The organism is Bradyrhizobium sp. Cp5.3, from assembly GCF_000426265.1.
GTDB lineage: Bacteria > Pseudomonadota > Alphaproteobacteria > Rhizobiales > Xanthobacteraceae > Bradyrhizobium > Bradyrhizobium neotropicale.
The window spans coordinates 1-57,671 of the sequence record NZ_AUFA01000040.1; the positions used below are offsets into that span (position 1 = coordinate 1).

48 protein-coding genes and 1 pseudogene are annotated in these 57,671 nt (G+C 63.6%); 23 read left to right on the forward strand and 26 right to left on the reverse strand.

The window, feature by feature from the left end:
- Positions 1–208: transposase (locus K289_RS46010; RefSeq protein ID WP_035686744.1), on the forward strand; the 208-nt coding region annotated here is incomplete at its 5' end.
- A gap of 107 nt (positions 209–315) precedes the next feature.
- Here the strand turns inward: K289_RS46010 and K289_RS52510 are convergent.
- Positions 316–567 carry a hypothetical protein gene (locus K289_RS52510; protein WP_245284064.1) on the reverse strand — a complete coding sequence of 84 codons (252 nt, stop codon included), beginning with the start codon at positions 565–567 and terminating at the stop codon, positions 316–318.
- A gap of 36 nt (positions 568–603) precedes the next feature.
- Here K289_RS52510 and K289_RS46015 point away from each other — a divergent pair, with 36 nt between their 5' ends.
- From K289_RS46015 to K289_RS0133445, 5 genes are all read left to right on the forward strand, one after another.
- Positions 604–1,776, forward strand: coding sequence for a nitrogen regulation protein NR(II) (locus K289_RS46015; protein WP_245284065.1), 1,173 nt, complete (start codon positions 604–606; stop codon positions 1,774–1,776).
- Complete coding sequence (locus tag K289_RS0133430) at positions 1,773–2,441, forward strand: response regulator transcription factor (protein ID WP_027555443.1); 669 nt, start codon at positions 1,773–1,775, stop codon at positions 2,439–2,441. Before K289_RS46015 ends, K289_RS0133430 begins: the two co-directional genes overlap by 4 nt.
- Positions 2,442–2,539: 98 nt before the next feature.
- Positions 2,540–2,920: a response regulator transcription factor gene (locus K289_RS0133435; RefSeq protein ID WP_027555444.1), complete on the forward strand. Its 381-nt coding sequence runs from the start codon at positions 2,540–2,542 to the stop codon at positions 2,918–2,920.
- A 118-nt stretch (positions 2,921–3,038) separates the two neighbouring features.
- Positions 3,039–4,934 (forward strand): FUSC family protein, encoded by a 1,896-nt coding sequence (locus tag K289_RS0133440; protein WP_027555445.1) that lies wholly within the window; start codon positions 3,039–3,041, stop codon positions 4,932–4,934.
- Positions 4,931–5,134, forward strand: a complete 204-nt coding sequence (locus tag K289_RS0133445; RefSeq protein WP_027555446.1) for a DUF1656 domain-containing protein — start codon at positions 4,931–4,933, stop codon at positions 5,132–5,134. The genes K289_RS0133440 and K289_RS0133445 overlap by 4 nt, the downstream gene beginning before the upstream one ends.
- On the opposite strand, the gene K289_RS53165 is transcribed toward K289_RS0133445, so the two are convergent.
- Positions 5,088–5,237 (reverse strand): dienelactone hydrolase family protein, encoded by a 150-nt coding sequence (locus K289_RS53165; RefSeq protein WP_371260887.1) that lies wholly within the window; start codon positions 5,235–5,237, stop codon positions 5,088–5,090. The genes K289_RS0133445 and K289_RS53165 overlap by 47 nt on opposite strands.
- Before the next feature lie 6 nt (positions 5,238–5,243).
- Between K289_RS53165 and K289_RS0133450 the strand changes: the two genes are divergently transcribed.
- Entirely contained in the window at positions 5,244–6,440 is a 1,197-nt protein-coding gene (locus tag K289_RS0133450; protein ID WP_371260889.1) for a biotin/lipoyl-binding protein, read from the forward strand.
- Between the two features lie 293 nt (positions 6,441–6,733).
- Positions 6,734–7,780 (forward strand): AraC family transcriptional regulator, encoded by a 1,047-nt coding sequence (locus K289_RS46020; protein ID WP_035686748.1) that lies wholly within the window; start codon positions 6,734–6,736, stop codon positions 7,778–7,780.
- 206 nt (positions 7,781–7,986) lie between these two features.
- Here K289_RS46020 and K289_RS0133460 read toward each other — a convergent pair whose 3' ends face one another.
- Positions 7,987–8,937: an AEC family transporter gene (locus K289_RS0133460; protein ID WP_027555448.1), complete on the reverse strand. Its 951-nt coding sequence runs from the start codon at positions 8,935–8,937 to the stop codon at positions 7,987–7,989.
- A 164-nt stretch (positions 8,938–9,101) separates the two neighbouring features.
- Positions 9,102–9,887, reverse strand: a complete 786-nt coding sequence (locus tag K289_RS0133465) for an alpha/beta hydrolase (protein WP_027555449.1) — start codon at positions 9,885–9,887, stop codon at positions 9,102–9,104.
- 270 nt (positions 9,888–10,157) lie between these two features.
- Here K289_RS0133465 and K289_RS0133470 point away from each other — a divergent pair, with 270 nt between their 5' ends.
- The 6 genes and pseudogenes from K289_RS0133470 to K289_RS0133495 all read left to right on the forward strand — a co-directional run bounded on the left by K289_RS0133470 (position 10,158) and on the right by K289_RS0133495 (position 18,219).
- Entirely contained in the window at positions 10,158–10,499 is a 342-nt protein-coding gene (locus K289_RS0133470) for a hypothetical protein (protein ID WP_027555450.1), read from the forward strand.
- 115 nt (positions 10,500–10,614) lie between these two features.
- Positions 10,615–11,163 carry a hypothetical protein gene (locus K289_RS50920; protein WP_027555451.1) on the forward strand — a complete coding sequence of 183 codons (549 nt, stop codon included), beginning with the start codon at positions 10,615–10,617 and terminating at the stop codon, positions 11,161–11,163.
- Positions 11,164–11,183: 20 nt separating this feature from the next.
- Complete coding sequence (locus K289_RS0133480; RefSeq protein ID WP_027555452.1) at positions 11,184–12,356, forward strand: efflux RND transporter periplasmic adaptor subunit; 1,173 nt, start codon at positions 11,184–11,186, stop codon at positions 12,354–12,356.
- Entirely contained in the window at positions 12,353–15,490 is a 3,138-nt protein-coding gene (locus K289_RS0133485) for an efflux RND transporter permease subunit (RefSeq protein ID WP_027555453.1), read from the forward strand. The genes K289_RS0133480 and K289_RS0133485 overlap by 4 nt, the downstream gene beginning before the upstream one ends.
- A pseudogene (locus K289_RS46025) lies at positions 15,477–15,869 on the forward strand (thioesterase family protein); the annotation flags it as partial. The gene K289_RS0133485 and the pseudogene K289_RS46025, both read left to right, overlap by 14 nt.
- 733 nt (positions 15,870–16,602) lie before the next feature.
- A complete protein-coding gene (locus K289_RS0133495) occupies positions 16,603–18,219 on the forward strand; it encodes a PAS domain-containing sensor histidine kinase (protein WP_245284070.1) in 1,617 nt (538 codons plus the stop codon).
- Positions 18,220–18,244: 25 nt separating this feature from the next.
- On the opposite strand, the gene K289_RS0133500 is transcribed toward K289_RS0133495, so the two are convergent.
- A complete protein-coding gene (locus K289_RS0133500; protein WP_027555455.1) occupies positions 18,245–20,548 on the reverse strand; it encodes an FdhF/YdeP family oxidoreductase in 2,304 nt (767 codons plus the stop codon).
- 258 nt (positions 20,549–20,806) lie between these two features.
- Here K289_RS0133500 and K289_RS0133505 point away from each other — a divergent pair, with 258 nt between their 5' ends.
- Positions 20,807–22,054 (forward strand): oxalate decarboxylase family bicupin, encoded by a 1,248-nt coding sequence (locus K289_RS0133505; RefSeq protein ID WP_027555456.1) that lies wholly within the window; start codon positions 20,807–20,809, stop codon positions 22,052–22,054.
- Positions 22,055–22,092: 38 nt separating this feature from the next.
- On the opposite strand, the gene cydB is transcribed toward K289_RS0133505, so the two are convergent.
- The 12 genes from cydB to K289_RS0133565 all read right to left on the reverse strand — a co-directional run bounded on the left by cydB (position 22,093) and on the right by K289_RS0133565 (position 33,347).
- A complete protein-coding gene (cydB, locus tag K289_RS0133510; protein ID WP_027555457.1) occupies positions 22,093–23,079 on the reverse strand; it encodes a cytochrome d ubiquinol oxidase subunit II in 987 nt (328 codons plus the stop codon).
- 2 nt (positions 23,080–23,081) lie between these two features.
- Positions 23,082–24,491 (reverse strand): cytochrome ubiquinol oxidase subunit I, encoded by a 1,410-nt coding sequence (locus tag K289_RS0133515; protein WP_027555458.1) that lies wholly within the window; start codon positions 24,489–24,491, stop codon positions 23,082–23,084.
- Positions 24,492–24,510: 19 nt separating this feature from the next.
- Entirely contained in the window at positions 24,511–26,043 is a 1,533-nt protein-coding gene (mqo, locus tag K289_RS0133520) for a malate dehydrogenase (quinone) (RefSeq protein WP_027555459.1), read from the reverse strand.
- A 35-nt stretch (positions 26,044–26,078) separates the two neighbouring features.
- Positions 26,079–26,483 carry a cupin domain-containing protein gene (locus K289_RS0133525; RefSeq protein WP_027555460.1) on the reverse strand — a complete coding sequence of 135 codons (405 nt, stop codon included), beginning with the start codon at positions 26,481–26,483 and terminating at the stop codon, positions 26,079–26,081.
- A 57-nt stretch (positions 26,484–26,540) separates the two neighbouring features.
- Entirely contained in the window at positions 26,541–27,977 is a 1,437-nt protein-coding gene (gene fumC, locus K289_RS0133530; RefSeq protein ID WP_027555461.1) for a class II fumarate hydratase, read from the reverse strand.
- 203 nt (positions 27,978–28,180) lie between these two features.
- Positions 28,181–28,849, reverse strand: coding sequence for a YoaK family protein (locus K289_RS0133535; RefSeq protein ID WP_027555462.1), 669 nt, complete (start codon positions 28,847–28,849; stop codon positions 28,181–28,183).
- A 17-nt stretch (positions 28,850–28,866) separates the two neighbouring features.
- Entirely contained in the window at positions 28,867–29,697 is an 831-nt protein-coding gene (gene fdhD / locus K289_RS0133540) for a formate dehydrogenase accessory sulfurtransferase FdhD (RefSeq protein WP_371260888.1), read from the reverse strand.
- 9 nt (positions 29,698–29,706) lie between these two features.
- Positions 29,707–30,306, reverse strand: a complete 600-nt coding sequence (locus tag K289_RS0133545) for an HdeD family acid-resistance protein (RefSeq protein ID WP_027555464.1) — start codon at positions 30,304–30,306, stop codon at positions 29,707–29,709.
- 135 nt (positions 30,307–30,441) lie between these two features.
- Positions 30,442–31,056, reverse strand: a complete 615-nt coding sequence (locus tag K289_RS47985) for a histidine kinase dimerization/phosphoacceptor domain -containing protein (protein ID WP_051311063.1) — start codon at positions 31,054–31,056, stop codon at positions 30,442–30,444.
- A 75-nt stretch (positions 31,057–31,131) separates the two neighbouring features.
- A complete protein-coding gene (locus tag K289_RS0133555; protein ID WP_027555466.1) occupies positions 31,132–31,632 on the reverse strand; it encodes a Dps family protein in 501 nt (166 codons plus the stop codon).
- A 105-nt stretch (positions 31,633–31,737) separates the two neighbouring features.
- Positions 31,738–32,295, reverse strand: coding sequence for a cytochrome b (locus tag K289_RS0133560; RefSeq protein ID WP_027555467.1), 558 nt, complete (start codon positions 32,293–32,295; stop codon positions 31,738–31,740).
- A complete protein-coding gene (locus K289_RS0133565; protein WP_027555468.1) occupies positions 32,292–33,347 on the reverse strand; it encodes a catalase family peroxidase in 1,056 nt (351 codons plus the stop codon). The genes K289_RS0133560 and K289_RS0133565 overlap by 4 nt, the downstream gene beginning before the upstream one ends.
- A gap of 360 nt (positions 33,348–33,707) precedes the next feature.
- Between K289_RS0133565 and K289_RS0133570 the strand changes: the two genes are divergently transcribed.
- Together K289_RS0133570 and K289_RS0133575 are read left to right on the forward strand one after the other, a co-directional pair.
- Complete coding sequence (locus K289_RS0133570; protein ID WP_027555469.1) at positions 33,708–34,601, forward strand: SDR family oxidoreductase; 894 nt, start codon at positions 33,708–33,710, stop codon at positions 34,599–34,601.
- Positions 34,602–34,901: 300 nt separating this feature from the next.
- Complete coding sequence (locus K289_RS0133575; protein ID WP_051311065.1) at positions 34,902–37,784, forward strand: winged helix-turn-helix domain-containing protein; 2,883 nt, start codon at positions 34,902–34,904, stop codon at positions 37,782–37,784.
- A 9-nt stretch (positions 37,785–37,793) separates the two neighbouring features.
- Here K289_RS0133575 and K289_RS0133580 read toward each other — a convergent pair whose 3' ends face one another.
- The 3 genes from K289_RS0133580 to K289_RS0133590 all read right to left on the reverse strand — a co-directional run bounded on the left by K289_RS0133580 (position 37,794) and on the right by K289_RS0133590 (position 42,778).
- Entirely contained in the window at positions 37,794–38,789 is a 996-nt protein-coding gene (locus K289_RS0133580; protein ID WP_027555471.1) for a tripartite tricarboxylate transporter substrate binding protein, read from the reverse strand.
- A gap of 683 nt (positions 38,790–39,472) precedes the next feature.
- Complete coding sequence (locus K289_RS0133585) at positions 39,473–42,328, reverse strand: winged helix-turn-helix domain-containing protein (RefSeq protein ID WP_027555472.1); 2,856 nt, start codon at positions 42,326–42,328, stop codon at positions 39,473–39,475.
- 252 nt (positions 42,329–42,580) lie between these two features.
- Positions 42,581–42,778: a hypothetical protein gene (locus K289_RS0133590; RefSeq protein ID WP_245284066.1), complete on the reverse strand. Its 198-nt coding sequence runs from the start codon at positions 42,776–42,778 to the stop codon at positions 42,581–42,583.
- Positions 42,779–43,202: 424 nt separating this feature from the next.
- Between K289_RS0133590 and K289_RS0133595 the strand changes: the two genes are divergently transcribed.
- From K289_RS0133595 to K289_RS0133605, 3 genes are all read left to right on the forward strand, one after another.
- Positions 43,203–43,445 carry a hypothetical protein gene (locus K289_RS0133595; RefSeq protein ID WP_027555474.1) on the forward strand — a complete coding sequence of 81 codons (243 nt, stop codon included), beginning with the start codon at positions 43,203–43,205 and terminating at the stop codon, positions 43,443–43,445.
- Positions 43,446–43,649: 204 nt separating this feature from the next.
- A complete protein-coding gene (locus K289_RS0133600) occupies positions 43,650–44,894 on the forward strand; it encodes an ABC transporter substrate-binding protein (protein ID WP_027555475.1) in 1,245 nt (414 codons plus the stop codon).
- Positions 44,895–45,029: 135 nt separating this feature from the next.
- A complete protein-coding gene (locus tag K289_RS0133605) occupies positions 45,030–45,263 on the forward strand; it encodes a hypothetical protein (protein ID WP_027555476.1) in 234 nt (77 codons plus the stop codon).
- A gap of 114 nt (positions 45,264–45,377) precedes the next feature.
- On the opposite strand, the gene K289_RS0133610 is transcribed toward K289_RS0133605, so the two are convergent.
- Genes K289_RS0133610 through K289_RS0133635 form a run of 6 tightly spaced genes read right to left on the reverse strand, consistent with a single transcriptional unit; the run spans position 45,378 to position 51,561 of the window.
- On the reverse strand, positions 45,378–46,145 hold the full coding sequence (locus K289_RS0133610; protein ID WP_027555477.1) for an SDR family NAD(P)-dependent oxidoreductase: 768 nt from the start codon (positions 46,143–46,145) through the stop codon (positions 45,378–45,380).
- Positions 46,142–47,251, reverse strand: coding sequence for an ABC transporter ATP-binding protein (locus K289_RS0133615; RefSeq protein WP_027555478.1), 1,110 nt, complete (start codon positions 47,249–47,251; stop codon positions 46,142–46,144). Before K289_RS0133615 ends, K289_RS0133610 begins: the two co-directional genes overlap by 4 nt.
- A gap of 10 nt (positions 47,252–47,261) precedes the next feature.
- Entirely contained in the window at positions 47,262–48,119 is an 858-nt protein-coding gene (locus K289_RS0133620; protein ID WP_027555479.1) for a carbohydrate ABC transporter permease, read from the reverse strand.
- Positions 48,112–49,041 (reverse strand): carbohydrate ABC transporter permease, encoded by a 930-nt coding sequence (locus K289_RS0133625; RefSeq protein ID WP_027555480.1) that lies wholly within the window; start codon positions 49,039–49,041, stop codon positions 48,112–48,114. Before K289_RS0133625 ends, K289_RS0133620 begins: the two co-directional genes overlap by 8 nt.
- Positions 49,038–50,324 carry an ABC transporter substrate-binding protein gene (locus K289_RS0133630; RefSeq protein WP_027555481.1) on the reverse strand — a complete coding sequence of 429 codons (1,287 nt, stop codon included), beginning with the start codon at positions 50,322–50,324 and terminating at the stop codon, positions 49,038–49,040. The genes K289_RS0133625 and K289_RS0133630 overlap by 4 nt, the downstream gene beginning before the upstream one ends.
- A gap of 58 nt (positions 50,325–50,382) precedes the next feature.
- Positions 50,383–51,561 (reverse strand): ROK family protein, encoded by a 1,179-nt coding sequence (locus tag K289_RS0133635; RefSeq protein WP_027555482.1) that lies wholly within the window; start codon positions 51,559–51,561, stop codon positions 50,383–50,385.
- Positions 51,562–52,180: 619 nt separating this feature from the next.
- Between K289_RS0133635 and K289_RS0133640 the strand changes: the two genes are divergently transcribed.
- The 3 genes from K289_RS0133640 (at position 52,181) to K289_RS0133650 (ending at position 57,561) form a co-directional block, all read left to right on the forward strand.
- Positions 52,181–53,854, forward strand: a complete 1,674-nt coding sequence (locus K289_RS0133640) for a TolC family outer membrane protein (RefSeq protein WP_245284068.1) — start codon at positions 52,181–52,183, stop codon at positions 53,852–53,854.
- A gap of 310 nt (positions 53,855–54,164) precedes the next feature.
- A complete protein-coding gene (locus K289_RS0133645; protein WP_156918332.1) occupies positions 54,165–56,303 on the forward strand; it encodes a type I secretion system permease/ATPase in 2,139 nt (712 codons plus the stop codon).
- Between the two features lie 4 nt (positions 56,304–56,307).
- A complete protein-coding gene (locus tag K289_RS0133650; RefSeq protein WP_027555485.1) occupies positions 56,308–57,561 on the forward strand; it encodes an HlyD family type I secretion periplasmic adaptor subunit in 1,254 nt (417 codons plus the stop codon).
- Positions 57,562–57,671 lie beyond the last annotated feature (110 nt).

Genomic DNA, 57,671 nt, shown 5'->3' on the forward strand with positions numbered 1-57,671 from the left:
CAATCCCGACGCCATGCGGACGCGACGCGAGACGGTCGAGCATCCCTTTGGCACGATCAAGGCCCGTATGGGTGCAACCCACTTCTTGATGAAGCGCCTACGGAACGTCGCCGCCGAGATGGCTTTGCACGTCCTGGCCTATAACCTCACTCGGGTGATGAACATCGTCGGCAAACCGAGCCTGATTGCAGCAATCCGCGCCACCTGAACGCGCGGAAGTGCGTCCAAAAGCGCCACCGCGCGTCGCTATAACCACCTCAGCCGGCTATTGGACGATCCGACGCGAAAACATCGGCGGCCTGCAACGATTGTCGACTACGGCCGCTTCCGAGCTATCCATTTCCACACAACCAAGACCTGCTGCAGACCGTGTATCCCGACAGGCGCGATCTCATCGAATCCGTTCTGCTCGAGGCCGGCCGATGGGAAGGCCGGGTCGAACAGCGGACGAAAGCCGGCACCGCGCTCAGCGTCGATGCCCGTTGGGCCCTGCAGCGCGATCATCTCGGCAGGCCGGTCGGCGTGCTCGAAACGCACACCGATGTCACGGACCGCGAGGCGGCGCATGCCGCGCTGGTGCAGAGCGAGCGACGGTATCGGCGGATGTTCGATGCCAGCCGGATCGGGGTCCTCGAAGAGGACTGGAGCGGCCTCCGAGCCGCGCTGAATTCGCTGGAGCCGGGGGAAGCCGGCCTACGCGACTATCTTGTGCAAAATCCCGATTTCGTCCGATACGCCCGCGGGCTGGCCAGGATCACCGACGCAAATCCCGCCCTGCAGAGGATGGCCGGGGCAAGCAGCTCCTCCGCCTTCATCGAGAACGTGGACAGGCTTCTGGGCGCGGACGACCGCAGTTTCCTCGGCGGAATGCTGGCATTCGCGGAAGGCGAGCCGTTCTACGAGGGGGAGACCGATCTCGTCAGGCTCGACGGCGGCAAGGTTCCCGTGCTGTTTACCATCACCTTCCCGCCCGAGCCCGGCGGGGATCGCAACGTGCTTGCCTTTGTCATGGATATCACCGAACGCAAGCAGTCGCAGGACGCACTGCTCGCGGCGCAGGCAGAGCTTGCCCACGCCGCACGCGTCGCCACCCTTGGCGAACTCAGCGCATCCATCGCCCATGAGGTGAATCAGCCGCTGGCGGCGATCGTCACCAGCGGCGAGGCCGGCTTGCGCTGGCTGCGGCGCGACGTGCCCGATCTGAACGAGGTTGCGGCGACCATCGGTCACGTCGTTGCCGAAGGGCGCAGGGCCGGCGAGATCGTGACCCGCATCCGGACCTTCCTGAAGAAGAGGTCGCCCCAGCAGGACATCCTGCAAATCAGCGAGATCATCGATGAAGCAGCGTTGCTGGTCGGGCGGGAGCTCGCAAAGGACGACGTCGTCCTGACCATCGAGGTGGAACCTGGGCTGCCGCCGGTTCGCGGCGACCGGATCCAGCTTCAGCAGGTTCTCGTGAATCTGCTGGTCAATGCCGGCCAGGCCATGTCGGGCCAAAGCGGCCCCCGCATCGTTACGCTCGGCGCCGGTTCCGTCGCAGGCGAAAGGCTCGCCATCACGGTGCAGGACACCGGCCCCGGCATCGCACCTGGCGACCTGCCCCGCCTGTTCGACGCGTTCTTTTCGACGAAAAATGGCGGAATGGGCATGGGACTTGCGATCTGTCGAACGACGGTTGAAGCTCACGGAGGGCAGTTGTCGGCAGAGAGCGTGCCCGGTTCGGGGGCGACATTTCGCCTGACGCTGCCCTACAGCCAAGAACACACCACGCCATGACACGACCGATCGACGAAGCACATCCGCCATCCGCAAAGTCCATCGTCATCATCGTCGACGATGACGCAGGGATTCGTACCTCGCTCGACAGCCTGTTCCGATCCGTCGGCCTCGAAACGCGCCTGTTCGGCTCGCCGGCTGAGTTGCTCGGCGGCCAGCTACCCGACAGGCCCGGTTGCATCGTGCTGGACGTCCGGCTGCCCGGGGTGAGCGGGCTCGATCTCCAGGGCCAATTGGCCCAGCAGGGCATCGGATATCCCATCATCTTCATGACCGGCCATGGAGACATTCCGATGTCGGTGCGCGCCATGAAGGCTGGTGCCGTCGATTTTCTCTCCAAGCCATTCCGCGATCAGGACATGCTCGATGCCGTGACGGCAGCGCTCGCACGCGATGCCCAGCGTCGCGCCGAAGCCACGGCGAAAGAGGATATTCGCGCCCAATACGAGACACTGACGGCGCGCGAGCGCGAGGTGATGGGCCACGTGACCGCCGGCCTGATGAACAAGCAGGTCGCAGGCCTGATCGGCCTCAGCGAGATCACGGTCAAGATCCATCGTGGCAACGTGATGCGCAAGATGGGGGTCCGGTCGCTGGCCGATCTCGTCCGCAAGGCCGAGGCGCTTGGGGTATCCCAGACCCGCAGGTCTACGGACCAAACCTGAGTATAGTTCCGGTGGGACCGTCCGCGGTCCATAAGGCGCTGACGGCCGCGTTGCGGGGAGATAGCCTCCTTGGAGCACGCCGGCCAGGAAGTGCGGGAATGGCCAAGACCCCGGTAATTGCGATCGTGGACGACGACGCAGGAGTTCGCACCTCGCTTGCGAGCCTGGTGCGTTCGCTCGGCTATGAGGCGCACACCTACGAGTCCGGCGTCGACTTCCTCGAGCAGCCGCCAGGCGATGATCCGGCATGCATGATCGCCGACATCCAGATGCCGGCCATCACCGGAGATGAATTGCAGGCGCGGCTGATTGCCTCCGGCCGCCATTTCCCCATCATTCTGATGACGGCGTTTCCCTCCGACGCCGTCCGCCAGCGTGTGATGGCGGCGGGCGCACATTGCTATCTCGGCAAGCCCTCCAGCGGCGACGAAATCATCCGCTGCCTCGAAGAGGCGCTGGCAGGTCAGCCGCCGCGCTAGTCCTACCTTCCCTTCCGCACAGAATGCGCGTGGCTTCTGTATTCGGAGCGTGCATTCTGGCAAGCAGGTTCCTGGACCGGAAATACCGGCAAGCCCGGCAAATCTCATACTCGCGCGCATGCGAGCGAATGCCACCAGTGCTCCCGGTCAAGCGCGCCCCCTTGTCTTCGCCGGTTTCTCCGCGAGCTCCTGGGCCTTCGCGCTGCGGGTATGGCTCGCGACCCTTCTCGCGCTCTATGTGAGCTTCTGGCTCGAGCTCGAATCCCCGTCGTCGGCGGCCCTCACCGTGGCGATCCTGGCGCTGCCCACGCGCGCTCAAGGCATGGAAAAGGCCGGCTACCGGCTTCTTGGCACCGCCATCGGCGTCGCGGCATCGATCGTGATCGCCGGCGTCTTCTCCCAGACCGGCGGTCTCCTGCTCGCGGTTTTCAGCATCTGGATCGGCCTCTGTGTCTATACGGCCGGGATGCTGGACGGCAATCGCGCCTACGCGGCAGCCCTCGGCTGCACCACCGTAGCCTTGATTGCCATTCAGCAGATCGATAGTCCCCTGCAGGTGTTTCCCACCGGCGTCGCGCGTGGCGCCGCCATTGCCATCGGGGTCCTCGCGGTCGCACTCGTCAACGAGGTCCTTGCCGCGCCCGCCTACCATCCGGTGCTGGCAAGCCGACTAGAGGCTCTGCATCGCCGGGTCATGGACGTTGCGCAAGGCGCCGCTCGCGGCGAAGCGTCCTCAAGCTCCGTCGCGGCGGGCCTGTTGCGCGATATTGCGGCCCTGCGTCCAGAAATCGCGAGCCTCACCACGGAATCGAGCGACGGCCCAGCGAGAACCGCCGCAGCGCGTTCCGCCATGGTGGACCTCGTGACCGTATTGTCCCTCGCCCGCTCGCTCGCGGCATTGCCCGTCGCTATCTTGCCGACCGAAGTCGCGGGCGATCGGGACGGCGGCGCCTCCGGTCTGATCGCGGTTTGCCGAGCCTGGCTCAGGGGCGAGATTCTTCGCAAGAGCGCGGACGTGCGCAGCAGCCTCGACGCCCTGCGCGCCGGCACACGACCGCCGCAGACGTGGCGTGCGCCGCTGTATCGCTCGCGCCGCATCGCAGCCGAGGGCGGCGCGCGGACGGCGATCCATTTCGCGCTGATCGCGATGTTGTTTGTGATGGCGGGCTGGCCAACCACCGAGCTCTGCCTTTCCCTCGTTGCAGTCATCATCGCGCTAGGTTCGACGGCCCCCGATCCACGCAGCTTCACGATGACGGCGTTGCTTGCCATGCCGATTGCGTGCCTGCTCGCCGGCATCCTGAAGTACCTCGTCTTCAACGGCGTCTCCGAGTTTCAGTTGCTGGCGATCGGTCTTGCGCCTGTCGTCATCGGCCTTGCGCTCCTGATCTCGCTGCCGAGCCGCATGCTGTCATCGGTTGGCCGCCTCACCCTGGTGTTCACGCTCGCCATCTTCGCCCCGACCAACCCGCAGAGCTACGATCCCGAGGTGTTTCTGGTGACAAGCCTCTTCGTTTGCCTGGCTTCAGCGCTGGTCTTTGCGGCACAGCTTCTTCTCCCGTCCTTGTCGGGCGAGCGACGGACCCGGCTGTTGCTGGGCGAGGCCCGCGCCGAGCTGAACCACGTCGATAGCAGGCAAGTCCGGCATCTTCCGCTCGAGGAAGCCGCGTTTCGCGATGCCGCGCGCATCGAACAGATCGTGACGGCAAACGACGGTTCGACATCCAACGATCAGGTCATGGCCGAAGCGATGCGCTGCTTCGACCAGGCTGCGATCCTGCGGCGGTGCCGTGTCGAACTGGACCGTCTGGCGGCGGGTGCGCTCGCCGAACCGGCGCGCGCCGCGCAAGCCGCCCTCGCCTTGCGCAACGATCGGGCGATCTTGGCTACGGCGGACGCGCTGCGCCAGGCGGCAAGCCGACGCGGCCTGTCCGCCAATTCGACCCTCGCGGCACTGGTTTCGGCAAGCGTGGCGTTCGCATCAATGCAGCCCAGCCGAGGAAAGTGGCCATGACGAACACATATCATGAGCTGGTCATCGGGGGTGTGCTGATTGCGCCGATCGTGTCGTACGCGGCAACGGCGTTGCTCGCGTTCCTGTTACTTCGTCCTCTGCTGCGGTTCGTTGGCTTTGCGAGGATCTTCAGCAACCCGTCGCTGGCCGAGCTCAGCCTGTACGTGACGATGTTTTGCCTGCTCGCACTATCTTCTTAGGGAGAGTACCGTGGAAACTGGCCTGCGCCGCGACGCGGCCACGCTGCTTGACGGCAAAGCGGCCACCGAAACACAGGCCGGCAGCACCGACGCCGTCGACCATGCCGGCCTGCCGGAGCCTCTGGCACGCGACACCAGCGATCGCGCCGCGGAAGACGGCAACCGTGCGGCTCAGGCGACACCCTCGACGCTGCGGCGCGAGGCTCTCGGACGCCTCATCGTCGGCGCCGGCAAGCATCTTGCGACGCTCGGAATTGCGCTGGTCGCCATCCTGATATCGGCCGCGACATGGCAACACTACGTCACCGCTCCGTGGACACGGAATGGCAGTGTGCGCGTTCAGGTCGCCAACGTCGCGCCGCAGATCCCGGGCAAGATCGTGGAGCTGCGGGTGGCCGACAACCAGTTCGTCCACAAGGGCGACGTCCTCTACGTGATCGATCCCTTCGACTTCGAGGTGGCCGTCCGCGTCGGGAAGGCCCTCGTCGACCAGCGGGCGGCCGATTTGGAAGTGAAGCAGGCCGAATTCGATCGCCGCCAGCATCTGTCCGATCTGGCCACGACGCCCGAGGAGCAGCAGATCTTTGCCGGCAATGCGATGCAGGCAAAGGCCGCCTATGAAGCCGCGACACACCAGCTCGCGCAGGCGGAGCTGAACCTGAAGCGGACCAGCGTGGTCAGTCCGGTCGATGGCTACGTCACCAACCTTCTGCTGCGCGTCGGAGACTATGCCGTCACCGGCGTCAGCAACGTCTCCGTCATCGATTCCGACAGCTTCTGGATCGACGGCTACTTCGAGGAGACCAAGATGGCTCGCATCTGCATAGGCGATCGCGCCGAGGCGCAACTGGTCGGCTATCCCAGGCCGATCCTCGGGCACGTGAAGACCGTGACGCGCGGCGTCAGCGTATCGAACGCCGCGGCGGGCACGCAGGGCCTGCCCAACGTCGATCCCATCTACACATGGGTGCGGCTTGCCCAGCGCGTGCCGGTTCGCGTTGCCATCGACACGGTGCCGGCCGACGTGCCGCTGGTCTCGGGCATGACGGCGACGGTGACGATTCGGCAGCCTGCCGGTGGTGATCCCCAGACCTGGTTCGGCCAACTCCGTGCGAACCTGATGGCCCCCATATCCGACTGGTTCGGAGAAGGCCGCCCGCCACGTCCGAACTGCCTCCAGGGCGCATCCCAGCCCGCCCCCGAAGTAGAGGCGCTTCCTTACACGCGGGAGCCCGCGGTTCCCTCGGCGGAGAAGATCGCCCCGGGCCTCACGCCCGGCGTCGACGCGTCACCGCGCCTTCCCTGAATCCGGCCAAGATGAGAGGCGCTGCGCCGCGCCTTTGATCCGCTTTGCACCAAGCCGCACAGTGCCAGCCGGCAAACTCGCATCTCGCAATGCAACCCCTTGATGCCCTTGGTCCAATTGACGTTTTTGCGACACGGGGTCGCACCCATCGCATTTGCAAAATCTAACAGCGCTTAAGGATCCATAACGAGCTTTGCGACGGGATCAGACTTATCGTTTAGGCATCGACTTGTTGCATTCGGCAGTTCGGCGGCCGTCACGGCGGCAGCCGGACTTAAGAAACGGGACCAACGATGCTTACCGACATGCAAACGGCCGGCGCCTGGCTGGGCTATGATGCCAGCCAATGCGAACCGGAGATTCCGCCGGAAACGCGTGCGTTTCCTCATGAACGGAAATGGCGTCGGCCCGAGCAACACACCGGCACTGCCGCCGAGGACATCACGATCTCGCGCTGGACCTATGCGCAAGCTGCCGTCCGGCACGAAGAGGCGACGACCCCGCCGGACCGCTATTTCTTCTGCATTGCCTTGAAGACGACGCGCCTCAAACTGACCAGGGGCAGCCAGACCATCTTCGACGGCATCATGCCGGCAGGCACGCTGTATGTCGGCGCCCCCTCGAAACAGCTCAGCGCGCAGTTCCATGCACCGTGCGACTTCCTGCACTTCCACGTGTCCGCCAACTGCTTTCCATCGCCGCAACCGGATACGGAATTTCTCACGGCCGAGAGCCTGAACGACCTCGTCCTGTTGCGCGATCCGTTTGCCGAGCAACTTGCAAAGGCCCTGACCGAGCACGGCGCCTCCGCCGATGAGGAATTTGCCCGCTGCATCGGTCAGACGCTGGCGATGCATGTTGCCCGGCGCGAGTTGCCGCGTACGAAAGTCAACGCGCTGCCGAAATGGCGCCTCCGGCGCGTCGAGGAACATGTCAGGACGCATTTCGACCGCTGCATCAGCCTGTCCGATCTTGCCAGGGTCGCGGGGCTGTCGCGCATGCACTTTGCGGCGCAGTTTCGCGCTGCGACGGGATACCGGCCGCGCGAGTACCTCCTGCATCAGCGCATCGAGCATGCGAAATCGTTGCTGTCGAACAGCGAGACGCCGTTGGCCGAGGTCGCGTTGGCCGTCGGCTTCTGCACGCAGGCGCATTTTTCGACCGTCTTCAAACGCATCACGAGCGACACGCCGGCGCGCTGGCGGTGCGCCAAGCGGAACGAACTGTCGTTGGCCGCGGGTCACGACAGCGATCGGGCGCCACCGCGCACCACGTTTTCTCGTGTCCTTCCGGCGGAGCGGCGTGATTCATGCGAAATGAGAAACGTCCTGGGTTCATGAAAGATTCTGTCTGCCCCATCGGCGATGCTGCAGACGTGAACGACTGAGACCCAGTCATGGCTCCGGCCTCCCCTCCCGGGCATGCGAGCCTCTCGGGGCCGTCCTCCCCCAAGGGACGGCCCCTTTTTTGCGATCAACCGCATCCTGTCGAACGGCAGCCGCTCGCGCCGCTCGAGCAGAGCGATCGCAAGCTTTGGCGATGCTGCCTAACTGGGAAAGAGCACGGCGATCGCAATCGCCATTGTCACGATGCTGAATGCGGTGCTGGCGATCACCATGGAGCCCGCGGTCGCGGAATCCAGCCGGTAATTGACGGCAAACAGGATTCCGAAGAAGCCCGACGGCAGAGCGGCAAGCAGAATTGCCGTCTTCGCAGTGTCCGGACCAATCCGAAGGCCGTAGACGATCGCAACGGCCAGCAGCGGCCGGATGATGTCTGACGCCGCCGTTGCGGCGACGACCTTCCAATCGAGCCGGAACGACTGGGCCGACAGGACGAGGCCGGTCACGAACAGCGCCACGCCGGCGGTCGCGTTGCCGATCAGCTCGAGGCAGGCATGCGCAAGCGCATCGAGATTCAGATCGGACAATGAAAGCAGGATCCCGAGTGCGGGCGCCAGCACGACCGGCTTGGTGAGCGCGCGCCGGATGGCTACCAGAACCAGCCGCGCCGACATTTCGCCGCCGTGAGCCTTGCTGGCGTTCATCTCCACCACGATCAGCGTGAGCGGGCTGACGAGGATCGAGCCCGTTGCCAGTACGACAGCAACCGGAACGATGCCGGCCGCTCCCATCACCGACGTCAGGATGGGCAGACCGACGCCGGCAAGATTTGGGAAGCCGATCGTCAAGGCCTGGAGCGATGCATCGGATTTGGTGACTCCGGCGAATGTGCGCGCGCACCAATACCAGGCGACGTAAAGCACCAGCATCGTCAGCCCAGACACCAGGAACAGCGGGCCCTGCTCGATCGTCTGGCTGCGCGAGGCCGCCGCGGTCGCGGCGAACAGCGAGGCCGGCAGCGCAAAATCCATCACGAGCGCATTGAGACCCTCGACGTGATGATTGTCGATGACGCGAATCCGGCCTGCTGCAAATCCGAGCAGCAGGACGAAGAAGACCGGCGCGAGCGCCATCACGATTGGATTGGACGTCATCGGCCTGACCTTTCACAGGAATCGACGAGGACAGTCATGGCGAGCGGGTCGACCGATCGCGTCACGCGGAATTCTCCGGATCATGCAGTGAGGCTGGCGGGAGTGCTGTCTCTCCCGCCAGTCTCCCTTCTGCCGGTCGTGCGTCAGGACCGGCAAAAGGTGTTTCAACGTGTGGCCGGCGGCACGATGTTGCGCGCGGCGCGCGCGATGACGGCTGCCACTTCCTTGGGATGGGACTCGTAGACCGAGTGGCTGGCACCCGGGATGACGGTCGTCTGGCTCTTGGCGCGCTCGTAATACCAGCGCTCGAGATCCGGGTTGATGATCTGGTCGTTGCCGGCGACAATGCCCCAGCTCGGCTTGGTCTTCCACGCGGCCGCGGTCAGCGGCGTGCTGAATACCTGCGTGGCGGCCAGGACCTGGGAACGCGATTCGAACTCGGCCTGCTCGCGCGGCAGATCGGGCGCGAACAGTTTGGGGAATTGCACGGGATCGAGATAGGTGAACTTGTCGGGGGTGACCTTGATCGCGCCTTCGGTCTTGCCCAAGACGCTCGGCGTCTTCTTGCCAAGAGCCGATTCGTCCTCGCCGACATCGGGCGCGTGGGCGGCGACGTAGACGAGACCGACAACATTGGGATGGACGCCGGCTTCGGTGATGATCGATCCGCCGTAGCTATGGCCGACGAGGAGCGTCGGACCGTCCTGGAGATCGAGCAACCGCTTCGCCGCGGTGACGTCATCGGCAAACGACGTCTCCGGCTCCTGCAGCATGCTGACGTGGAAGCCCTCCTTGGTCAGGATTTCGTAGACCGGCTTCCAGCCGGATGCATCGACCCAGGCACCGTGCACCAGGACGATATTCTTCAGAGGTTCGGCGCTCGCTGGGACAACAGTCGAGAATAGTGCAAGTGCGGCCGTGAAGGCCAGGCAGGTCTTGAGATGTTTCATGTCAGATGACTCCGGGTTGGAATGACGCGGACACTAGTTTCGAAGGTTGCGTGCGTATTTCCGCAAACAACTGTCCTTGTCACTTCGCACGCCGGCAATATCCGGGCCTCGAACGATGACTCACGCGCTCGGCTTCAGCGACCTAACTAGTACGCGCGTTCGACTGATGGACAGCAAGCAACGTTCGTACGCGAAAGACCATCGTCGCTCGGTCGGGCATTGCAGATGGAGCTTCTGACATTTCCCAAACTCCACGCAAAGGATCGGACAATGACATCAACCGCGAAATGCTACATCGTCCCCCTCATTCTGCTCTGCGCAACATCGTCGGCGCATGCAAGCTCCTGCACGGGCGCGATCACGCGCACCCAGGCTCAGCTCGATCTGGCGATAGAGCACAATGCCGGCTCGCATGGCTGGAAGCCCGAGAGTCTGAACGCTTTGCGCAGCTATCAGCCCACGCCCCGCTCGCTCGCCGCGGCCGAGAACGGCAATGGCCCTGACTTCACCGGTGCGCTGGATTCGCTCGCTCGCGCGCGCGCTGCCGATCGCGCCGGCGACACCGCCGCATGCAACCGCGAGCTCGCCCGTGCGCGAGCCGTGCTGAGATAGCGAAAGCAGGATGCATCCTTTCGTCGTGCCGCCAGGGAGCAGGGCGTGCATTCTGGAAATACCTGCGCTTCCGCTGCTCTCTATGGTTCGGGAGCATTCAGCCGGAGCACCGCCCATGCGAATACAGCTCTCATCGAACAACGCTGACGCAAAGCGATCCGCACCGCGTCGGTTCACGTTGATGTGTCTGGGCGCGACGCTTGCCGCCGGCGCCGTATGGCTGGCCGCGACAGCGGCGATCGCCCAAACGACAGTTCCGACGATGCCGATGACGCAGCCGCCGGTCGGCATGGGCGCGACCTCGCCGCTGAATCCGCAAGCTCTTCGTCCCGAGGGTATTCCGCTGGGATCGACTGAAATTGCAACGCCGGGCGTGTCCCCGATCAGTCCCGCGCAAGGCATGGCGAACTGTGCCACGTCAAGCAACGCCGGAGCGCCCGGAGCTCTGTTCGACGGCGGCGGGCTTGCCGGAGGTTCATCGGTCCCCTGCACCGGAAGCGCGACGTCTCCGTCGGCCCTGCCCTCAGCATCGACAGTCGGACGCGTCGGAATTCCGCTCGGTGCCACCGAGCTCGGAGGTGCCGGATTGAGCCCAACCGTGCCGGTGCCCGGCCCAGATCTTTCGGGCGGACCGGCTCCCATGAACAGCACCGGAAATCCCTGAAGTTATCGAGGAACATCACAGTGAAACCAATCCTCACCGTCACGCTCGTCGCGTCCGTTGCTGTGCTGGCGGGCGCAGGCTTCTGGTTCTTCGGCACGAACAGGCACCCAGCCGTCACCGCCGCGCCCGTGCCTGCCGCCATCCCGGTTGTTGCGGCCACCGTCACCGGTAAGGATGTCCCGATCTATCTGCGCGGCATCGGCACGGTGATCGCCTACAATACCGACGTCGTGCGCAGCCAGATCCAGGGGCAGATCGTCAAGATCGCCTTCACCGAGGGACAGACCGTCAAGGCCGGCGATCTCCTCGCCCAGATCGATCCGCGTCCCTATCAGGCGCAGATCGAGCAGTTCACCGCCAATCGCGACCGCGACCAGGCCCAGCTCATGAACGCCGAGGCCAATCTTTCCCGTTATACCAAGCTCGGCGACAAGGGATATGCGACCCCGCAACTGATCGAGACACAGACCGCGCAGGTGGATCAGCTCAAGGCGGCCGTGAAGGCGGACCAGGCACAGATCGACGAGGCCAACGTCCAGCTCAGCTACACGCGCCTGACCTCGGCCATTCCCGGCATTACCGGCGTCCGCCAGATCGATGTCGGCAACGTGATCCATCCGACCGATCCGAACGGTCTCGTCGTCGTCACCCAGATCGAACCGATCTCGCTGCTCTTCACCCTTCCGCAGACGGATCTGCCGGTGATCCAGCAGCAGGCCGCGAAGGGAACGCTGAAAGTCATCGCCTACAGCCAGGACAACAAGATGAAGCTCGACGAGGGCAGCCTCCTGCTGGTCAACAACGAGATCGCGGGCACGACGGGCACCGTCCAGCTCAAGGCGGAATTTCCAAACCGTGAGCACCGGCTCTGGCCGGGGCAACTCGTGAATGCGCGCCTGCTGCTGGAGACGCGGAAGGATGCCCTGACCGTGGCCGGCTCGGCGGTGCAGCAGGGCCCGAACGGCAACTACGTCTATGTCGTGGCGGCCGACCAGACGGCGAAGCTGCGACCTGTCCATGTCGCGCAAATCAGCGATGGCCAGGCCCTGATCGACCAGGGCCTGAAAGCGGGCGACGTCGTCGTGGTCGACGGCCAGTATCGCCTCACGGAAGGAAGTCGCGTGCGGGAGCTGCACGGCAAGGCGGCGCGTGAGGCCGACCTGCAGAGCGCCGTGCAGGACGCCATCCCATGAACCTCTCCGCGCCGTTCATCCTTCGGCCGATCGCAACGGCGCTCCTGATGGCGGGCCTGCTGTTGTGCGGCCTTGCAGCCTATCCGCTGTTGCCGGTCGGCGCGCTGCCGAACGTCAACTTCCCCACGATCCAGATCTCGGCGCAATTGCCCGGCGCAGATCCGGAAACCATCGCTTCGTCCGTCGCGACGCCCCTGGAGCAGCAGCTCAGCCAGATCCCCGGCGTCACACAGCTCACCTCGTCCAGCGCTCTTGGCGTGGCACAGCTGACCGTGCAGTTCGAGCTGTCGCGCACCGTGGATAGCGCAGCGGTCGACGTGCTGGCCGCGATCAATGCCGCAAGTCCGTTTCTGCCGCCGAACATCCCCTACCCGCCGACGATCCGAAAGGTGAATCCCGCGGAGACGCCGATCATGCTGATCGCGCTCACGTCCGACTCGCTGCCGCTGACCACCGTTGACGCCTACGCGGAAAACATCCTGCTGCCCAAGATCTCGCAGATTCCCGGCGTGGGCCTGGTCGGAATCGGCGGCCAGCAGAAGCCCGCGATCCGCGTCCGCGTCAATCCGCAGGCGCTTGCCGCCCGGGGGATCGGGCTCGAAGACGTCCGCAGCGTCATCGCCGGCGCCAATGTCGATCTGCCGAAGGGAACGCTCAATAGCCCGCGCGTCACCTATACGCTGAACACCAACGATCAGCTGCTGAAACCCGAGGCCTATGAAAATCTCATCGTCGCCTATCGCAACGGCTCGCCGGTGCGGATACGTGACATCGGCACGGCCATCAATGCTCCCGAGAACGACCTTCTGGCTGGCTGGTACGGAAAGCAGCCCGCCATCGTTCTCGCGGTCCAGCGCGTTCCCGGCGCCAACGTGATCCAGACGGTCGACCGCATCAAGACGCTGCTGCCGACGCTGCAGGCTTCGGTTCCCCCGGCGATCAAGGTGACGATTGCCGCCGACCGCACCGCCACCATTCGCGCCGCCGTCTCCGACGTCCAGTTCACCCTGCTGTTGACGGTCGCGCTGGTGGTCATGGTGATATTCCTGTTCTTGCGAAACTTCTGGGCCACGATCATTCCGGCGGTGACGGTTCCCTTGTCGCTGATCGGGACGTTCGCGGTTCTCTATGTGCTCGGCTACAGCCTGGACAACCTTTCGCTGATGGCGCTTTCGATCGCGGTCGGTTTCGTGGTCGACGACGCCGTGGTCGTGATCGAGAACATCGTGCGCCATCTCGAGCAGGGCATGACGCCGATGCAGGCGGCGCTCAAAGGCTCCAGCGAAATCGGCTTCACGATCGTGTCGATCACGCTGTCGCTGATCGCGGTGTTCATCCCGCTGTTCCTGATGGGCGGGTATGTCGGAAAGCTGTTCCAGGAGTTCGCCGTCACGATCACCGCATCGCTCCTGCTGTCCCTGATCATCTCGCTCACTTTGACCCCGATGATGTGCGCGCGCCTCCTGAAGGACGACTCGCGCAAGAAGCATGGCAGGCTCTATCTCCTGTTCGAGCGTGGCTTCGATTCCCTGCTCGCGCTCTACGAGCGGGGCCTGCGCGTCGTGCTGCGCCACCGTTTCGTAACGCTGTTGGTGATGCTCTCGACCATCGCGCTGACCGGCTATCTCTACGTCATCATCCCGAAAGGCTTCTTCCCGCAACAGGACACCGGACAGATCGTCGGCATCACCGAGGCCGCGCAGGACATCTCGTTCCCCGCAATGTCCGAGCGCCAGCAGGCGATCGTCGGCGTCCTGCAAAAGGACCCCGCGATCGCGTCGGTCGCGAGCTATATCGGCCCGGGCGGCCCGACCGCCACACTCAACCAGGGGCGCATCTTCATCGTCCTGAAGCCGAAGCCGGAACGCAAGGCCAGCGCCGATCAGATCATCGAACGGCTGAAGCCCCGGCTCGCCCACATCCAGGGAATCACACTCTACATGCAGGCGGCCCAGGACATCACGATCGGCGCACGCCTGTCCAAGACGCAGTATCAGTACACCCTGACGGACGCGGATTCCGACGAACTGACGCACTGGTCGGGCATTTTCCTCGACAAGCTCCGCGCGCTCGACATCATCACCGATGTCGCCAGCGACCAGGCCAATGCCGGCCCGCGGCTGGACGTCACCGTCGATCGCGAGGTCGCCTCCAGCTTCGGCATCCTGCCTTCAACCATCGACAACACGCTCGACGATGCCTTCGGCCAGCGCATCGTCTCCACCATGTTCACCTCGCTGAACCAGTACCACGTCGTGATGGAAGTCGACCCGCGCTTCCAGTACGGCCCCGAAGCGCTCAAGGACATCTACCTGAATTCGGCCACCGGCCAGCAGGTGCCCCTGAGCACGCTGGTCCACAGCGTCATCAAGCCCGCCCCTATCCTGATCAACCATCAGAGCATGTTTCCCTCCGTCACGATCTCGTTCAACCTGCGGCCCGGCGCTGCACTCGGCGATGCGGTGACGGCGATCCAGAAGATAGAGAAGGACACCGGCAAGCCCGCTTCGCTCGCGACCTCGTTCCAGGGCAATGCGCAGGCCTTTCAGTCTTCCCTGTCAGGCACGCCGCTGCTGATCGGCGCCGCGCTGATCGTGATCTACATCATCCTCGGCGTCCTCTACGAGAGCCTGATCCACCCGATCACCATCCTGTCGACATTGCCTTCCGCCGGCATCGGCGCCCTGCTCCTGCTACTCGCCGTTCACGTGGATCTCAGTGTCATCGCGATCATCGGCATCATCCTCCTGATCGGCATCGTCAAGAAGAATGGCATCATGCTGGTCGACTTCGCCCTCGAAGTGGAGCGCCAGCACGGGCTCACTCCCCAAGAGGCGATCTACCAGGCCTGCACGCTGCGCTTCCGTCCGATCCTGATGACGACGATGGCCGCGCTGCTCGGGGGCGTGCCCCTGATGCTCGGCACCGGCACCGGCTCAGAGCTGCGCCAACCGCTCGGCTACACCATCGTCGGCGGCCTGATGCTCTCGCAAATCCTGACGCTCTACACGACGCCTGTGGTCTATCTCTATCTCGACAGGCTCGGCGCGTGGTTCACCAGGCCGCGGGCGGCCGGGCCATCCGGCCCGTCCACGGCCGCACCAGACACGAGGTTAGGTCATGAGTCCGCTTGACAGCGTGACCGTCGGCATGACGGCGGAAAAGCGTCTGACCGTCACGCCCGAGATGACGGTCGGCCATGTGGTGCCGGGCATGCCGGCGGTCTACGGCACACCGACGATGATCCTGCACATGGAAATGGCCGCGGGATCGTCGATCCAGCCATCCTTGCCGGCCGGATTTGTCAGCGTCGGCATGATGGTGAACGTCCGCCATCTCGCGGCGACGCCGATTGGCCGCATGGTGCGTGCGGTTGCTCGGATCGTCGAGATCGAGGCGAAGAGCGTCGTGTTCGAGGTCGAGGCCTGGGACGGCACCCGCAAGATCGGCGACGGCACCCATCGCCGCGGCATCGTCAACGTCGCAGAGTTCGAGAAACGGTTCGGCGTAACGCGGCCTGCGGAGGTGATGCGTTCTCAACGCCCTGAGGGGATGACGGTCCGGGTGAAAGACGCGTCCCTTCTTCATCCGGAGTCTGCCGACTGCCGTGACGACGCCCGATGATCGCAGGTTGCCGGTGTTTTGCCCGACGTGTCAAACGATTTGGCTGAGGCGTCAAAACGGTTTGGCTGAGCGCTGCGTCGTGTCGGCAGCCCCGCGCTACTTTGCATGGGGTTGTTTTTCAAATTTTTAGTTGGCTGGCCGAACCGCTCCGACTTTCCGGCCCTCTCACTAGCCTGAGACTACAGCCGCGTTTGGGATCGAAGCCGCGACAATCTGGCCTTCGGTGACGCCGCCGTGCGTTTTGACAAAAGCTCCACGAAAGCAAAAGACTCTTATTCCGCAACGCGGTAGACCGCACGCACTTCGTGCTCAATGCTCCGAGCAACTGGACTCGGAAAAGCGATCTGATGGTCAACGCGTATCTCTCGAACCTGTCTCATCGGCTGGCCCAGCCCGGATTCGCCTGTGGAGGCCGGGAGCCCCTGACGGGCCGCCGCATGGGGACGATCTGTCCAGTGTCCGCGCCGGGCAACGATCTCACGATCCCGGTCCAGTTGGACCGAGCAAAATCGTCCGATCGTCCGCAGTGCGCTCCATGACGGCCGAGTGTCAGCGATCGAACACGCCGCCTGAACGCCTGGATGACTTTCGTCTGCTACAGTCCAAGCGATGGTGGCATCGCCTGCAGCCGGTCCAAGCCGAACATCGGAACACTCGCGTCCTCGCTCATGCCGCTCTCTGCGCCGCGGGAAGCGCTGCGCTGACCCTGCTGTCGTTCGCCTGCTTCCTGCTCGGATTCAACTTCGCCACCACCGCTTTTGCCCTCCTCATCGTCATTGTCCTGTTGTCGCTGCTCGACAGTCTGGTGTCGTCGGTGATCTTTTCCGCTGTCGCGGTCGGCGGGCTCGCCTTCCTTTTCATCGATCCCATCTATTCGTTTGCGGTCGGTGGCCTCGAGGACATCGTCACTTTGGCCACCTTTCTGATCACGTCGCTGACAATCGTCGGCCTGGTCAGGCGCCTGCACAGCCTAGAGCGCGAGCAGTTGGCCGCCGCGGCCAGGGATATCACTGCCCAGAAGAAGGCCCACGCCGAACTGGAGCGGAGCGAGCTGCGCTATCGCCAGCTGTTCAGCCGAATGCCGATCGCGCTCCGGCAGCTCGACGCCAGCCGGCTGGTGGTACTGTTCCGAAAGTTGCGCGCGGAAGGGGTCGAGGATCTCGGCAGCTATTTCGACAGCCATCCCGATTTCCTCCAGACCTGCATGGAGGCGCTCACGTTTCAAGAGGCCAACGAACGGGCGGTTCAGATGTTCGGCGGCGGCTATGCCGGACGTTCCATGGCCGACACCTGGAGGGAGCGGCCGGATACTTTCCGTCGGGCCATGGAGTCCCGCTTTCGCGGCGAGACGAACTTCGAGGAAGAGACCAGGATGGTCACGTGGGACGACCGCGTCGTCGACGTTCTCTTCACGACGGCGCGCGTCGGTCCCATCAATGATCTCGAGCTGAGCCTCGTCGGCACGATCGACATCTCGCAACGTGTTCGCGCCCAGGAAAGGCTCCAGCAGGTGCAGGCGGAGTTCGCGCATGCGGCTCGGGTCTCCGTGCTTGGCGAGCTCACCGCTTCCATCGCCCACGAGGTCAACCAGCCGCTGGCCGCCATCGCGACCAATGCCGCAGCCGGGCTACGCTGGCTGAACAGGCCCAATCCGGACCTGGCCGAAGTGCGCAGCGTGATCGAAAACATGGCTGCGGATGTCAAGCGTGCCGCGAGCATCGTGGCGCGGATCCAGGGGATGGCCACCAGGAAGGCGCCAGAGCGTGTGCTGCTATCGCTCGACGACGTCATTCGGGAGGCCCTGCTCTTTCTTCGACATGAAATAGAGTCCCGTGCCGTCGCGATCGCACATCATCCCGATCCGGCGGCGCCGCGGCTGCACGGTGACCGCACCCAGCTCCAGCAGGTGATCGTCAATCTGGCGATCAACGCCATGCAGGCGATGACCCAGGCCGGCAGCGAAAATCGCAGGATCGTCATCAGCACCGTCACCCTGGATACGGACACATTGTGTTGCTCCGTGGAAGATAGCGGACCCGGCATCGGCGCCGAACATGTCGGCCGGCTGTTCGAGAGCTTCTTCACGACCAAGGAAAGCGGCATGGGCATGGGACTGCCGATTTGCCGCTCCATTGTCGAGGCACATGGCGGCCGGATCAATGCCGATGGCAAGGGCGCGAGCGGAGGTGCGCGCTTCTGGTTTACGCTGCCAATCTCCGGCTCAGCCGATTTGGCGTGATCCGGCTCGGAAGTCGACCGTCCGGTTATTGCTCGATCGCGGACTCGGAGGCGCTCGAGCGCACCAGGCGGATCGGAACGCCCTTGAATGACGGCGTGAAGCTCATGGGGTCGCGGGCATAGAGCGGCACCAGCGGATTGGTCTCCGGATAATAGGCCGCGCAGCAACCGGTCGGAAAGGAATAGCCGACCACGCGGAAGTTGCGCACGATCCGCTCGACGCCGTCGGTCGATTCCGTGATCAGATCCACGCGATCCCCTTCGGCAAGGCCGCGCTTCTTCATCTCGTATTCGTTGAGGAACACCACGTCACGCTGGCCGAACACGCCGCGATAGCGGTCCGACATCGAATAGAGCGTGGTGTTGTACTGATCATGGCTGCGTATCGTGCTGAGCCACAGGAAATCGGGATCGCACTGCGGCGGGTCCTCTCCGCAGCCCTCGAATACCAGGAAATTGGCCTTGCCGGACGGTGTCGCCCAGATCCGCTCCCGCGCGGTCGAGGTCAGATGGAAGCCGCCGGGAACGCGGATGCGTGCGTTGTAGCCCTGGAAGATGGGGAAGACCGCCTCGATCGCATCGCGGATGCGATCGTAATCGGCAACGAACCCGTCCCAGTCGACCACCGTGCGGTCGCCGAGCGTCGCCTTGGCGACACCGGCAATGATCGCCACCTCGCTGAGGAGATGCTCCGATGCCGGCTTGTTGCGACCGCCCGAGGCATGGACCATGGACATCGAGTCTTCCACCGTGACGGATTGCGGCCCCGCCGCCTGGACGTCGATTTCGGTGCGGCCGAGGCACGGCAGGATCAGGGCGGCACGGCCATGGATCAGATGGCTGCGGTTGAGCTTGGTCGAGACATGGACGGTCAGATCGAGCTCGCGCAACGCAGCCTGCGTCGCCTGCCAGTCGGGGATTGCGGCCGCAAAATTGCCGCCCACCGCGAAGAAGACCTTCACCTCGCCGCGGATCATCGCCTCCAATGCGGTCACGACGTTATGTCCTGGCGCTGATGGCGGCTTGAATCCGAAATGCTGTTCCAGGCGCTCGAGGAACTCCGCGTTGGGGACCTCGGTGATGCCGACGGTGCGGTCGCCCTGCACGTTGGAGTGGCCACGAACCGGGCAGACGCCGGCGCCCTCACGTCCCACATTGCCCCGCAACAGGGCCAGATTGGCGATCTGCTGCACGTTGTGCGCACCGCGCTGGTGCTGGGTGATGCCCATGCCGTAGACGAAGATGGCGCGTTCCGCCTTCATGTAGGCATTGGCCGCGTATTCCATGTCCTCGCGCGTCAGGCCCGACTGACGCTCGATGTCCGGCCACGCCGTGCGCTTGAGATCGTCGATCAGCGCTTCGATCCCGACTGTGTGCCCGCGGATGAAATCCCAGTCCAGGATCTCCGGCTGCTCGGCGGCACGCGCGGCCTCGTCAGTTTCCACCAGGAGCTTCATGATCCCCTTCAAGACCGCGACGTCGCCGCCGATCCGTACCTGGAAGAGTTTCGAGCTGATCGTCGTCGAGCTCAGCGTGATCATCTCGAGGGGGCTCTGCGGTGCCTGGAAGCGTTCCAGCGCACGCTCGCGGAACGGATTGATGGAGATGATCGAGGCGCCGCGGCGCGCCGCATTGCGCAGGCTCGTCATCATCCGCGGGCTGTTGGTGCCGGGATTCTGACCGAAGATGAAGATGCAGTCGGCCTCGTCGAAATCCTCGAGCAGCACCGTGCCCTTGCCGACGCCGATCGAATGCGGCAGGCCGACACTGGTCGCCTCATGGCACATGTTCGAGCAATCCGGAAAATTGTTGGTGCCGTATTCGCGCACGAAGAGCTGATAGAGAAAGGCGGCCTCGTTCGAGGTCCGCCCGGACGTGTAGAAATCCGCCATGTTCGGGTCCGGCAGGGCCCTGAGCTGGCGGCCGATCATGTCGAACGCATCGCTCCACTGCACAGGAAGATAGCGGTCGGAGGCAGCATCGTAGGCCATCGGATGCGTGAGCCGCCCGACCATCTCGAGATCATAGTCGCTCCAGCTCGCAAGTTCCGTGACTGTATGCTCGGCGAAGAACTCGGGCGTGCACCGTTTGGAGGTCGCTTCCCAGGCAATTGCCTTGCCGCCATTCTCGCAGAACTCGAATGACGAGGTGTGCTTCGGATCGGGCCAGGCGCAGCCGGGGCAATCGAATCCCTGCGGCTGATTCATCCGGCTCAGCGTCGCCGCGCCCTTCACCGGCACCCGCTGCACCAGCAGGGCCTCGCTCAGCGCCTTGAGGGCACCCCAGCCGCCGGCGGGCTCATGATAGGGACGAACCGATTTCCTGGTCATCTGAGAGGTCTCTCGATGTGACGATCCTCATGCCAGTTAAGGACGCCCGCGCCGGACTAGTCTTTTCAAATCGGATTTCGAATTTCTCAATTGCACAGCTTCCCCCCGGTGCAATCGCGAGGACCCCGCCGAAGTCGGTAGTGCATTCCGGAAAAAGGATCGCCGTTCGCGGAAGCTGCGTCCACAGGGCGAAACTAGGCTAGTCTCGTGGAGCCTCGCCGCGATGAAGGCTCGAGATGCATTTCAGGAGCGACCAACATGTTTTCACGACGTGAATTGCTGGCTATGTCGGCGGCAGGCGCCGCCATGGTCAGCTCCAGCGCGCAAGCCGCAACCTTCGGCAATCCGGATGAGCCGCCGCAGGGCGCGATCAATGCCAAGAGCCCCGGAAGCCTGAGCGATCCCGGGCCGCAAAATCCGGCCCTGGCGAAGCAGTTTCCCTCGGCACAAGAGCCGCCGGCGACGGACGTCGGCGGCTTGCAGATGAACTGGGCCTCGTTCAACAACGCGCCCAGGCGCATTCAGAACGGCGGATGGGCCCGCCAGGTCACGGTCGAGGATTTCGCGATCTCGAAGGAGATCTCCGGCGTCAATATGCGGCTGTCTGCCGGTGGCATCCGCGAGCTGCATTGGCATCAGGCGGCCGAATGGGCGATCATGACCTACGGCAACTGCCGCATCACGGTGCTCGACGTCCAGGGCCGCCCCTATGTGGCCGACCTCAAGGCCGGCGACCTCTGGTTCTTTCCGTCGGGTGCGCCGCATTCCCTGCAAGGACTGGGTCCCGACGGCTGCGAGTTCGTGATCTGCTTCGACGACGGTCACGCCAACGAGTTCAACACCCTGCTGGTGACGGACTGGTTCGCCCACACGCCTCCGGAGGTGCTGGCCAGGAATTTCGGAGTGCCGGCCGAAACCTTCGCCAATATTCCCTTGCACGATCGATGGATCTTCCAGGGCACGGTACCCGGCGATCTCGCCGCAGATCGCGCCGCCATTGCCAAACATGCCGAGGCACCGCCCTACCCGTTCGTTTACTCGCTGGGCAGCTCGGCTCCCATGAAGGAGAGTTCGGCGGGAAGCATCCGCGTCGCGGATAGCACCAACTTCAAGGTGGCGACCACGGTTGCGGCCGCGCTGGTGACGATGCCTCCGGGCGCCGTCCGGGAGATGCACTGGCATCCGAACGCGGATGAGTGGCAGTACTATATCAAGGGCAAGGCGCGGATGACGGTGTTCGATACGGGGCCCAACGCGCGAACGACGGATTTTTCCGCGGGCGATATCGGCTATGTCCCGCGCAATCTCGGACATTACGTCGAGAACGTCGGCGATACCGACGTACAGTTCGTCGGTGTATTCCGCGCGCCGCGTTACGAGGAGGTATCGCTCTCCAATTGGCTTGCGCACACACCGCCCGCACTGGTCGCCCAGCACCTCAATATCGATGAGAAGGTGATCGCCCAGTGGCCGGACACCAGTCCAGGCATCATGCCGAAATCCTGAACGACAAAGGCGCCGAAACCGGCGCCTTTCTTTTGCCGTCAGTAGCGAGCCGTTTCCGACTCGAACTTGCCCCGGAAGACGCGGAAGCCGATCGCGACGTAGGCCAGCATGAGCGGGAAGATGAACAGGCCTTCTCCCCAGAACATGAAGGCAAGGCTGGCATGAGGCGCGGCGGCTTCATCGATCGTGATGGCGAAGGGCACCATGTAGGGCCAGAACGAAAGAGCCAGCGTGCCGAACGCTGATACGAAGATCAACGAGACCATGTGGAACGGCCAATAGTCGTCATGCCGCAGGATGCTCGAGGCGAGCATGCAGGCGGCGCCGGCGCCGATCGCAGGAAAGAGGAACAGATAGGGCCGCTCGATCCAGCGCTGCAGGATCGGCAGGTGCTGGATCAGCGCGTGGCTGAAGACGAGGATCAGGAACAGGAGCACCCCGGTTGCCAGCACGGGAATTTGGCTTCGCGCCAGGTCGCGAACAGCGCCCCCGCGCTTTCTCACCAGCCAGCACGCCCCGAGCAGCGCATAGCCGAGGCAAAGACCGAAACCGCACAGGACCGAGAACACGCTCAGCCAGCCGAGCACCCCGCCGGTATATTGGCCATCCACGACCGGCAGGCCCTGCACGAGCGCGCCGACCATCACACCCTGCATGAAGCTCGCGACCAGGGAGCCGAGGCCGAAGCTGAGATCCCAGACCCAGCGCGAGCGCTGCGACTTGGAGCGGAATTCGAATGCGACCCCGCGCAGGATCAATCCGAGCAACATGAAGATGACCGGAAGGTAGAAGGCCGAGAGCACCGTCGCATACACGACCGGAAATGCACCCCACAGGATCACACCGGTCACCACGAGCCAGGTCTCGTTGCCATCCCAGAACGGCGCGATCGCGCCCAGCATCGCCTGCCGCCGCTGCTCGCTGTTCGGCAGCAGGAACAAAATTCCGACGCCGAGATCGAAGCCATCGAGCAGGAGATAGATCAGGATGCTGATCGCCAGCAGAGCCACCCAGAACGTCACCATGGTCATTCTCCTGCCTGAGCGTAGTCGCCCGATAGCGGTGGCCTATCGGCAAGCGACATGGGTCGATTGGGCGCCGGGTTGTGCAGGGGCTTGTCGCCAAGTCCCGCCGGACCGGCACGCAGCAGCCGGTAGATGTAATGGGTCCCGAACGAGAAGATGAAGGCGTAGACCGCGACGAACAGAATCAGCGAAGCCGTCGCGGCAGGCGCGGTCAGGAACGGCGTCACCGCATCGGCAGTCCGCAACACGCCGTAAACCGTCCAGGGCTGGCGCCCTACTTCCGCGGTGTACCAGCCCGTGAGGATCGCGACCCATGGCAGCGGAAAGCTGAGGAAGATGCCCCATAGCAGCAGCCGGTTCCGCTCGAGGCGGTGCTTGCGGCCGAGATAGGTCCCAAGCCAGGCCAGCCCCAGCATCACGAGACCGCAGCCGACCATGATGCGGAAGGCGAAGAACGGGATCGCCACCGGCGGCCGCTCCTGCGGCGCGAAACTGGTCAGCCCCACCTCCTTCGAGGTCAGACTCATGCTGCCGATGATGCTTCCGAGGATCGGGATCGATATGGCGTATTTGTTGGATTCAGTGCCGGAATCCGGGATCGCGATCAGCACCTCCGAGGCCGGCTGTTCGTCATGCCAGCGGGCCTCGATCGCCGCGAACTTGGCCGGCTGATAGTCGTGGACATAGTCGCCGACGAGGTGTCCGATGAAGAGCTGGACCGGTAGCAGCACGGCCGCCAGCGCGAGGCCCATGCGCAGCATCACATGCGCCTCGGCGCGATAGGTCCCCCGCAGCAGATACCAAGCGCCGGTCGCCGCGACGCAGAACGCGCCGGTCAGATAGGAGGCGAGCAGCATGTGCGGAAACCTGACCCAGACCACCCGGTTGAAGATGATCGCCATCCAGTCGTCAGGAACGAACTGGCCATTCTGCAAGACATAGCCGGTCGGCGCCTGCATCCAGCTGTTGTTCACCATGATCCAGAACGCCGAAAGCGTCGTCCCGAGCGCCACCATGGCGGTGGAGAACAGGTAGAACCAGGGCGGCACTCGGCTCCGCCCGAAGATGAGGATGCCGAAGAAGCTGGCCTCCAGCATGAAGGCGGTGAATGTCTCGTACGACAGAAGCGGGCCCTGGATCGGCCCTGACATCTTCGCAAGAACGCTCCAGTTTGTTCCGAACTGGAACCCCATCACCACTCCCGATACGACGCCCATGCCGAAGGCGACGCCAAATATCTTGAGCCAGAAGTCGAACAGGGTCCGGTAGACGGGCTTGCCGCTGTACTGGTGCAGCGCCTCGAGCACGGTAAGCCACGCCGCAAGGCCGATGGTGAAGGCCGGAAAGATGATGTGGAACGAGATGGTGAAGGCGAATTGTATCCGCGACAGGAGGAGCGCCGTGGGGTCCATCGGAAACTCTCCTGCCCGCTCAGGCTCGCTTCGCCGCCGGCAGCACCGGTGTGGCGGGGATGTTGTCGACCTTGAGGACCTCGGCCGTCACCGCACGTATCTGCCGGCACAGATCCGCATCCTCGATCAACGACACGCCGTAGGATGGGATGATCTGCTTCAGCTTCGGCAGCCAGGCACTTGCCGTGAGCTCGCCGGAGAAGCACTTCTCCAGCACGCTGATGGCGATGAACGCTGCGGTGGAAGCGCCCGGTGAGGCCCCGAGAAGCGCGACCAGGGAATGATCGGCGGCGCCAACGAGCTCGGTTCCGAATTCGAGCAATCCACCGCGCTTGACGTCCGGCTTGATGATCTGAACGCGCTGACCCGCGACCTGCAATCGCCAGTCCTTTGGATCCGCGTTCGGAAAGTACTCGTCGAGCGTCGCCAGGCGTCGATTTTCGGACTGCAGCAGTTGACCGATCAGATATTCGGTGAGATCGAAATTGTCGCGCGCTACCGCGAGCAACGGCTCGACGTTGGCAGGACGGACGGACTCGAACAGATCGAGCAGCGACCCGTGCTTGAGAAACTTGCTCGAGAAGCCCGCATAGGGACCGAACAGCAGCGAGTGCTGCCCCCCGATCACGCGTGTATCGAGGTGCGGCACGGACATCGGTGGCGAGCCAACCGCCGCCTTGCCGTAGACCTTGGCATGGTGGCGCTTGTTGATCTCCGGATCGTCGCAACGCAGCCAGATCCCGCTGACCGGAAAGCCCGCGTAACCGCGCCCTTCCGGAATGCCGGATTTCTGCAGCAGCGGCAGTGCACCGCCGCCGGCGCCGATGAACACGAACTTCGCGCGGACCGACCGCGTCTCGCCGCTGTCGGTATCGCGCACGTCGATACGCCAGCGACCATCCGGTTCGCGGACAATCTCCGTGACGCAGCTCTTGTAGCGAACGGCGCAGCCGGACTGGCTGACGAGATGAGCGACCAGAAGATGAGTCAGCGAACCGTAGTCGACGTCGGTACCGGTGACGATGCGCGTTGCGGCCACGGGATCGTCGCCGCTCCGTCCTTCCATCACCAGCGGAACCCAGTCGGCAATCTTCTTCCGGTCCTCGCTGTACTCCATGCCCTCATAGCAATGATGGGCAGACATCGCCTCGAACCGCTTGCGGAGGAACGCAACATTGTCGGCGCCGTGCACGAAGCTCATGTGAGGCACCGGGTGGATGAAGGTCCGCGGATCGGCGATCGCCCCCCGCCCGACCAGATGGGACCAGAATTGCCGGGACAGGTCGAACTCGACGTTGACCTGAAGCGCCTTGGAGATGTCGATACTGCCGTCGGGCCGTTCCGGCGTGTAGTTCATCTCGCAGTTCGCCGCGTGCCCGGTGCCGGCATTGTTCCAGGCGTCCGAACTTTCTTGAGCGCAATCCTCCAGAACCTCGAACATCTGGATCGTGAGCGAGGGCTCCAGCTCCTTGAGAAGGACGCCGAGCGTGGCGCTCATGATACCAGCGCCAATGAGCGCGACGTCGAGTTCGGAATTGGAAGTGCCTTGCATGGGATTTCTCCTCGTTCGCTGTTTTGGATTGCAGATCAGGCCTGGGTCCGCTGCCGCGCCTTTGTGCGGAATGGCACCTGCGCACCCGGCCTCAGCACCACATAGGCGCGGCGCCAGGACGCATCATCCGTCAGCGTCCAGCTGTGTCCGGAGCCTGCGGTGTCTTCCGCCAGCAGGACGTCGCCGGGATGAAGCAGGAAGTGCTCGCCGTCGCGCGTTTGGAAATCGAGCGTTCCACTTAGCGTAATCACGAATTGGCGGACCGGCGCCGTGTGCCAGGAGAAGGCCCCGCCCGACGCGGTTTCCTGGAACGAGACGGTGGCCACATCGACCCTGCTGCTGAGGGCGTCGCCGCGCGCGCCCGGCTCCAGCTCGATGATCCCTTCCTCGAAATGGGAATTATTGTCCTCGCCGGTCCATAGACGCACGCAACGGATCATTGGTTCTCTCCTCACATTGTTGTCGCTGCGCTCACACGCGAGGCCAGCATTCACCCGTCAAGTTGCCGGCGCACCGATCGCGCGAGGCGCCGTGGCCTCGGCGACATAAGGCTTGACCATCTTTGCGGGGTCGACCACGCGATCGAACTCCTGCTCGGTCACGAAACCGAGCTTGAGCGCTGCCGCCCTCAGCGTGAGATCGTTGTCCATCGCGTAGTGCGCGATCTTCGACGCCTTGTCGTAACCGATCACCGGGGCCAGCGCGGTAACGAGCATCAGCGAACGCTCCACATACTCCTCGATCTTCTTGCGGTTCGGCCGCGTTCCCTCGACGAGAAATTTGCGGAAGTTCGTGCAACCGTCGGTGAGGATGGTGATCGACTGGGCAATGTTGTGGATGATCAGCGGCTTGTAGACATTCATCTCCAGATAGCCGCCAGCGCCGCCGAACCCCACAGCGACGTCGTTCGCCATCACCTGCACCGCGAGCATCGTCAGCGCCTCGGCTTGGGTCGGGTTGACCTTGCCCGGCATGATCGACGAGCCGGGCTCGTTCTCCGGAATGAGCAGTTCGGCAAATCCCGCGCGCGGACCGCAGGACATCAGGCGGATATCGTTCCCGATCTTGTACAGTGAGCCCGCGAGCGTACGCAACGTACCCGACAGTTGCACTAGCGCGTCATGCGCGCCCTGCACGGCGAACTTGTTCGGTGCGCTGACGAAAGGCAGTTTCGTCAGCCGCGCAATTTCGGCGGCCACCGCCTCGGCAAAGCCGGGAGCTGCGTTGATTCCAGTGCCGACGGCCGTACCGCCGAGTGCGAGCCGGAACACGCCTCCGAGCGCGCCGTCGATGCGTCCCAGGTCGTCCTCGAGCATGCCGGCATATCCCGACCATTCCTGGCCCAAGGTCAGCGGGGTAGCATCCTGCATGTGGGTGCGGCCGATCTTGACGATATCGCCCCACTCCACTGCTTTTGCAGCGATCGCATCGTGCAGCGCCTTGACCGCCGGCACGAGGCGCTGTGTCACATTCACGGCGGCCGCGATGTACATCGCCGATGGAAAGCTGTCGTTCGACGACTGCGACATGTTGACGTGATCGTTCGGATGGACCGGGCGCTTGCTGCCGAGCGGGGTGCCGGCGAGTTGACAGCACCGGTTGGAGATCACCTCATTCACGTTCATATTGAACTGCGTGCCGCTGCCCGTCATCCAGACATGGAGCGGAAACATGTCATGGTGCTGCCCTGCGAGAATCTCGTCGCAGACATGGACGATCAGCTTGTGAAGCTTGCCGTCGAGGCGGCCTCCTGCACAGTTGGCGTTTGCCGCCGCTTTCTTCAGGGTCGCGTAGGACGCGATCATCTCACGCGGCATCAGATCCTTTCCGATACTGAAATGCTCGAGCGAACGCTGAGTCTGCGCTCCCCAGAGCTTGTCGGCGGGAACACCGACTTCGCCCAAACTGTCTGTTTCTTTGCGGAGGTCGTTCATGCTTGCATCTCCCGGCAGTTGCGTCGGAAACGCGCTCGGCGCTGCTGGCAACGTAGGCGCCTCGCCCCGCAGGCGCTTCCGCGAACGAACGTCCTTTTGTCGAATGGAATGGCGGCAGCTCACGGAGCTGGCTCTTGCGCGATCGCGTCGGTTTCCAATGCGGCGAGCCCGGCCGCAAAGCCGATGGTGAGGGCCGGATAGGCTCAGATTGCGCGGCGCCGGCGGCAAAGCCAGAGCGCGAAAGTCGACAATGTAATCGGCAGCGCCAGACTTGCAGCGTCAAACCGTAGCGTGGCCCAGCCGCCGACCGCGGCCCCCAACACGAACGTCAGACAGATCGTGAGCATGTCCACAGCGCCGCGCGCCGCCTCGGCACGCGGGATCGCCGCGAACTGGTCAAGTGTGCGGAACATGTTTCCGGTGACGGCGACCGAGAGATAGTTCAGGCGCCCGACATGTCTAAAGCTCGCCGACTGTAGCGCGCTTCCGAAGGATATTCCGATGATGGCAACCGGTTCGGAGATCCGGTGCAGCGTCAGCATCACCGCAACCAGACAGACGATCTCACCGCCGAGGCATAGCAGCGGTGCCTTGAGCCGGATCGCCACCGATGCCCCCGTCAGAAAACCGAGGATCGGAAGGAGGTGGTGAGCCGCCTGATGCCAGTGTCCCGAAGCGGCATACATTCCAAGGAAAACCACGTTTCCGGTCTGGGAGCTTCCAAACACGCCGCCGAGCGAGAGCCAGGTGAAGGCGTCGAGAAATCCGGCCGACATCGTCAGAAGGGACGCGACAGGGAGCGATTGTTCGACGCCGCAAGCGTCGACCAGCGCTTTAGACTCCAGCTTCGGCGGCGCGGCTTCCATCGCCATTTGCACGGCCCATGAGATCAGCAATCCGCGCGAGGCGCGGCGTTCTCAGGCAGGAGAATGCGATGGGGATGGGTGAACACGCCGTAGCCGTCGTCGCGCGCGATCGCGAGCAGCGTGATTCCGGCCTCCTCCGCGGTTCGAATGGCCAGCGTGGTCGGCGCGGACACCGCAATCACGACCGGCACGCCGATCATCGCGGCCTTCTGCACCATCTCGACCGAAACGCGGCTTGTCAGCAGCACGGCGCCGGCGCTGGCCAATTTGCGATGGCGAGCGATCGCGCCGGCGAGCTTGTCGAGCGCGTTGTGGCGGCCGACGTCCTCCTTGACGGGGCCGATGCCGGTGCGCGGATGCCAAAAGGCCGCCGCGTGCACCGACCGCGTCTGCTGGTTCAGGACCTGGAGAGGAGCGAGCGCCTGCATGGCAGCCAGCAAGTCGCAGGCTTGAAAGGCAATGCCCCGCTCCGGTACGCGCGACGGCGCTCGGCGCGCCTGCTCAAGGCTTTCGATGCCGCATAGTCCGCATCCGACCGGACCGCTCATGGCGCGGCGCCGCGCAGCCAGGCGCGTCGCCCGATCACCATTAAGCCAGATCCGGATCTCGATGCCGAGTTCGCTCGGGATCACATCGATGCTTCTGATCTCGCTCGCGTGCTCCACGATGCCTTCGGTCAACGTGAAGCCGATGCCGAAATCCGCGAGGTCATCCGGCGTCGCCATCATCACGGCATGGGTCGACCCATTATAGCTGAGCGCGATCGCCGTCTCTTCGGCGACGAGTCGCGATGTCGCCATGGCTTGGCCGCGCCGCCAGGCAATCTCCCGATGCGGCGCAAATGTCGTGTTCATGATCATGGCTCACACCGTCGCCGGCTGGCTCGAATGCCTGGTCGCACGCGATCTGAGCGCGAGCCCGAACGCGATCAGTCCCCACCCCTGGAAGATCAGGTCGACCACCAGCATCGCGCCGAGCAGCCACAGGCCGATCGCGGGCCAGGTCGCGACGAGGAGAATGCCGACACAGAACGTCAAAACACCGGCAGCCACGATCCAGCGCCAGCCTGCGGCCGGCCTCATGTGGAAGCCAGCCCATGTCCGCATCACACCGGCGGCAACCAGGAAGGCGCAAACCACGAGGGACAGCGTGAACGAGGCGAGAAGCGGGTCGTAGAGGATGATCGCTCCGGCGGCCGTATAAACGATCCCCGCCAAGAGCCAGAACAGAAAGCCACGCAGGCCGTGCATTGAAAAGGCATGTACGATCTGGAAAATGCCGGCGACCACCATGGTGGCTCCGATGACCAGCACAGAAGCCAGACTGGCCGCCATCAGGTTTGTCGATGCGATGCCGCCAAGGATCAGTTCGCCGACCCCCAGCGCAACGAACCAGCCCCATTTCCCGGTGATCGCGTGGATGGCGTGTCCCAGCGACGTTCTCGTGTTCGACATGTCCGTCATGACTCGACCCTCGTTACACGACCGTTCTTTCAGGTCGCGAATGGGGTCAGCTTGGACGACCCGGCGCCGGTCATCTTTCACGTATGCGGTCGATATTGCCCGTCTGCACGATGCAGGCCGCTGGCGGCCGCGAATTTATTCGCCTGCAACAGGCATCTCGTCTGCCCCGCGCGGGATATTGACGACGACGCGTGTCCCGTCCAATCCCCTGCGGATATCAACTGTTCCACGCACACTGGCGGCGAGCGCCTCGACGACGGCGCTCCCCCTCTCGAGGTGTGCGCCCTCGTCTGATGAGCCGTTGTCGGTGACGCAGCACGCGATCGACGTATCCGTCGGCCACATTTCAAGATGAATGGCGCCCGCTCCCCCGTGGGGGACGTGCCGCGCTGAATCAGCGAGCAATTCAAAGACGATCATGCCGAGCAGCCGGCATCGCTCCGAGCTCATCCTCACTGGATCGAGCAACAATGACAGCGCAATACCGTCGCGCTCGAGCCTCGAACGGCTGATCGAACGGCACAAATGGTGGAGATAGGCCGCCAGATCGATCGTCGTGGTATATTCCATCATTTGCAGTGAGCGATGAACCTGCGCATGACCTCGCAGCCTATCCCGCACCGAAGCGAGGCTCGCCCTCGCTTCGGCACTGTCGCAGCGGCTTGCCGCCACCGAGACGAGGTTGATCACGGAGGCGAGCTCATCGCCGAGTTCGTGCGAGAGCTCGCGCAACACCAGGCGTTCGGCCATATCCCCGCCATCCGGCAATAGCTCCGACGGCCCGCTCATCCTTCACTCGACTCCCTGCCGGACGCTATGTCGAGCTCAGGGCTTCGAACCCGTCCGTCCGGACTCGTACAGGAACCAGATGCGCCGCTCGGTCTCATCGATCCAGTTTTCCAGCAGACTTGCGGTTGCGACGTCGCCATATTCGTCGCAGAGCTCATGGACGCGGCGCATTTCCCGCGTCAGTTGCTGATTGTCGTCACGCAGCTCCGCGAGCATGTCCTGTGGCTCGACATATTCTGCATCGTTGTCGAGGATGCGCTGCTCGCGTGCGATGTGCCCGATCGAGCGCAGCGTCGTCCCGCCGATCTTGCGTGCGCGCTCGGCGATGTCGTCGGTCATGGCGAAAATCTGCTCGGCCTGCTCGTCGAGCATGAGGTGATAGTCGCGAAAGTGGCTGCCCGACACGTGCCAGTGGAAGTTCTTGGTCTTCAGGTACAGCGCGAAGACATCCGCCAGCAGCGCGCGCAGCGCGGCGGGAACGTCACGGTTCGCATTCGCGCCCAGATCTGTCGGAGTTTGAAGTTCTGCTCTGGTCATTGTCAGCATCCTTGTTGGTGGTTCGGGAACTCTAGCGGCATGCCACGCGAACGGTCTTTCGGGCCCGAAAGACCATTTTCAGATTGCACGCGCGGCGCGCGCCGCTCAGGGCGCCGTCCTGCCGGGCAGCCGGAACAGAGCCATCTTCTCGAAGACCCCATCGCGCCGGATCAATGCGTGGAACAGCCCTGCTGCGAGGTGCAGCAGCACCAGCGCGAAAAACGCAAATCCCAGATAGAAGTGGGCATTCCAGAGCAGCGTGTGCACGCCATCGCTCTGCGGCAGCAGCGCGGGAATCTGGATTCCGCCATACAGGACAACCGGATAAGCCGCCGCCCAGAGCATTCCGAGGCCGAGCAACGGCATGACGATCATGAGCGCATAGAGCGCCTGATGCGACAGCGCAGCGCCGACCTTCGTCGCCCTCGGCAGATCGGCCGGCAACGGCGGGGCACCGTAATACAGCCGCAGCGCCAGCCGCATCAGGACGAGGAAAAGCAGAGCGACGCCCAGCGTTTTGTGGATGAGGATGAGCGGCAGATATTTCGGCGCGACGGTCGACACCATGCCTACGCCGATGAAGAGCATCGCGAAGATGCAGACCGCCATCAGCCAGTGCAGCAGCCGCTGAAGCAAAGCAAAGCGATCGGGAGTGTTGGTCATGGCTTGGCGGCCTTGTTGCGGGGATAGTCCTTGGCTTCCGCCGTGCGAAGATCATAGGATTTGCGGTAGACCGATGATCGCGCAGCCGGGAACGGGTCGTCCGATACGCGCATGCCCGGCGGCAGGACGGTGGGATCGAAGTTGATGTCACGGCAAGGGCCATCCCGCTCCGGCTCGATCCGCTGCACGACCAGCGTTCCGACCTCGACCGTGCGGCGGCCCTGTGGCCACGCTTTGCTCGGATCAGCCGTAGGATCGCTGGGGTCGGCGACCGTGACGAGCATGGTCCAGCGTTGCGGACCGGCCGTCCGAACCCGCTCCGTGATCTCCTGCTCGAGGAAGTCCGGACCACGCTCATCGAGCTCGGCTTTCGAGATCGGTATGGGCTTGGCCGACGGCAGCAGCGACCATCGCACGGCGTGCTCGGCGCCGCTCGCATTCGTGAAGATGAAGCTGTTGAGGCCGTTATACGGTTCCTCCGCATAGCTGCCGGTCCAGGGCGCCGTCTTGGCCCAGCTCGCGAACCCGGCAAACTCCGGATTCGCGCCGACGAACGCCTTCATCGCCTCAGGGTTCTTGCTACCGGCAGCCAGCAGGAGATCGTGAAATGCCTGGGGCGTGGAGACTGCGAAGACCGGCGGGTTGATCATCGCGGTCCGCCATTCCTCGCCTTCCGCGGGCGAGATCATCAGCCCGAGGCCACGCACCCGCACCGTCGCGTCCACTGCGTTGGGGTCGGCCGTGCCGAGATTGAAGCGACCGAGGGCCGGGTAGCGGCCTTGCGCGAAAGCCTTGGCACGGGAAAGCTCCACGCCGTTTCCGTTCGCTTCGAACACGCCGGTGAAACAGATTCCCTTTGCGTGATTTCGCCGGTACCCGGGCGGCGCGCCGCCTGGCGGCGCCAGCGCCTCGATCATGCGTCCCGGCGTGAGCCGCCCGGGAGAGAGCCATCCGGCGGAGTACGCGAAGGCGGCGGCGCCGCCCCCAAGGACGGCCACGATCAGGGCGAGCGATCCAAGGCTGGACCGTGGTAGCTTGCCTGACTGCTTCATTCCGTCTCCTTGAGATGTGCGTGATCAGACGCCGGCGGTCCGATATTCGAGTTGGTCTCCTTGTAGTCTGCCCCCTTGGCGGCGATCTTCTCAAACCTGTTGCCAATTTCGGGAAGGCACGGCGCGCACGCGCGAGACGGCGGTCGGACCCGTCGTAGGCAAGTTATTCCCGGCGGGCCGGGCCTTTTCGAAAAGATTCGTGCTTTTTGGAAAACGCTCACCAGGAGCGAAAGACCCGCCCTGCCCCGCATCTTATTCCGGACATTCCTCGCTCAACGCGGCGCAGCCAGCTGCGAGGCGATGAAGTTGTGCCGTAAGGCGCAGCGATGTGCGGAAGGTTTGAATGCGATTGGGAATCGAATGGGCAAAGTGATCATCGTCACGGGGGCTGCGAACGGAATCGGAAGAAGCGCGTGCACGGAACTGGCGCGGGCGGGACACACGGTCTACGTCTCAATGCGAGAGACGAACGGTCGCAATGCGCATCATGTCGAGGAGATCAGAGCAGAAGCCATCAAGGATGGCCTCGATCTGCGTGCGATCGAGCTCGATGTGTCTTCCGAAACATCGGTCAATTCGGCCATTGACAGCATGATTGACGAAAATGGCCGGCTTGACGTGGTCGTGCACAACGCCGGTCAAGTCGTGTACGGACCGACGGAGGCCTTTACGGCGGAGCAGCTCGCCGAACTCTACGATACCAACGTGCTCAGCACGCAGCGCGTCAATCGCGCAGCATTGCCGCAATTGCGCAAGCAGGGCCAGGGCCTGCTGATATGGATCACCTCCAGCAGCGCGCGCGGCGGTTCGGTGCCGTTTCTCGGTCCCTATGCTTCGTCAAAGGCGGCTGTGGATGCATTGGCGTTGAGCTACGCCGGTGAGCTCGCACGCTGGGGCATCGAAACCACGATCGTCGTCCCCGGCGCTCTCGGTCCCGGCCACTATGTTCGCTCCGGCAGACCGCTCGATACCATCCGGGCGGAAGAATATGCGGACGGTCCGACCGCCGACGTGAGCGAAATCGCGCTCGCGGGCCTCGCTGAGCTTTCGCCCCGGGATCCGGCCCCACAAGACGTCGCGCGCGCAATCGCAAACGTCGTGGACACGCCGTTCGGGCAGCGTCCATTACGGGTTCATTTCGGTGCGGACGACGACGGAGCTGCAGTCGTCGATGCCGTCGCGGATCGGATACGGACGGAACTGCTGCGCCGGATCGGGCTCGCCGATATTCTCAAACCGACGATCATCGGATAGGCCAGGTCAGTCTCCCAGATGGACAACCATCTTCGGGCGATCCCGAGGAAGAGAACGGTGCCGAACTGAACAAGCGCAGCTGTGGTGCTTTTCCAGAATCGACAGCTGTTTTCTGAAAATCCAGCATGCTCGTCTGAGCTCGCAAAGCTGCGCTCGAATTGTGGCACGTATGTCATGCAGGTGATCCTTTACCGCCGCAACGTCGGCTGTTAAGTTGAGACTGCCTCTACGTTCACACGTCTTGGCGTGCTCCCAAGCCTTTGAACGCCACAGGTCGGCCGTCGGCTCAATATGCCCCAAATGGATTCCCGCGATCAGAGCAGCAGCGTTGCGGTCGCGACTCAACCCGCCGCTTGCGAAGTTTTCGCGTTTGGCCCCTTTCGCCTGGATCCCGCGCGGAGACGGATCGAAAGGGATGGCAGGCCCGTTCAACTGTCGGCGCGCGCATTCGACATTCTTCTCGTATTGATCAGGCACGCAGGCGCCGTCATCAGCAAGAGCGATCTGATGGCCAGAGCATGGCCTGGTGCCAGCGTCGACGAAGGCAGCCTGCGTGTTCACGTCGCGGCGCTTCGCAAGGCGCTCGGAGACGGCAACGCCGGCGCCAAATATCTGAGCACGGTGTCCGGACAGGGCTACTGCTTCATCGGATCCGTCGCGCGCCTGGAGCCCGCACAGCCCACGCCGGTCAGTTCCACTCACGCCGACCATCTTCCGGCACTTCCCCGCCAGGTGGTCGGACGCGAACAGACCATCCAGGAGATAGCCGAGAAGCTGACGATCCAGCGCTTCGTCACCATCATCGGTCCCGGCGGCATCGGCAAGACGACGGTCGCCGTTTCCGTTGGCCACGCCCTGATCGACGAGTTCGCCGGCCAGGTCTACTTTCTGAGCCTCGGCGAGATCGGCGATGCCGCTCTCGTGCCTGACGTCACCGCGTCTGCGCTTGGGCTGCCGGTTCGATCAAACGATCCTACCGAAAGTCTGGCGGCTTTCCTGCGCAACAGGCGAATGCTGTTGATCCTGGATTGCTGTGAGCATGTCATCGAAACGACGGCAGCACTTGCCGAACGCCTCTACAAGGAGGCGCCTGAGCTGCATATCCTGGCCACGAGCCGCGAGTTGCTGCGCGTCGAAGGGGAGCACGTAGATCGTCTGCCGCCCCTGGCAGGTCCACCGGAGGACGCCGATCTAGGGGCCGCGAGCGCACTTACCTACCCCGCGGTGGAACTTTTTGTGAAGCGCGCGATCACGGGGGGCGATAATTTCGAGTTGACGGACGCGAACGCGTCGGACGTCGGCAATCTCTGCCGTCGGCTCGATGGAATACCGCTCGCAATCGAGCTCACCGCCGGCCACGTCTGCGCATACGGCATCAAAACCACGGTCGAGCTGCTCGACAAGCAGTTCAATCTGCTATGGGAGGGACGACGTACCGCGCTGCCCCGACATCGGACGCTCCGTGCAACCATCGAATGGAGCTGCAATCTTCTATCCGAATCGGAACGCGTGATCCTCAACCGGCTATCCATATTCGTCGGCAGCTTCACTCTGGAGGCTGCCCGATCAGTCGCCGGTTCCGGGGCTGCCGACGACGACACAATCACGACGACGCTCGCCAGTCTCGTTGCCAAATCGATGGTGGCGTTCAACGCAGGCCCGCAATCCAGTCGCTATCGGCTTCCGGACACGACGCGGGCCTACGCGCAGGAGAATCTTGCCGCCAGCGCGGACGCCGGCATGATGGCGCGCCGCCACGCCTCCTACTTTCTCGGCCTGCTTGAAGCCACGGGCGACGAGCGGGACGAAGATCTTTCGGCGATCGTCGATCAGTCCGGCAACATACGCAGCGCGCTAACGTGGTGCTTCTCAGATCAGGGAGACCGAAGAACCGGCGTGGCCCTCGCTGCGGCATCGATACCGCTGTTCTTCAAGCTGTCGCTATTGACTGAATGCCAGCTGTGGCTCACGCGCTCAATCAAGGCGCTGGACGAAACCGACGGAAGCGTCAGGCACGACCTCGCACTACATGGCGCGCTTGGGTCGGCCCGGATGCTCACAGGGCAAATCGACGAATTGGGCGTCAATTGCCTCAACCGGGCAATCGCGTTGGCGGAGAAGATTGGCGACGTACCCGGGCAGATCGGTCTGATCGGCCGGCTGCACTTGCTCCAGTTGTACATCGGCAACTTTGACAATGCGCTGAGTACTGCCAGGCGCGGCGAAGCCATCGCCCTCACCAGCGGCGATTCTGTTTCGGTGGCGCGCATGCGCGTATTGCTCAGCATTTCCTGCCAATATCTTGGCGACATTACCGCTGCCCGATCGCACATCGAAGCCGCGTTGTTGCATTTGAACCTGGAAGACGACGACTATAGCGGCATGGCGCTCGAGTTTCCGCAGTGCGCTCAAACCACTCTCGCTCGCATCCTCTGGCTTCAGGGACATCCCGATCAGGCCACGGAAACGGCGCGGCGAACCATCTCGGACGTGATTGCACTGAACGATCCGATGACGCTCTGCAGAGCGCTGCCCTGGGCATTTGGTGTCTTCCTTTGGAATGGGGACCTTGAGGATTGCGAGGTGCACTTGGACAGACTCATCGTGGAAGCCCGCAGACTGGACCTCACCATCCTCCAGACGATCGGCGAGGCCATGAAAGGCATCGCGCTGCTGGGGCGGAGCGAGACCGGTATCGGGCTCGCCATGCTGAAAAGCTCTGTAGAGAAGCTGCAGAGCCGGCATTTCAGCGCGGCGGCTGGACTTTGCGTGCCGCTCGCCGAAGCTCTGGCGGCCGCTGATCACAGCGATGAAGCACTCGACATCATCGATGAGGCGATTGCCCGGGCTGGGCATCGCAACTTCATGGTGGACATGCCCGACATGTTGCGGGCAAAGGCGGAAGTGCTGATGCGCAAGGACAATCGGAACTTCTTGCAGGCGGAGCAGTGCCTCAGGCAGTCGCTGCAATTGGCCCGACGTCAGGGGGCGCTGGGTTACGAACTGCGTACGGCGATCAGCCTTGCAAGGCTATGGCTGCGACAGGGCCGCCGTGCAGAAGCGCGCGACATGCTCGCTCCCACCTACGGACGATTTACCGAGGGATTCCAAACACGCGCCCTGGAGGCGGCCAGAGAGCTGCTCGCCAAATCGAACTCTTCGGGTTCGTTCGCGGCCGGTTGATCGGCGCCCTCAATCGCGCGTAAGTCCGATCGCCTTGACGACGGGCGCCAGGTGCGCCAGCTCATCTTCCACCAGTTGCTGGAATTTCTCCGGGCTGGAATCGGCGTCCGGCTCCATGCCTTGCGAACGGTAGGTTTCCTGCAACGCCGGATCGGCCATCGCAGCACGGGTTGCGGCGGATATGCGATAGACGATCGCATCCGGCGTCGCCTTGGGCGCAAACAGACCGAACCATCCGGCGTATCCGAGGTCGGGCATGCCAGCCTCGATGACGGTTGGAATGTCCGGCGCACCGCCGAGCCGCTTCTGGCTCGTCACGGCGAGCATGCGCAGCTTGCCGGCGCGGTGCAACTGCACGAGGTGACCAGATACGACGGCGATCATGGCCGGGATCTGACCGCTGACGAGGTCGTTGGTCGCAGGTGCCATGCCCCGGTAGGGAACGTGGACAAGATCCAGCGGGACGCTCGATCGCCGCCTGAACATCTCGCCGACAAGATGATTGCCGGTGCCGACCCCCGGAGTGCCATAGGAAAGCTTGCCGGGATTGGCTCTCGCGTAAGCGGCGAGCTCCTGGAGGTCCCTCACCGGGAGCGAGGGATGTACGACGAAAGCAAGCGTGCTGGTGATCAGGCGATAGACAGCCCGGAAATCGCGAACCGGATCGTAGGCAGGACGCACCGAGGACAACGGAATCATGACCTGGGTGCTGCCATTGCCGAGCAGGAGCGAATAGCCGTCGGGCGCACTCTGGGCCACCATGGCGGAGCCAACGGAGCCACCGGCGCCACCGACGTTCTCGACATAGATCGGGCCGAGCAGCGATGCGATCCTTTCGGCCCAGGGCCGGCCGATCTGGTCGCCCGAGGCACCCGCCGCATACGGGATCACCAGCCGGATGGGACGGGAGGGATAGTTATCGGCGCCTGCGCCGTCGGGCCATGCGACCAGCGCGGCAAGGCGCGTGGCCGTTACGAGGAGTTCTCGCCGTGACAGAAGGTTCATTTCGCGCGCAATTGAGAGAGTGCATCGTTGATCTTACAGCAACGCAGCGCGAGGAGATATCGCTCAGGGGATAGGCTGCATTGCATCGATCGGACGACAGCGACCACCGAGGACGCGACCGCAATCCGATCTGCGTGGCATCGCCCCGGGACTTCCCGCCACAACGGTGGCAGGCCTGCCAAGCGCACTGGGATGGGGCGCGTGCGACGGCGCGCGCGCAGCGGCGAAGAATATCGAGATCGCAATCGCGACACCGCAGTTGCGTATGACGGCGAGCAAGAAGCGGGACACTGGTGCCTCCATGTCGCTCGAGTCATGCCTCGATGCAACAGGCTGGTCGTTCGAAAGCGCAGCTTTTGTTGTCTGTACGCATGGAATCGGAGCGTGGATTTCCGATCCCCAAGAGGTCGCGCCTGCTTCGGGTCGGCTCGCATCTCGCATCGGGACGCCGTGCGATCCTGATAGAAGAGCGCGGAGCCGAAAGACCCCGCCGGCGCGCCAGGGCATCCTGATCCGGCAATGAGACACCGGAGCAAGCGCCACACCACGCTGCGGCATGAGGCGCGGAACGGTGAGCAAGTTGCGGAAGTTCTGGAGCACGGGGGCTGTGGCGCTCGACGAGGCCGCACGCACATCCGACTGCATGGGTCGGATGCCGCCCCCGGGGCATCCACCGCTGCAACCTACCCGGACGACAGCTGCCCCATCATTGCTCGCGCTCGTCTTAGATCCGCGGTCTCCAAACCTTCGGTGAAATGACCGTATACAGACGCAAGGATGCGGTGTGCTTCAACAGGGCGATCCTGGCTGATCCTCAACCCTGCCAGACTGATCGCAGTCCTCAGTTCCCAGGACAGCGCGCCCTGGCCCTGCGCGACCGCGAACGCCTTGTCGAACGCCTGTTCGGCCGCGGCAACGGAGTGATGCGAGCCGGCCCGCAGCAGCAACTCGCCTTTGATGCGCAGAAGCTCGGCTTCGTACCAGCGCTCGTCCCTCGCCTCGCACCGCACGAGCGCCTCGTCGACTGTGGCAAGTCCCAGCGATACGTCGCCGGCTTCGCCGAGGCATACCGCCAGCTCGCCGAGCGGAAGCAGGAAGCGCGGCAGGTACCGGGCGTCGCCCGCCTGCTCGAGCGCCTTGCGCAGCGCGGTGAGACCGGCAGCGACGGCGCCGCGTCGCGCCATCACCACGCCTCTGAAAGCGTGCGCCCATATATTCCAGAGGCGGATCGGATGACGTTCGGTGTGCTCGATCAGCAGTTTGCAATAGCTTTCCGCCGCGTCGAGATCACCGGCCAGGAACGTAATCGGACAGGCGCCCTGGCCCAACACGCTGCAGAACGTCAGGGCATGACCGCTGGCACGGCCCTCCTCGACGTTGCGCGCAACGACGCCCAATGCCTGATCGGCCAACCCGAGCAGCCAGAGGATGCGCGCGTGGAAATAGTGCGCCGAGGACCGCAGGTCGAACCGAAAGCGGACGACCTGCGGCTTCGGCGACAGATCCGAGAGACGGGACAGCGTCCGCGCCATGTGATGGTGCGCGAGCTTCTGGTTGCCGAGATAGTGCAAGGTGGTTGCGAGCAGCCGGTCGGCCATCATGCGGTCGACGGAATTGCTGGAGTAGGCCACGATCTCGGCGAACCGGTGCGCGAATTCGAGCGCCTTGCGGAACTCGCCATTGTTGAACTGATCGATGCACTGACCCCAAAGCGCCCGCAATCGGTAGTCCCAGTCGCCAAGCTGCTCGGCGAGCCGTAGCGTCGCGGCCCAGGCAGGGCCGGCCTCGCGCCCCCGACCAACGCCATACATCAGCGACCAGCCACGCGCGGCGGACAATTGCATACGCAACCGCGCCGCGTTCGCCGCGTCGTCGTCAAGGCGCGCCAGGGCAAGCTCGGTACGCTCGCGGCATTCGGCAAGCAGCGACATTTGTACCCATAGCGGGATCGCCACGGCGGTCAGCGCCGCTCCGATCTGAGCATCTCCGCCGGACGAAAATGCCCAATCGAGGCTGGCACGCACATTGTCGATGTGCCGCCCATAGATGGCGAGCCACTCCGGCTGGGGTTTCAGCTCGCTTTCTGACTCCGCACCGGCGAAGAAACTGCAATAATATTCAGCCTGCCGGCGGGCCGCGTCGCAATATTCTCCACTGGCGCGCAGTTTCTCCAACGCATAGGCGCGCGTCGTATCCAGCAGCCGATAGTACGGATGGTCGCCGCGAATGTCGGCGACGACGAGTGACTTGGCCACCAGGTTCGCGAGCTGGCCGGTGACATCGCTCGCGTTCTCACCGGAGACCGCAATGGCTGCATCAAGCAGAAACTCGCCGGCGAATATGCCGAGCTGGCGCAGGACGCGCGCCTCGGCCTCCGGCAACAGGTCATAGCTCCAGTCGAGCGTCGCACGAAGCGTTTGCTGCCTCGGCAGTGCCGTGCGCCGACCGGACGTCAGGAATTTGAACCGGTCGTCGAGAATTGCTGCGATCTTCGGCGGAGTGAGCATTACGGCGCGCGCGGCGGCAAACTCGATCGCGAGCGGAATGCCGTCCAGCCGCCGGCAGATGGCTGCAACGCCAGCAAGGTTTTCTTCGTCCATCGCGAAGCTGGAGCCCAGCGCCCTCGCCCTGGTTATGAACAACTCCGCCGCCGTGTATTCGCAGATGGCATCGGGCGCGAGGCGGGACTCCGGCGGGACGCTCAAGGCGGGTACGCGATAGACATGTTCGCCATCAATGCGCAGCGCTTCACGGCTGGTCGCAATGATCGTCGTCCGGGAGCAGCGGCTGACGATCGTCTCGGCGAGCTTCGCCACTTCATCGACGACATGCTCGCAATTGTCGAGGATGAGCAGCAGTTGCCGGCCACCAATGGACCGCGCGACCGATTGCGGCGAAATCTCTTCCCCTTCCAGCTTGATTCCCAGCGCACCTGCGACGGCCGAAGGAACAAATGCGGGATCCGAAAGCGAGGCCAGTTCGATCAACAATCTATCGGCGGCAAAGCCGGCCGGCAGCGATCGGGCTGCCTGTAGCGCAAGCGCCGTCTTGCCGATCCCGCCCGGTCCGACAAGGCTCACCACCCGATACGCCGAGACAAGCTCGCACAGATGCGCAATCGCCGTGCTGCGGCCGACGAGATCGAATGACGCCGTTGGAATGTTGGTCGACGGCAGCGGGTCCGGTGCGGCAGAAAGTAGCGGCGCATCCATCTGCCGAACCCGCCATGCTCCGACCAGCCGATAGCCACGACCGACCGTCGTTCCCAGCATGTCGCGATCGGCTCCGAAGGCCTTCCGGATTGCGGCGATATGCACGCGAAGGGCACTCTCCTCGACGAAGACGCCGCGCCAGACCCTTTCCGTCAGGTCGTTCTTGGAGACAAGCTCGCCCTCCGCTTCAACCAATTCCGCAAGGATTTCAAAGGCTCGTCCGCCCAGCGGAACGGGCGCTCCCATGGAGCGCAACTCTCGTCTGGCGAGATCTATTTCCCATCCCGCGCAAGCGTAGACGGGGCGCTGGCTTGACCCAGCCATCATGGGATAGCCCCAAGTCGTTCTTAGATTTTCCACCTAGTTTACCACCAAGCCTTTCAACAAGCGCAAGTCGCCCAAAGGAGGGGGACAACGAACAAATCCGGACCTATTGCCCGGCAACACCGCCAGTGAGCCGAGCGCGACCTACGATCGCGCTGCGTCCAATGCACGTCTGCAACAATCTGAGATTGCAATCACGATCCGAGTTCAGAACGTCAGCGTGCCGCGGATGATCAGGGCGCCAAGTCGCCTTCCTCAACAGTCGCGACAGATCGATCCTTCCAACATCTTATCAAGCCGCGCGTCGTCGCCATCGATAGCGGGGTCCATACCGAGCAGCGGCCCGCTCATGGCGTGCCCGCCGGTGCCTGACGACGGCAGCGCGGTGCCGAGCGAATTCGTTCCGGGAGCCGCCGCACTCGTTCCGAGCACCCCGCCGCTTTCCATTGACATGTGCGGTCCTGAACCGCCGCGGGCGAACGCCACGCCCGAAAGCGCAACGCAGGAGACGATGCAGAAAATCCTAAGCGGCCTCATGACTCAAACTCCGGGTGTAAGGGCTAGCTGCAGCTAGAGCCAGCCGGGCAGTTTGGCCATGCACAATCACGCGAGCATCATGACCATTACGACATGATCAAAGACTCGTTGCTGCACGTCTCAACTCTCACATCACTCCGACTCCCGCATTTGAAATTATTCCGCGATCTCGCAACATTGATGATCGTCCAGTCGCGCAACGGTGACGAATATTCTGCAGCATTCGGCCCACGAGTGCCTATATCGGTCGTGATACACAACAACCCTTCGAAACGCCCCGAACGAGCAGCGATCATCGCCACGGCGACTCTCCGCACACGACAAGCAATGGAGAATCGCTATGGGTGTATTCAAGATCCTGATCGCCGCGACATTGATTTCAACTGCAACTATCTCATCCGCCTCGGCCGCGTGGTCCTTCGCGGATCAGGAGCCCGCGACCTTTGCATCGATGTACCCCGATCGCGACGTGCTCAACGGCGGCGCACTCACACCGGCGGGTCGGATGGGCCTCGAACGTCCCGGTGGCGCTGCGCCGGTGTTCGCCTGGCACCACATCTACGGCGGCCATCGGCATCGCTGACCAAAACACCCTCGCTCCGCGCAATTGCGAAATTTAACAAGTCCTAAGCGGGCGTAACGAGCGTCGCCGTGCGGATTCCGCTTATAGTTCCAGCTCGCCCTCCCGGGCGCGCTCCGCCGCTAAATCGGAGCGCGCCGGGACGGCGCCGAAACTGGCGACATCACGGAGGTCTTTCACTTGGCTACGAGCGGACGCGACGGGGCAATGTCAACAATCGCCCGGCAACTTGCAAAGCTCCTCATCGCTGCCGTCCTGCTTGCCGGCGACGGCCTGGGCGTCTCCGCGCAGGAGCGATACGACCCCGGCGCGAGCGACACCGACATCAAGATCGGCAACATCATGCCCTATAGTGGTCCGGCATCAGCCTACGGCATCATCGGCAAGGCGATGAGCGCGTATTTCCGCATGATCAACGAGGACGGCGGCATCAATGGCCGAAAGATCAATTTTATCTCGTATGACGATGCGTACAGCCCACCCAAGGCGATCGACGAGGCCCGAAGGCTCGTCGAGAGCGACGAGGTGCTTGCGATCTTCGCTCCGTTTGGCACGGCAAGCAACATTGCGATCCAGAAGTATTTGAACGCGCGACATGTGCCCCAGCTCTTTGCAATAACCGGGGCCTCGCGCTTTGACGATCCCGCAAATTTCCGCTGGACCATCGGTTGGCAGCCGAGCTACCGGACCGAAGCGCGCATCTATGCGGCCTACATCCTGAAGCACTATCCGGATGCGAGGATCGGCATCCTCTATCAGAACGACGAGTTCGGGCGGGACTATCTCGTCGGATTGAGGGACACGCTTCAGGACAAGTACGATCGGATGGTCGTGTCCAGCCTGTCCTATGACGTCAGCACGCCGACGATCGATTCACAGATCGTCGCGATCAAGGCCGCGGCTCCCGAGATATTCATCAACATTGCCACGCCGAAATTCGCGGCCCAGGCGATCAGGAAGCTCGCAGAACTGGATTGGCATCCCGTCCACATCATGACGAACGTATCGGTCTCTGTCGGCGCTGTGCTGAAGCCAGCCGGCTTGGATAACGCGAGGGAACTCCTCAGCGCGGGCTATCAGATGGACGTGACCGATCCGCAGTGGGACGCCCACCCGGGCATGCAGCGCTTCCGCGCGTTCATGGCAAGGTACATGCCGGATGTAGATCGATCGGAGAGCGGCCCGTTGATCGCGTTCAGCATGTCAACCGCACTCACGGAGGTGATACGTCGCTGCGGCGACGATCTCACCCGCGAGAACATCATGAGAGTGGCAACCGATTTCGATTTCGAGATCGCGACTTACATTCCCGGCGTCCGGATCAAGACGTCACCGACGGACTATCGTCCGATCGAGCAACTTCAGATGATGCGCTTTACCGGCGACCGATGGCAATGGTTCGGGCCGCTACTCGACGGACGCGGGGATGGGACGACACTCTCATCCGACTAGCTGCAAACCAGGCACGACTTCGTGCAAAGGCGAAAATGATCGTTCGATTGTTACTGCCCATCCGGTACATGCGTACACACCTTGGCGGGGCAAGCCGTGACTTTCTCCGGCTTCGCTTTGTCAAGGAGACGTTCGATGACTACACTGAAGCTCTTGTCCGCCGGACTGATCGTTGCGGCCACTTTCGCAGCCCCCGCGATGGCCCGCGAGAACAGCACGCATGCGCGGCGCACCGTAGCCGATGCCTACGCGTCGGCTCAGCGCATTCCGGCCATGTCCAAGCGCGGCTGCGTCCGGGCGCCTGACGTCGGCTCGTATGCAAGTGCCCCGTGGCGCCGTCCCCCCTGCGAGCCCACCACCGGCTACTGAGCTCGGCCCGCGTCTGCGCGCGGAGCGCAGAGTTGGAAGGAAGAATGGCAGCTTGCCCGAGGCCGCCATTCTTCCGGCCAAGCATATCGAATCTCCGGACCCGAGCAGTCTCGCCTAACCGAGGCCGCCATCGACCTGAAAGCATTGCCGTGTGATGCGCTGGCTTTCGTCCGACGCCAGGAACAGCGCCACGCGTGCGATGTCGCCGGGCGTCACCGCGTCGGGAATAGCCTGACGCGAGCGAAGCTCGGCGATCTTCTGCTCGTCCGGAAACCAGAGCCGACGCTGGCGCTCCGTGATCACCATGCCGGGAGCGATGGCGTTGACGCGGATGCGGTCGGGGCCGACGAGTCGGGCGAGCGAGTTGGTGAAGCCGACGATCGCCGCCTTCGCCGCCGCGTAGGCCGGCAGCGCCGGCGCGCCGCGCATCCATGCCACCGACGACATGTTGATGATCGAACCGCCGCCGCGCGCCTGCATCTGCGGCACGATCGCCTGCGCCGCGAAGAAGACGTGCCTGAGGTTGACGCCCATCATCCAGTCGAACTCGGCCGGCGTCACTTCGGAGAGAACCTGACGTTGATCGTTGGCGGCGTTGTTGACGAGGACCGCCGCATCGCCAAGCACACCTCGGACCTGCGCCATCGCGCTGCGCAAGGCGTCGATGTCGAGGAGGTCGCAGGGCACAAACAGCGGCGCGGCGCCGGACACATCTGCCACTTCATCGACCAGCGCCTCGCCGGCTTCCGTATCGATGTCAACAAATGCAACGCGGGCCCCTTGCGCCGCGAACGCGTGCACGAAGGCCGCGCCGATGCCGCTGGCGCCTCCCGTGATCAACACCACACGGCCCGCGAGGCCGGAATAACTCGTCTCGGTCATGCGATCAGCCGCTCCGTCTCGGGGTCGAACAGGCAAATGCGCCGCGTATCGAGCGCGAAGTCGGCGGGCGCGCCCGGCGTGGGCCGGATATCGGGGGTGATGCGCGCCATCGCGGCTTCGCCGCCGAGGCGCAACAACACCATCGTCTCGGCACCGGTCGGCTCGACCATCTCCACCGGCGCGCTAACGACAATGGGCGCATCGCCGGAAAATACCCGGCTGCCCTCGGCGATGCATTCGGGCCTGATCCCCAGCACCACCTCACGGCCGACAAACGAGGCCGCCGCATCGTATCCCCGCAGGCGAAAGCGAACCTCGTCCGGCCGCCCGGCCCCGATCACGACCACCGGCCCGCCATTGTCGGCCTCGAGCCGTGCCGGCATCGTGTTCATCGGCGGCGAGCCCATGAAGCGCGCCACGAACAGATTGGCCGGATAGCGGTACACGGTGTCGGGATCGGCGAATTGCTGCACCTGTCCATGATGCATCACGGCGATCCGCGTCGCCATCGTCATCGCCTCGATCTGATCATGGGTGACATAGACGATGGTGGCGCCGATGCGCTGATGCAGCCGCTTGATCTCCATCCGCATCTCGACGCGCAGCTTGGCGTCGAGATTGGACAGCGGCTCGTCGAACAGGAAGAGGAGAGGATCGCGCACCAGGGCGCGCCCCATCGCCACACGTTGCCGCTGGCCGCCGGAGAGCTGCGACGGCTTGCGGCCGAGCAGAGGCTCGATCTGGAGCAGCTTCGCGACATTCGCGACCGCCGCGTCCTGCTCCGCCTTCGGCACATGACGGCATTCCATGCCGAAGGTGATGTTCTGGCGCACCGTCATCGACGGATAGAGCGCATAGGACTGGAACACCATGGCGATGTCGCGGTCCTTGGGCGGGACGTCGTTGACGACGCGGCCGCCGATTTCGACGGTGCCGGAGCTCGCACGATCGAGCCCGGCGACGATGTTGAGCAGCGTGGACTTGCCGCAGCCGGACGGTCCGACCAGCACGGTGAATTCGCCGCTCTCGATGTCGAGATTGATGCCTTTCAGCACCTCCAGATTGGCGTAGCGCTTGGATAGGGCGCGAATGCTTAGTGCCGTCATGACAACCCCATCATTTCACGGCTCCCGCGGTAAGGCCGCGTACGAAGTATCTGCCACCGAGGAGATAGATCAGCAGAGTGGGCAGCGCTGCGATGATCACCGCGGCGCTCTGCACGCCATGCTGCGGGATGTCTGCGACTGCGGCAGATAGCGCGATGAGAGCGGCCGTGACGGGCTGCTGTTGGCCGCTCGTGAACGTCACGCCATAGAGAAACTCGTTCCAGATGTGCGTGAACTGCCAGATCACGGTGACGATCAGGATGGGAGCCGAGAGCGGCAGAATGATGCGCCAGAAAATACGAAAGAACCCTGCGCCATCGATACGTGCGGCCCTGATCAGTTCATGTGGAATGGCGACATAGTAGTTTCGGCAGAACAGTGTGGTGAAGGAAAGCCCCTGGATCGTGTGAATCAGCACCAGACCCGTCAGCGTGTTGATGAGACCGATGTCCCGCAGCACGATGGTCCAGGGAAGCAGGCGCATCTGCTGGGGAAGGAAGAGGCCAAGCGTCACGATGCCGTAGATCCAGCTATCGCCGCGAAAACGCCAGAGCGACACGGCATAACCGGCGATCGCGCCGAGCATGGTAGAGAAAATCGTCGCAGGAATCGTGACGAGCGCGGAGTTCAGCATGTACGGCCGGATGCCGGCGCAGGTCTCGGCGACGCAGAAACCGCTCCAGGCAGCGGCGTAGTTGCTCCAGGCCCAATGTTTCGGCCAGCCGATCATCGAGGCCTGCGCGATCTCCTCGTTGGTACGGAGCGAGTTCAGCACGACAACAACCAGTGGCGCGAGCCAGGCTGCCGCGATCAGCGAGACGACGAGATAGATCAGAATCCGGGTCGGCGCGAAGGTTCGGTCACGCATGGGTGGCGCGCCGTTGCTGGATATATCGCCACGCCGCATAGGGCAGCAGCACCGCGAGAAGAATGAGCAACATCAGCACCGCCGCCGCCGCTCCCCGGCCGAGCAAGCTGCGCTGGAACATCAGGTCGTAGACCACAAGTGCCGGCAGTTGGGTCGCGATTCCGGGGCCGCCGTTGGTGAGCGCGCGAACGAGATCAAAGGTCGAAATCGCGAACTGTAGCTGGATGACGACGACGGTTACTGTGATCGGCCAAAGCGTCGGCAGAATGACGCGCCGGTACATTCGGAAAGGTCCGGCGCCGTCGATCTGCGCAGCCTTGACGAGGTCGGCGTCGACGGACCGAAGGCCGGCAAGGAACAGCGCCATGGCGAAGCCGGAGGATTGCCAGATCGCGGCGATGACAATAGTCCAGATTGCCATGTCGCGGTCGATCAGCCAGTCGAACTTGAAGGAGGTCCAGCCGAGATCGTGGACCAGCTTCTGGATTCCAACGCCAGGATTGAGCAGCCAACTCCAGACCGTGCCGGTGACGACGAACGACACGGCCAGCGGGTAGAGAAAGATGGACCGCAGCACGTTCTCGCCGCGAATGCGCTGATCGAGCAGGATCGCAAGCACGAGGCCGGTCACCACACTCAGCAGCACGAAAGCGCTGCCGAACAGCAGCAGATTGTCGAAGGCGATCTTCCAGTTCCGCGTCGCGAGCACAGCCGTGTAGTTGCGCAAACCCACCCAGCCGGAGACCGGTACAAGAGTGGATGGCGTGAACGAAATCCAGATCGTCCACAGCGAGAACGACACGAGGTGCGCTGCGGACAACAGCAGCGGCACCCAGATCGTCAGATATTCGGGCAGCCGGCGCAACGCGCCGGAAATCGCCGGCCGGCCCGGCCGCGTAGCTGTCGAGACGGCGTTGGTCAACGCGCGCTCTCGACGGCGTCGGCAAGGCGGGTGACCGCCTGCTCCGGTGTAACCGTCTTGTTCTTCACGTACTCCGTGATCACGTCGATCATCGCTGCGGTCATACCGTTTTCCTGCGCCATGTTGTGCGCGAGGCTCAGAACAGCCTGATTGCTGGCGATCGCGTCTTTCAGAGCTGCTGCGGTCCGCCGTTGACCGTCCGACCAGCCTTCACCGGAAAGATCGACATCGGTGCGCACGGGGATCGACCCCGTGATCTGCGAATACATCGTCTGGATCGCCGGATCCATGACGAGCTGGGCCATCAGCGTCTGGCCGGCTTGCAGGTCGGGCTCCTTGCGCTGCCAGAAGATGAACGCATCGGCGTTCAACAGGAAGACCGGCTTGGTATTGTCGCTCGGGCCGGGGGCGATGGTGAAATCGTCGAACTTGAAACCGGCGTTGCGCAATACGCCCTGCGCCCACCCGCCCATGATCATCATGCCCATGTCGCCGTCGACGAAGCGCTTCAGGTTGGTCGAAAAGTGTTGGGCGCCGACGTTGGGGTCCATCCAGTCGGCGATCTTGCGCACCTGCGCGAAGGCAGCCTTTATCTCGGGCCCCTTTAAGGCTTTTTCGTCAAGATTCATGATCGCCGCACGGTATGAAGTCGGACTGATGCCGGCGAGAGCGGCTTCGAACTTCTGTCCATCGTCCGGGCGGGTGCCGCCGTTGGCGATGGGATAGGTGACCCCGCCCGCTTTCATCTTTTCGGCAAGGTCGTTGAAGTCAGCCCAGGTGACGGGGATCTTGTCGGCCTTGGCCTTGTCCATCGCGCGTTTGGAGAGAAACAGCATGTTGGTGCTGTAGATCTGCAACGGCAGTGCAATCCATTTGCCCCCCGGCTTATGCAGGCGTGAGAGGTCTGGAGCGACAACCTTTTCGTAGCCGGCGGCGGCAACAAGGGCGTCGAGATCGACGGTCGGGGCAATCTTCGACCAGGCTGCGATCTCGGGACCTTTGAGCTGCGAACAGGCCGGTGGATCGCCGGCCATGATCTGAGCGCGCAGCTTGTTCATCATCTCGGTGGTGAAGCCGGGCACCGGCGAGTGCTGCCAAACCCCGCCCCTCTCCTCGAATTTCTTCCCAAGCGCCGTGATGGCCGCCCCGTCGCTGCCGGCGGACCATTGCGAGATCACGGTCAGGCGCGGCTTGGCCGCGCCTTGCGCACGGACAACCGCCGGCAGTGCGAGCGTGGCAGCAGATCCAGCGAGCAGACGACGCCTTGTTATCGTGATCGGCATGGCAAGTTCCTCCCGGGTGTGAACTCTGTGGCGCGAAGCCGCGCGGCTTTAGGGCATCTCAGGCGGCCTCCGTCGATGCGGCCGGCATGCCGCCGCGGCAAGCAAGGCAATAGGCGGCAAACGCCAGCGCGGCCCTCGGATCGTTGCCGTTCGACGGCGGCACGAAAGCGAGCGACACCTGCGCGAGTTTGCGCCCGCCGAGTAGGCAAGCATCGATCCCGTCGATCAGAGCCTTTCGATCGGCCTCCGCCAGAAGCGACGGCCAGCCCGAGATGGCCACGCCACAGCAGGGCTTTACGTTCAGCGTGTTCCCGATCGCGAGGCCAAGCCGGTACAGGCGAAGCCGCAGCTCCTGCCGCACGCGGGACGAAATCGGGATCGCGGTCACCCAGTCGCTGCCGAGCCGGAGCAACTCCGGCTCGGGCACGCCGAGAATCCCGGCCAGGGCGGGAAGCGACGTATAGGCTTCGACACAGCCGTGATGGCCGCAGCGGCAACGCGGCCCGCCCTCGCCGAACACCATGTGGCCGAGCTCGACGGGTTGCAGGGCGTCGGCGTCGATCGCATCGTCCATCCAGGCGCCGGCAACGCCCTGGCCGACGAAGACGAACAGATGCGCGCCGCTGAACGGATAGTCCTCCGTGCGGCAGCGGTGAAACGTGGCATGCGCCACGACCGAATTGGTGAACTCGGCCTGCACGCCCGCGAACATCTCGCCAAGCATGCCGCGAATGCGTCCGACGTCGCAGGGGATGATGGGATTGTCCGATACGCTCAACCGGCCAAGGCCGGGAACCGAGACGCCGATCTGCGACAGCCGGACCCGGTGTCGCTGTGTCCAGTCCCGCACCGACGTTAGCGCCTCGAGAAACACGCGGCCCACGGATTCGGCGGTCGGCGTTTTCGGCAGCGGCAGCCGCTCGGTGTAGTGCAGCTCGCCGGACATCGCGCCGACGCCCACACTCAGCGACTGCCCCGTGAGCTCGATAGCCGCCAGGGCCACGGAACCGTCGAGGGACACGAGCGCTGTTGGGCCGCCGAAGTAAGGCGCAGGCCGCCGAATTTCCTCGATCAGCCCTTCCGCCTTCAGGTCGAACAGGATGCGCGACAGGCTCGCCTCAGACAGGCGCACCGCCTTGGCTAGAGGTGGCCGAAACATGCCGCCCGATTGAAGCAGATGCCCCAAGATGGCCGCACGCGTCTGCCGCCGACTTCTCGGCTGCTCAGACATTTCCATCCCTGTCGTCATTCTTACTTAGTGTAAGAATGGGCGCGCTGCGTCTCGCCTGTCAAGGCGCTTGCCGGCTCGATGCTGAGCGTGCCGTTGTGGCAGCAAGGATGGAAGGCGATTGTTCTTTTTGGTCCGCCGACTCGTTGGATGGAACTCTTCAAGTTTCATGCGAAGTCATTTCATCCAAAATCTCAGCGAAGGAACGGTGGCGCACGACGAAGATTGAGGCGCACGCCCTCTCAATATCGTCATCGGGAAGCGGAGCGAAGCAATCCAGAATTCGAGAAATTCAACTTTCGCCCCAGCCTAGATCGACCAGAAATATCTCTTACATATCAATATCTTATATCGATTATCATTCAGCGCACGAGAATCGCTGAAACTTGCCTCTGAAGACAAGGCAAACAAATCGTAAAGGAAGCAGCTTCCTCGCCCCTCCCGCCCCGCGATAGAGGTATCATATAACCGATAAAGCGCCTCTGTCGTGGCAAAAATGCGACAACGTCCGGTCATTTGTGCAACTTTTACGCGTTTGACCTAGATTGTCGCGCCGGTCCCTGCAAAGGTCAGGCGCATTTCCAGGGGGCCCCGCGTCCGTAGAATTCGGAGACGGGTGGAGGTTAAATTGTTTGGGCGCATTCTCATTTCTAGTACGTTGTTTCTGATTCCGTGCGGCGGCGCGGTAGCGGAGCAATTCTCGATCAACGATGCTTTGAAGCAGGCCGTACATACCAATCCGGGCGTCGGCGAAGCGTCTGCCAACCGCCGCGCCACCGAAAGCGAGCTTCGACAGACCCAGAGCACGCTGCTGCCGCAGGTTCGCGTCGAAGCGCGGTGGGGTCCCGAAAAATTCGACCAGAGCGCTGCCGTAACCAGCAGTACCGCCCTACCCATCCCGGTGGCCGGAAATGGCTCCTGGCGAAACGGATCGCAGGAATCCGTCGTCGTGCGGCAGATCCTGTTCGACGGCTTCGCATCGATCCAGGACATCTGGCGGCAGACCGCCCGCGTCAACGCGGCGGCTTTCCGTGTGCGCGAACGCACCGAGCTGATCGCTCTCGACGCTGCGGAAGCCTATGTCGACGTCACGCGCTATTTGCGACTGGTCACGACCGGCGAGCAGAACGTCGCCGCTCACGAGAAGATTTTCGCCAACGTCAACACGCGCTTCTCCGGCGGACGGGCCGGCGAAGGCGACCTCGAACAGGCGCGCGAACGCGTTGAAGCTGCACGTGCCGCGCTTACCGAATTCCGCCGGAGCCTGGAGGAGGCCCGCGCCAAGTACCGCAAGGTCGTGGGACTTGAGCCCATCAATGTTCGTTTTCCGGGTCCACTGGGCGGCATGCCGTCGACCCGCGACGAGGCGCTTGCAACCACCGTGCGCTTCAATCCCACCATCCAGGCTGCGCAGGCCGACGCTGATGCGGCAAAGCACGCATTTCGGGTGACGGACGGCGCTTTCGTTCCGACCTTCTCGCTCGAAGGCCGGGCGACCCACAACGACAATACCTATCCGTACCTCGGCGTCACTCACGACGACTACAGCGGCAAGGTCGTGATGTCCTGGGATGTGTTCCGGGGCGGCCAGGATGTCTGGCGGCGGTCCGAGATGGCCGAACGCTATGTCGAGACCACCGCGCGACACGCGCGCCTGCAGCGTGACGCCATCGAGTCCATCGACAAGGCCTGGGCGGCGCGCACGGTCACCGCGACGCGGATCGCGACCCTGGTGCGGGAACTAGACGCCGCCCGGAAGACCATTGCGGCGTACCAGAAGGAATATGAGCTCGGCCAGCGCTCGCTGATCGATCTCTTGAATGCCCAGAACCAGTATTTCAACACGCTGGTCTCGTTGACTTCGGCACGCGGCGTCGTGGTGTTCGCCGACTACCAACTGCTGGCGGCCATGGGCACGCTGCTCGAGTACCTGAAGGCTCCGCCGCCGGTTGATGCGGCACCGGTGGATCTGGGGATATTCGGAACGCCGGACTACAGGGCGCCCACGCTGCGCGTGAAGCTGCCGCAGACGGGCTCCGAGCCGCTGAAGGTCGCAGTGCCGGAAGCCCAGCCGGCTCCCCAGCGTCTGGGCTATGCGAGCGAAACGCCCGAGGCTGATCTGTTCAGGGATAGATGGCCGCGTGGGGCTAATCAGGCGAGCATGACGGGAGCATCGGAGTGGCTCACGCAGCAGCGAAGTACCAGTAATCCCCCCGTATTGACCCCCTCCCCGGTCACCGCTTATGCAGCGGACAAGAAGCCGCATTGGCTGGCGACGGCGTTCGAGCCGGTTCAGAGATAGCCCCGCCCCGCGAATGGGAGCGGGTCGTGAAATCCGCTTGGCAGGTTGGCCAAGCGGCGGAAGGCGCTCCTAAGATTAACCTTTAGGCGCGCTTTTCGCCGGTTAACCAAATGATTCCTCTGCGTTTTCCGCTATGGTGGAATGACGGTTCGCTGCTCGCTCCGCATCATTTCATTTTGGGCATTGGCAATTGTTGTTTCGATCATCCGAGTCCAGGCGCGCGCCTGACCGCCCCGTTGCTGAGGTGACGGCTGCACCTGAACCCAAGCAGGCGGCAGGTCACCTCGACGATCCGCTTGCATCATCGCTGATGTATCTGGCGGCCTATCATGGCCGCGCCGTCAGCCGCGAAGCATTGCTGGGCGGCCTGCCGATCCTTGATGGACGATTGTCAGTCCCCCTCTATGACCGCGCAGCCCGGCGTGCCGGACTTGAGACCGAAGCCGTCAAGCGTGACATTGCAGACATTCCCGCGCTGGTTCTGCCGGCCGTCCTGATCATGAAGAACGGGACGACGCTGATCCTCGTGGAGTTCGATCAGACCGGACGCAACGCCAAAGTCCTCAATCCGTCCTCGACGCCTCACAGCCCGGAGCTTCACCCGATTCAGGCCATCTCGGCCGGCTACACCGGATATGCATTCTTCGTCCGGGCCGCAGCCGAGAGCAACGCACGCGTCGTTGCCGCCGGCGACCTGCCGCGAAGTCACTGGTTCTGGTCAACCGCCAAAGTGCATTGGCGCAGCTACGGCCACATCGCTCTCGCCGCCCTCCTCGTCAACATGCTCGCGCTCGCCACGCCGCTGTTCACGATGAGCGTTTACGACCGCGTCGTGCCCAACGGCGCCATTCCTTCGCTGATCGCGCTGTCGGTCGGGATGGGCCTTGCCATCCTGTTCGACTTCGTACTGCGAACCGTGCGAAGCAAGATGATCGATGTGACCGGCAAGACCATGGACGTGGTGCTGGCCGCGAACATTTTCGAGCACATCATGTCGGTCAAGATGGCGCAGCGGCCGACCTCGGTCGGCATCGTCGCCAACCAGCTCCGCGACTTCGATTCGGTCCGCGAGTTCTTCACCTCGGGCAGCGTGGTTTCGGCGACTGATCTGCTCTTCGCCCTGATCTTCATCGGCGTCCTCTTTGCGATCGCGGGTCCGCTTGCCTGGATCCCGCTCGCGATGTTGCCGATCATGATCATCATCGGCCTGACGGTGCAGCGCCCGCTGGACCGCGCCATGAAGCGATTGCAGGCGGAATCGGCGGCACGGCATGGGGTGCTGATCGAATCCCTGTCCGGCATCGAGACCGTGCGGGCGACCGGCGCCGAGTCGCGGATGCAAACGGCCTGGGAGCGCTCCGTCGCGGCCACCGCACGCTCCGGCGAGGACGTGCATTTCTGGGCCTCGCTTGCCCTGACCAGCACCAACACCGCCCAGCAGGCGACGAGCCTCCTGCTGGTCGTGATCGGCGTGCTCCTCATTCTGGACGGCAAGCTCTCGATGGGCGCGCTGGTCGCGGCCAACATGCTGGCCGGTCGCGTGCTGGCGCCGATCGCCGGCCTCGCGTCGGTCATCACGCGCGGCACCCAGACGCTGTCGGCGCTGAAGTCGATCGACCGCATCATGTCGCTGGAACGGGAGCGGTCGCCGCAGCGCGCCTACGTGTCCCGAAAAATCGACCAGGGGCGCATCAGCTTCGACAACGTCAGCTTCACCTATCCGAATGCGCCGGGCAAGGCACTCGACAAGGTGACGTTCAAGATCGAAAGCGGCGAGCGCGTCGGCATCATTGGGCGCGTCGGATCAGGGAAAACGACGGTCGGCCGGCTCCTGGTGGGCTTCTACGAACCGCAGGAAGGACGCATCCTCGTCGACGGCGTCGACTCGCGCCAATACGATCCCGCCGATCTGCGCGCCGGCATCGGCTTTGCCCTGCAGGATACCGATCTCTTCTTCGGCAAGTTGCGCGACAACATCGCCCTCGGCAAGCCCGAGGCGACCGACGAGGAAGTGCTTCATGCCGCCCGTCTGTCCGGGGTGGAAAGCTTCATCGCCGGACATCCGATGGGCTATGACATGCCCATCGCCGAGGGCGGCCGCAGCCTCTCGGGCGGTCAGAAGCAGGCGATTGGCCTGGCGCGTGTCCTGATCAGGAATCCGCGCATTCTGTTCATGGACGAGCCGACCGCGCATTTCGACGTGCGCAGCGAAGCCGAATTTCTCGAGCGGCTGAAGGCAATCCACGGCGATCGCATGACCCTGATCATCTCGACCCACCGCCTCTCGCTGCTGAATGCGGTCGATCGGCTGCTGCTGTTCGACAGCGGCCGCCTCGTCGCCGACGGGCCGCGCGACAAGGTGCTCGCCCTGCTCCAGGGCAAGCCGAACGGGCCATCCGCCGAGACTTCGCCTCACCCCAATTTATCCCGGGCTCAATCACAGGGCTGAACCCATGGCCTCCTCTGATTTCGCCTTCGCCAACGACGTTCGTGCCGCCGCGATGCTGCGCACGCCGCGAACCTCGCGCATGCTTCTGATGACATTCCTCGCCATGCTCGTGGTCTTCGTGGGCTGGGCGCATTTTGCCATCCTGGACGAGGTCAAGCGCGGCAACGGCCGCGTCGTGCCGTCGCGGCAGATGCAGGTGGTGCAGTCGCTCGAAGGCGGGATTGTCGGCGAGATCCTGGTGCAGGAGGGAGCGATCGTCCAGCAGGGACAATCCCTGATGCGCATCGACGACACCAAGTTCGCTTCCGAATTCGGCGAGATCAGGGAACGGCGCGCTGCGATGGCCGCGCGCGTCGCCCGCCTCGAGGCCGAAGCCAGGGGCAAGAGCGAACTGAGCTTCCCCGATCAACTCGACCAAGTGGTGCCGTCGGCCGTGGCTGCGGAGACCAGCGTGTTCAAGATGCGCGCGCAGAAACTGGCGCAGGATGTCGACGTCCTGAACCAGCAGGTCACCCGCCTGACCGGGACGCTGAAATTGCTCGATCGGGAGCTGTCGCTGACGCGGAAGCTGTACGAGCAGAAGGTCGTGCCGGAAATCGAGATGTTGCGCCTCGACCGTCAGGCGACCGAGATGAGAGGGCAGCTCGCCGAGGCTCAATCGAAGATCGCGAGCACGGTCTCTTCTTTCCGCTCCCAGGCGGACGAGGATCTTGCGAAGTCCAAGGGTGACCTCGCCGTGCTCGATGAGAACATCAAATCGGCGCAGGACCGGGTCCGGCGAACCGATCTGAAAGCGCCGGTACATGGGATCGTCAACAAGCTGAACGTGACCACCGTGGGAGCGGTCGTGCAGCCCGGCGCCAACGTCATGGACATCGTTCCCCTCGACGACACGCTGCTGGTCGAAGGCCGTATTCGGCCCCAGGACATTGCTTTCATCCGGCCCGGCCAGGATGCGGTGGTGAAGATCTCGGCCTACGACTCGTCCGTCTATGGCTCGCTGAAGGGCAAGGTCGAGCGCATCAGCGCCGATACCATCGTCGACGACAAGGCTGAAAAGACGCCGGACCGCCAGGAGAGCTTCTACCGCGTCATGATACGTACGGAGAAGAACCATCTGGGGACGGAAGAGAAACCGCTGCCGATCATTCCCGGCATGGTCACGACGGTCGAAATCCTGACCGGCGAGAAGTCGGTTCTGGATTACATCCTCAAGCCGGCCCGTACCCTGAAGGATGAAGCCCTGCGCGAGCGCTGAGGCGGCACGGTTAACAAAACGCAAAGGCCGGAGCGACAATTTACCGGCCGGCCGAAGCCTGCGATTGACCGCCTTTGCGACAATCGCCCTGCCCTCCTCCGGCCTTAACT

Bases quoted from the DNA above. Each gene is read 5' to 3' on its own strand.
- K289_RS52510 (WP_245284064.1), bottom strand. From the start codon at position 567: ATGCGCCGCCTCGCGGTCCGTGACATCGGTGTGCGTTTCGAGCACGCC.
- K289_RS46015 (WP_245284065.1), top strand. From the start codon at position 604: ATGTTCGATGCCAGCCGGATCGGGGTCCTCGAAGAGGACTGGAGCGGC.
- K289_RS0133430 (WP_027555443.1), top strand. From the start codon at position 1,773: ATGACACGACCGATCGACGAAGCACATCCGCCATCCGCAAAGTCCATC.
- K289_RS0133435 (WP_027555444.1), top strand. From the start codon at position 2,540: ATGGCCAAGACCCCGGTAATTGCGATCGTGGACGACGACGCAGGAGTT.
- K289_RS0133440 (WP_027555445.1), top strand. From the start codon at position 3,039: ATGCGAGCGAATGCCACCAGTGCTCCCGGTCAAGCGCGCCCCCTTGTC.
- K289_RS0133445 (WP_027555446.1), top strand. From the start codon at position 4,931: ATGACGAACACATATCATGAGCTGGTCATCGGGGGTGTGCTGATTGCG.
- K289_RS53165 (WP_371260887.1), bottom strand. From the start codon at position 5,237: ATGGTCGACGGCGTCGGTGCTGCCGGCCTGTGTTTCGGTGGCCGCTTT.
- K289_RS46020 (WP_035686748.1), top strand. From the start codon at position 6,734: ATGCTTACCGACATGCAAACGGCCGGCGCCTGGCTGGGCTATGATGCC.
- K289_RS0133460 (WP_027555448.1), bottom strand. From the start codon at position 8,937: ATGACGTCCAATCCAATCGTGATGGCGCTCGCGCCGGTCTTCTTCGTC.
- K289_RS0133465 (WP_027555449.1), bottom strand. From the start codon at position 9,887: ATGAAACATCTCAAGACCTGCCTGGCCTTCACGGCCGCACTTGCACTA.
- K289_RS0133470 (WP_027555450.1), top strand. From the start codon at position 10,158: ATGACATCAACCGCGAAATGCTACATCGTCCCCCTCATTCTGCTCTGC.
- K289_RS50920 (WP_027555451.1), top strand. From the start codon at position 10,615: ATGCGAATACAGCTCTCATCGAACAACGCTGACGCAAAGCGATCCGCA.
- K289_RS0133485 (WP_027555453.1), top strand. From the start codon at position 12,353: ATGAACCTCTCCGCGCCGTTCATCCTTCGGCCGATCGCAACGGCGCTC.
- K289_RS0133500 (WP_027555455.1), bottom strand. From the start codon at position 20,548: ATGACCAGGAAATCGGTTCGTCCCTATCATGAGCCCGCCGGCGGCTGG.
- K289_RS0133505 (WP_027555456.1), top strand. From the start codon at position 20,807: ATGTTTTCACGACGTGAATTGCTGGCTATGTCGGCGGCAGGCGCCGCC.
- cydB (WP_027555457.1), bottom strand. From the start codon at position 23,079: ATGGTGACGTTCTGGGTGGCTCTGCTGGCGATCAGCATCCTGATCTAT.
- K289_RS0133515 (WP_027555458.1), bottom strand. From the start codon at position 24,491: ATGGACCCCACGGCGCTCCTCCTGTCGCGGATACAATTCGCCTTCACC.
- mqo (WP_027555459.1), bottom strand. From the start codon at position 26,043: ATGCAAGGCACTTCCAATTCCGAACTCGACGTCGCGCTCATTGGCGCT.
- K289_RS0133525 (WP_027555460.1), bottom strand. From the start codon at position 26,483: ATGATCCGTTGCGTGCGTCTATGGACCGGCGAGGACAATAATTCCCAT.
- fumC (WP_027555461.1), bottom strand. From the start codon at position 27,977: ATGAACGACCTCCGCAAAGAAACAGACAGTTTGGGCGAAGTCGGTGTT.
- K289_RS0133535 (WP_027555462.1), bottom strand. From the start codon at position 28,849: ATGGCGATGGAAGCCGCGCCGCCGAAGCTGGAGTCTAAAGCGCTGGTC.
- fdhD (WP_371260888.1), bottom strand. From the start codon at position 29,697: ATGAACACGACATTTGCGCCGCATCGGGAGATTGCCTGGCGGCGCGGC.
- K289_RS0133545 (WP_027555464.1), bottom strand. From the start codon at position 30,306: ATGACGGACATGTCGAACACGAGAACGTCGCTGGGACACGCCATCCAC.
- K289_RS47985 (WP_051311063.1), bottom strand. From the start codon at position 31,056: ATGGCCGAACGCCTGGTGTTGCGCGAGCTCTCGCACGAACTCGGCGAT.
- K289_RS0133555 (WP_027555466.1), bottom strand. From the start codon at position 31,632: ATGACCAGAGCAGAACTTCAAACTCCGACAGATCTGGGCGCGAATGCG.
- K289_RS0133560 (WP_027555467.1), bottom strand. From the start codon at position 32,295: ATGACCAACACTCCCGATCGCTTTGCTTTGCTTCAGCGGCTGCTGCAC.
- K289_RS0133565 (WP_027555468.1), bottom strand. From the start codon at position 33,347: ATGAAGCAGTCAGGCAAGCTACCACGGTCCAGCCTTGGATCGCTCGCC.
- K289_RS0133570 (WP_027555469.1), top strand. From the start codon at position 33,708: ATGGGCAAAGTGATCATCGTCACGGGGGCTGCGAACGGAATCGGAAGA.
- K289_RS0133575 (WP_051311065.1), top strand. From the start codon at position 34,902: ATGGATTCCCGCGATCAGAGCAGCAGCGTTGCGGTCGCGACTCAACCC.
- K289_RS0133580 (WP_027555471.1), bottom strand. From the start codon at position 38,789: ATGAACCTTCTGTCACGGCGAGAACTCCTCGTAACGGCCACGCGCCTT.
- K289_RS0133585 (WP_027555472.1), bottom strand. From the start codon at position 42,328: ATGATGGCTGGGTCAAGCCAGCGCCCCGTCTACGCTTGCGCGGGATGG.
- K289_RS0133590 (WP_245284066.1), bottom strand. From the start codon at position 42,778: ATGTCAATGGAAAGCGGCGGGGTGCTCGGAACGAGTGCGGCGGCTCCC.
- K289_RS0133595 (WP_027555474.1), top strand. From the start codon at position 43,203: ATGGGTGTATTCAAGATCCTGATCGCCGCGACATTGATTTCAACTGCA.
- K289_RS0133600 (WP_027555475.1), top strand. From the start codon at position 43,650: ATGTCAACAATCGCCCGGCAACTTGCAAAGCTCCTCATCGCTGCCGTC.
- K289_RS0133605 (WP_027555476.1), top strand. From the start codon at position 45,030: ATGACTACACTGAAGCTCTTGTCCGCCGGACTGATCGTTGCGGCCACT.
- K289_RS0133610 (WP_027555477.1), bottom strand. From the start codon at position 46,145: ATGACCGAGACGAGTTATTCCGGCCTCGCGGGCCGTGTGGTGTTGATC.
- K289_RS0133615 (WP_027555478.1), bottom strand. From the start codon at position 47,251: ATGACGGCACTAAGCATTCGCGCCCTATCCAAGCGCTACGCCAATCTG.
- K289_RS0133620 (WP_027555479.1), bottom strand. From the start codon at position 48,119: ATGCGTGACCGAACCTTCGCGCCGACCCGGATTCTGATCTATCTCGTC.
- K289_RS0133630 (WP_027555481.1), bottom strand. From the start codon at position 50,324: ATGCCGATCACGATAACAAGGCGTCGTCTGCTCGCTGGATCTGCTGCC.
- K289_RS0133635 (WP_027555482.1), bottom strand. From the start codon at position 51,561: ATGGAAATGTCTGAGCAGCCGAGAAGTCGGCGGCAGACGCGTGCGGCC.
- K289_RS0133645 (WP_156918332.1), top strand. From the start codon at position 54,165: ATGTATCTGGCGGCCTATCATGGCCGCGCCGTCAGCCGCGAAGCATTG.
- K289_RS0133650 (WP_027555485.1), top strand. From the start codon at position 56,308: ATGGCCTCCTCTGATTTCGCCTTCGCCAACGACGTTCGTGCCGCCGCG.